General features: G+C 69.8%; 60 protein-coding genes and 3 tRNA genes (1 of these 63 only partly in view). 21 read left to right on the top strand and 42 right to left on the bottom strand.

Annotated elements, in window-relative coordinates; genetic code table 11:
• The 3 genes from AC1RN0_RS16085 to AC1RN0_RS16095 all read right to left on the bottom strand — a co-directional run.
• Positions 1-1,223, bottom strand: partial view of an electron transfer flavoprotein-ubiquinone oxidoreductase gene (locus AC1RN0_RS16085; RefSeq protein WP_492788472.1) — the 5' portion only. The gene continues 451 nt to the left of window position 1, outside the view; the window shows 1,223 of its 1,674 coding nt (coding positions 1-1,223); its start codon is at positions 1,221-1,223; its stop codon lies off the left edge, out of view.
• A gap of 83 nt (positions 1,224-1,306) precedes the next feature.
• Positions 1,307-1,537 carry a hypothetical protein gene (locus tag AC1RN0_RS16090; protein ID WP_492788473.1) on the bottom strand — a complete coding sequence of 77 codons (231 nt, stop codon included), beginning with the start codon at positions 1,535-1,537 and terminating at the stop codon, positions 1,307-1,309.
• Positions 1,534-1,755, bottom strand: coding sequence for a hypothetical protein (locus AC1RN0_RS16095; RefSeq protein ID WP_492788474.1), 222 nt, complete (start codon positions 1,753-1,755; stop codon positions 1,534-1,536). Before AC1RN0_RS16095 ends, AC1RN0_RS16090 begins: the two co-directional genes overlap by 4 nt.
• A 127-nt stretch (positions 1,756-1,882) precedes the next feature.
• Between AC1RN0_RS16095 and AC1RN0_RS16100 the strand changes: the two genes are divergently transcribed.
• Entirely contained in the window at positions 1,883-2,695 is an 813-nt protein-coding gene (locus AC1RN0_RS16100) for a uracil-DNA glycosylase (protein WP_492788475.1), read from the top strand.
• Between the two features lie 30 nt (positions 2,696-2,725).
• The gene (locus tag AC1RN0_RS16105) at positions 2,726-3,052 is read left to right on the top strand and encodes a hypothetical protein (protein WP_492788476.1); all 327 of its coding nucleotides are present in this window, start codon (positions 2,726-2,728) and stop codon (positions 3,050-3,052) included.
• An 8-nt stretch (positions 3,053-3,060) separates the two neighbouring features.
• On the opposite strand, the gene AC1RN0_RS16110 is transcribed toward AC1RN0_RS16105, so the two are convergent.
• The 3 genes from AC1RN0_RS16110 to AC1RN0_RS16120 all read right to left on the bottom strand — a co-directional run bounded on the left by AC1RN0_RS16110 (position 3,061) and on the right by AC1RN0_RS16120 (position 5,974).
• Positions 3,061-4,155: an NADH:flavin oxidoreductase gene (locus AC1RN0_RS16110; protein ID WP_492788477.1), complete on the bottom strand. Its 1,095-nt coding sequence runs from the start codon at positions 4,153-4,155 to the stop codon at positions 3,061-3,063.
• 119 nt (positions 4,156-4,274) lie between these two features.
• Positions 4,275-5,036 carry an ABC transporter permease gene (locus AC1RN0_RS16115; RefSeq protein ID WP_492788533.1) on the bottom strand — a complete coding sequence of 254 codons (762 nt, stop codon included), beginning with the start codon at positions 5,034-5,036 and terminating at the stop codon, positions 4,275-4,277.
• Positions 5,036-5,974: an ABC transporter ATP-binding protein gene (locus tag AC1RN0_RS16120; RefSeq protein ID WP_492788534.1), complete on the bottom strand. Its 939-nt coding sequence runs from the start codon at positions 5,972-5,974 to the stop codon at positions 5,036-5,038. The genes AC1RN0_RS16115 and AC1RN0_RS16120 overlap by 1 nt, the downstream gene beginning before the upstream one ends.
• A 139-nt stretch (positions 5,975-6,113) precedes the next feature.
• On the opposite strand from AC1RN0_RS16120, the gene AC1RN0_RS16125 reads away from it, so the two are divergent.
• The 5 genes from AC1RN0_RS16125 to AC1RN0_RS16145 all read left to right on the top strand — a co-directional run bounded on the left by AC1RN0_RS16125 (position 6,114) and on the right by AC1RN0_RS16145 (position 10,576).
• A complete protein-coding gene (locus AC1RN0_RS16125) occupies positions 6,114-6,764 on the top strand; it encodes a RibD family protein (RefSeq protein ID WP_492788478.1) in 651 nt (216 codons plus the stop codon).
• 1 nt (position 6,765) lies between these two features.
• Complete coding sequence (locus tag AC1RN0_RS16130; RefSeq protein WP_492788479.1) at positions 6,766-7,950, top strand: iron-containing redox enzyme family protein; 1,185 nt, start codon at positions 6,766-6,768, stop codon at positions 7,948-7,950.
• Complete coding sequence (locus tag AC1RN0_RS16135; protein ID WP_492788480.1) at positions 7,950-8,222, top strand: Rieske (2Fe-2S) protein; 273 nt, start codon at positions 7,950-7,952, stop codon at positions 8,220-8,222. Before AC1RN0_RS16130 ends, AC1RN0_RS16135 begins: the two co-directional genes overlap by 1 nt.
• Positions 8,209-8,811: a CDP-alcohol phosphatidyltransferase family protein gene (locus AC1RN0_RS16140; RefSeq protein ID WP_492788481.1), complete on the top strand. Its 603-nt coding sequence runs from the start codon at positions 8,209-8,211 to the stop codon at positions 8,809-8,811. Before AC1RN0_RS16135 ends, AC1RN0_RS16140 begins: the two co-directional genes overlap by 14 nt.
• Positions 8,812-8,911: 100 nt before the next feature.
• Complete coding sequence (locus tag AC1RN0_RS16145) at positions 8,912-10,576, top strand: transglycosylase SLT domain-containing protein (protein WP_492788482.1); 1,665 nt, start codon at positions 8,912-8,914, stop codon at positions 10,574-10,576.
• On the opposite strand, the gene AC1RN0_RS16150 is transcribed toward AC1RN0_RS16145, so the two are convergent.
• Genes AC1RN0_RS16150 through AC1RN0_RS16160 form a run of 3 tightly spaced genes read right to left on the bottom strand, consistent with a single transcriptional unit; the run spans position 10,573 to position 11,809 of the window.
• A complete protein-coding gene (locus AC1RN0_RS16150) occupies positions 10,573-11,013 on the bottom strand; it encodes a glycosyltransferase (RefSeq protein ID WP_492788483.1) in 441 nt (146 codons plus the stop codon). The two genes, AC1RN0_RS16145 and AC1RN0_RS16150, sit on opposite strands and share 4 nt — an antisense overlap.
• Positions 11,014-11,043: 30 nt before the next feature.
• A complete protein-coding gene (locus AC1RN0_RS16155) occupies positions 11,044-11,376 on the bottom strand; it encodes an ArsR/SmtB family transcription factor (protein ID WP_492788484.1) in 333 nt (110 codons plus the stop codon).
• Positions 11,363-11,809 (bottom strand): SRPBCC family protein, encoded by a 447-nt coding sequence (locus tag AC1RN0_RS16160; protein WP_492788485.1) that lies wholly within the window; start codon positions 11,807-11,809, stop codon positions 11,363-11,365. Before AC1RN0_RS16160 ends, AC1RN0_RS16155 begins: the two co-directional genes overlap by 14 nt.
• Before the next feature lie 118 nt (positions 11,810-11,927).
• On the opposite strand from AC1RN0_RS16160, the gene AC1RN0_RS16165 reads away from it, so the two are divergent.
• A complete protein-coding gene (locus AC1RN0_RS16165) occupies positions 11,928-13,013 on the top strand; it encodes a PA0069 family radical SAM protein (RefSeq protein ID WP_492788486.1) in 1,086 nt (361 codons plus the stop codon).
• Between the two features lie 129 nt (positions 13,014-13,142).
• Here AC1RN0_RS16165 and AC1RN0_RS16170 read toward each other — a convergent pair whose 3' ends face one another.
• Positions 13,143-14,372 (bottom strand): class I SAM-dependent RNA methyltransferase, encoded by a 1,230-nt coding sequence (locus AC1RN0_RS16170; protein ID WP_492788535.1) that lies wholly within the window; start codon positions 14,370-14,372, stop codon positions 13,143-13,145.
• Between the two features lie 189 nt (positions 14,373-14,561).
• Between AC1RN0_RS16170 and AC1RN0_RS16175 the strand changes: the two genes are divergently transcribed.
• Both AC1RN0_RS16175 and AC1RN0_RS16180 read left to right on the top strand, forming a co-directional pair.
• Positions 14,562-14,981, top strand: coding sequence for a glycine zipper 2TM domain-containing protein (locus AC1RN0_RS16175; RefSeq protein ID WP_492788487.1), 420 nt, complete (start codon positions 14,562-14,564; stop codon positions 14,979-14,981).
• A gap of 49 nt (positions 14,982-15,030) precedes the next feature.
• The gene (locus AC1RN0_RS16180; protein WP_492788488.1) at positions 15,031-15,633 is read left to right on the top strand and encodes a glycine zipper 2TM domain-containing protein; all 603 of its coding nucleotides are present in this window, start codon (positions 15,031-15,033) and stop codon (positions 15,631-15,633) included.
• A 66-nt stretch (positions 15,634-15,699) separates the two neighbouring features.
• Here AC1RN0_RS16180 and AC1RN0_RS16185 read toward each other — a convergent pair whose 3' ends face one another.
• Positions 15,700-16,434, bottom strand: coding sequence for a TlyA family RNA methyltransferase (locus tag AC1RN0_RS16185; protein ID WP_492788489.1), 735 nt, complete (start codon positions 16,432-16,434; stop codon positions 15,700-15,702).
• Positions 16,435-16,436: 2 nt separating this feature from the next.
• Positions 16,437-17,930: a glycerol kinase GlpK gene (gene glpK / locus AC1RN0_RS16190; protein WP_492788490.1), complete on the bottom strand. Its 1,494-nt coding sequence runs from the start codon at positions 17,928-17,930 to the stop codon at positions 16,437-16,439.
• A gap of 100 nt (positions 17,931-18,030) precedes the next feature.
• On the opposite strand from glpK, the gene AC1RN0_RS16195 reads away from it, so the two are divergent.
• From AC1RN0_RS16195 to AC1RN0_RS16205, 3 genes are all read left to right on the top strand, one after another.
• Positions 18,031-19,143 (top strand): DUF2336 domain-containing protein, encoded by a 1,113-nt coding sequence (locus AC1RN0_RS16195; RefSeq protein ID WP_492788491.1) that lies wholly within the window; start codon positions 18,031-18,033, stop codon positions 19,141-19,143.
• Positions 19,144-19,178: 35 nt separating this feature from the next.
• Positions 19,179-19,958, top strand: coding sequence for an NAD kinase (locus AC1RN0_RS16200; RefSeq protein ID WP_492788492.1), 780 nt, complete (start codon positions 19,179-19,181; stop codon positions 19,956-19,958).
• Positions 19,959-20,055: 97 nt separating this feature from the next.
• Positions 20,056-20,538 (top strand): Hpt domain-containing protein, encoded by a 483-nt coding sequence (locus AC1RN0_RS16205; RefSeq protein WP_492788493.1) that lies wholly within the window; start codon positions 20,056-20,058, stop codon positions 20,536-20,538.
• On the opposite strand, the gene AC1RN0_RS16210 is transcribed toward AC1RN0_RS16205, so the two are convergent.
• Genes AC1RN0_RS16210 through spbR form a run of 3 tightly spaced genes read right to left on the bottom strand, consistent with a single transcriptional unit; the run spans position 20,535 to position 23,654 of the window.
• Positions 20,535-21,659 carry a glycoside hydrolase family 130 protein gene (locus tag AC1RN0_RS16210; RefSeq protein ID WP_492788494.1) on the bottom strand — a complete coding sequence of 375 codons (1,125 nt, stop codon included), beginning with the start codon at positions 21,657-21,659 and terminating at the stop codon, positions 20,535-20,537. The genes AC1RN0_RS16205 and AC1RN0_RS16210 overlap by 4 nt on opposite strands.
• A 35-nt stretch (positions 21,660-21,694) precedes the next feature.
• Complete coding sequence (locus tag AC1RN0_RS16215; protein ID WP_492788495.1) at positions 21,695-22,474, bottom strand: NUDIX hydrolase; 780 nt, start codon at positions 22,472-22,474, stop codon at positions 21,695-21,697.
• Positions 22,475-22,514: 40 nt separating this feature from the next.
• Positions 22,515-23,654, bottom strand: coding sequence for a pole-localized protein SpbR (gene spbR / locus AC1RN0_RS16220; RefSeq protein WP_492788496.1), 1,140 nt, complete (start codon positions 23,652-23,654; stop codon positions 22,515-22,517).
• Between the two features lie 144 nt (positions 23,655-23,798).
• Between spbR and AC1RN0_RS16225 the strand changes: the two genes are divergently transcribed.
• Together AC1RN0_RS16225 and AC1RN0_RS16230 are read left to right on the top strand one after the other, a co-directional pair.
• Positions 23,799-25,610 carry a hybrid sensor histidine kinase/response regulator gene (locus AC1RN0_RS16225; protein ID WP_492788497.1) on the top strand — a complete coding sequence of 604 codons (1,812 nt, stop codon included), beginning with the start codon at positions 23,799-23,801 and terminating at the stop codon, positions 25,608-25,610.
• Positions 25,611-25,677: 67 nt separating this feature from the next.
• Complete coding sequence (locus AC1RN0_RS16230; RefSeq protein ID WP_492788498.1) at positions 25,678-26,871, top strand: CaiB/BaiF CoA transferase family protein; 1,194 nt, start codon at positions 25,678-25,680, stop codon at positions 26,869-26,871.
• Here the strand turns inward: AC1RN0_RS16230 and AC1RN0_RS16235 are convergent.
• Complete coding sequence (locus AC1RN0_RS16235) at positions 26,868-27,701, bottom strand: transglycosylase SLT domain-containing protein (RefSeq protein WP_492788499.1); 834 nt, start codon at positions 27,699-27,701, stop codon at positions 26,868-26,870. The genes AC1RN0_RS16230 and AC1RN0_RS16235 overlap by 4 nt on opposite strands.
• A 183-nt stretch (positions 27,702-27,884) precedes the next feature.
• On the opposite strand from AC1RN0_RS16235, the gene AC1RN0_RS16240 reads away from it, so the two are divergent.
• On the top strand, positions 27,885-28,601 hold the full coding sequence (locus AC1RN0_RS16240) for an energy transducer TonB (RefSeq protein ID WP_492788500.1): 717 nt from the start codon (positions 27,885-27,887) through the stop codon (positions 28,599-28,601).
• Positions 28,602-28,685: 84 nt separating this feature from the next.
• Here AC1RN0_RS16240 and AC1RN0_RS16245 read toward each other — a convergent pair whose 3' ends face one another.
• Both AC1RN0_RS16245 and AC1RN0_RS16250 read right to left on the bottom strand, forming a co-directional pair.
• Complete coding sequence (locus AC1RN0_RS16245; RefSeq protein ID WP_492788501.1) at positions 28,686-29,855, bottom strand: acyl-CoA dehydrogenase family protein; 1,170 nt, start codon at positions 29,853-29,855, stop codon at positions 28,686-28,688.
• Positions 29,852-30,829 carry an NAD(P)/FAD-dependent oxidoreductase gene (locus AC1RN0_RS16250; protein ID WP_492788502.1) on the bottom strand — a complete coding sequence of 326 codons (978 nt, stop codon included), beginning with the start codon at positions 30,827-30,829 and terminating at the stop codon, positions 29,852-29,854. Before AC1RN0_RS16250 ends, AC1RN0_RS16245 begins: the two co-directional genes overlap by 4 nt.
• A 103-nt stretch (positions 30,830-30,932) precedes the next feature.
• Between AC1RN0_RS16250 and AC1RN0_RS16255 the strand changes: the two genes are divergently transcribed.
• Positions 30,933-31,463, top strand: a complete 531-nt coding sequence (locus tag AC1RN0_RS16255) for a hemerythrin domain-containing protein (protein WP_492788503.1) — start codon at positions 30,933-30,935, stop codon at positions 31,461-31,463.
• Positions 31,464-31,466: 3 nt separating this feature from the next.
• Positions 31,467-31,982 (top strand): CinA family protein, encoded by a 516-nt coding sequence (locus AC1RN0_RS16260; RefSeq protein WP_492788504.1) that lies wholly within the window; start codon positions 31,467-31,469, stop codon positions 31,980-31,982.
• Here the strand turns inward: AC1RN0_RS16260 and AC1RN0_RS16265 are convergent.
• From AC1RN0_RS16265 to AC1RN0_RS16295, 7 genes are all read right to left on the bottom strand, one after another.
• Complete coding sequence (locus AC1RN0_RS16265; protein ID WP_492788505.1) at positions 31,979-33,970, bottom strand: TonB-dependent receptor; 1,992 nt, start codon at positions 33,968-33,970, stop codon at positions 31,979-31,981. The genes AC1RN0_RS16260 and AC1RN0_RS16265 overlap by 4 nt on opposite strands.
• A gap of 7 nt (positions 33,971-33,977) precedes the next feature.
• A complete protein-coding gene (locus tag AC1RN0_RS16270; protein ID WP_492788506.1) occupies positions 33,978-36,098 on the bottom strand; it encodes a PQQ-dependent dehydrogenase, methanol/ethanol family in 2,121 nt (706 codons plus the stop codon).
• A gap of 72 nt (positions 36,099-36,170) precedes the next feature.
• The gene (locus tag AC1RN0_RS16275; RefSeq protein ID WP_492788507.1) at positions 36,171-37,154 is read right to left on the bottom strand and encodes an acyltransferase family protein; all 984 of its coding nucleotides are present in this window, start codon (positions 37,152-37,154) and stop codon (positions 36,171-36,173) included.
• Positions 37,155-37,159: 5 nt separating this feature from the next.
• Entirely contained in the window at positions 37,160-38,272 is a 1,113-nt protein-coding gene (locus tag AC1RN0_RS16280; protein ID WP_492788508.1) for an SO2930 family diheme c-type cytochrome, read from the bottom strand.
• Positions 38,269-39,555, bottom strand: a complete 1,287-nt coding sequence (locus tag AC1RN0_RS16285) for a parallel beta-helix domain-containing protein (protein WP_492788509.1) — start codon at positions 39,553-39,555, stop codon at positions 38,269-38,271. The genes AC1RN0_RS16280 and AC1RN0_RS16285 overlap by 4 nt, the downstream gene beginning before the upstream one ends.
• Before the next feature lie 122 nt (positions 39,556-39,677).
• Positions 39,678-40,622, bottom strand: coding sequence for an NAD(P)H-dependent flavin oxidoreductase (locus tag AC1RN0_RS16290; protein ID WP_492788510.1), 945 nt, complete (start codon positions 40,620-40,622; stop codon positions 39,678-39,680).
• A gap of 71 nt (positions 40,623-40,693) precedes the next feature.
• Positions 40,694-40,770, bottom strand: a tRNA-His gene (locus AC1RN0_RS16295).
• A gap of 92 nt (positions 40,771-40,862) precedes the next feature.
• Between AC1RN0_RS16295 and AC1RN0_RS16300 the strand changes: the two genes are divergently transcribed.
• Positions 40,863-41,744, top strand: coding sequence for an alpha/beta fold hydrolase (locus AC1RN0_RS16300; RefSeq protein ID WP_492788511.1), 882 nt, complete (start codon positions 40,863-40,865; stop codon positions 41,742-41,744).
• A 161-nt stretch (positions 41,745-41,905) separates the two neighbouring features.
• Here AC1RN0_RS16300 and AC1RN0_RS16305 read toward each other — a convergent pair whose 3' ends face one another.
• From AC1RN0_RS16305 to AC1RN0_RS16375, 15 genes are all read right to left on the bottom strand, one after another.
• The gene (locus AC1RN0_RS16305; RefSeq protein WP_492788512.1) at positions 41,906-42,625 is read right to left on the bottom strand and encodes an energy transducer TonB; all 720 of its coding nucleotides are present in this window, start codon (positions 42,623-42,625) and stop codon (positions 41,906-41,908) included.
• 3 nt (positions 42,626-42,628) lie between these two features.
• Positions 42,629-43,081 carry an ExbD/TolR family protein gene (locus AC1RN0_RS16310; RefSeq protein ID WP_492788513.1) on the bottom strand — a complete coding sequence of 151 codons (453 nt, stop codon included), beginning with the start codon at positions 43,079-43,081 and terminating at the stop codon, positions 42,629-42,631.
• Between the two features lie 6 nt (positions 43,082-43,087).
• Positions 43,088-43,984, bottom strand: a complete 897-nt coding sequence (locus AC1RN0_RS16315; RefSeq protein WP_492788514.1) for a MotA/TolQ/ExbB proton channel family protein — start codon at positions 43,982-43,984, stop codon at positions 43,088-43,090.
• A gap of 478 nt (positions 43,985-44,462) precedes the next feature.
• Positions 44,463-44,538 (bottom strand) — tRNA-Phe (locus AC1RN0_RS16320).
• 91 nt (positions 44,539-44,629) lie between these two features.
• Complete coding sequence (locus AC1RN0_RS16325) at positions 44,630-44,809, bottom strand: DNA gyrase inhibitor YacG (RefSeq protein WP_492788515.1); 180 nt, start codon at positions 44,807-44,809, stop codon at positions 44,630-44,632.
• On the bottom strand, positions 44,806-45,849 hold the full coding sequence (locus AC1RN0_RS16330) for a ribonuclease E/G (protein WP_492788516.1): 1,044 nt from the start codon (positions 45,847-45,849) through the stop codon (positions 44,806-44,808). The genes AC1RN0_RS16325 and AC1RN0_RS16330 overlap by 4 nt, the downstream gene beginning before the upstream one ends.
• Positions 45,846-46,430 carry a Maf family protein gene (locus AC1RN0_RS16335; RefSeq protein WP_492788517.1) on the bottom strand — a complete coding sequence of 195 codons (585 nt, stop codon included), beginning with the start codon at positions 46,428-46,430 and terminating at the stop codon, positions 45,846-45,848. Before AC1RN0_RS16335 ends, AC1RN0_RS16330 begins: the two co-directional genes overlap by 4 nt.
• Entirely contained in the window at positions 46,427-46,645 is a 219-nt protein-coding gene (infA, locus tag AC1RN0_RS16340; protein WP_004617696.1) for a translation initiation factor IF-1, read from the bottom strand. The genes AC1RN0_RS16335 and infA overlap by 4 nt, the downstream gene beginning before the upstream one ends.
• Before the next feature lie 92 nt (positions 46,646-46,737).
• On the bottom strand, positions 46,738-47,193 hold the full coding sequence (locus AC1RN0_RS16345; protein ID WP_492788518.1) for an arsenate-mycothiol transferase ArsC: 456 nt from the start codon (positions 47,191-47,193) through the stop codon (positions 46,738-46,740).
• Positions 47,194-47,199: 6 nt separating this feature from the next.
• On the bottom strand, positions 47,200-47,676 hold the full coding sequence (locus tag AC1RN0_RS16350; protein ID WP_492788519.1) for a UPF0262 family protein: 477 nt from the start codon (positions 47,674-47,676) through the stop codon (positions 47,200-47,202).
• A gap of 22 nt (positions 47,677-47,698) precedes the next feature.
• Positions 47,699-48,985, bottom strand: coding sequence for a histidinol dehydrogenase (gene hisD, locus AC1RN0_RS16355; protein WP_492788520.1), 1,287 nt, complete (start codon positions 48,983-48,985; stop codon positions 47,699-47,701).
• Between the two features lie 59 nt (positions 48,986-49,044).
• Positions 49,045-49,476, bottom strand: a complete 432-nt coding sequence (locus AC1RN0_RS16360) for a DUF2948 family protein (protein WP_492788521.1) — start codon at positions 49,474-49,476, stop codon at positions 49,045-49,047.
• Positions 49,477-49,478: 2 nt separating this feature from the next.
• Positions 49,479-50,774: a UDP-N-acetylglucosamine 1-carboxyvinyltransferase gene (gene murA, locus AC1RN0_RS16365; RefSeq protein ID WP_492788522.1), complete on the bottom strand. Its 1,296-nt coding sequence runs from the start codon at positions 50,772-50,774 to the stop codon at positions 49,479-49,481.
• A 96-nt stretch (positions 50,775-50,870) separates the two neighbouring features.
• Positions 50,871-51,248, bottom strand: a complete 378-nt coding sequence (locus AC1RN0_RS16370) for a DUF6968 family protein (protein WP_492788523.1) — start codon at positions 51,246-51,248, stop codon at positions 50,871-50,873.
• Positions 51,245-51,379, bottom strand: coding sequence for a hypothetical protein (locus tag AC1RN0_RS16375; RefSeq protein WP_492788524.1), 135 nt, complete (start codon positions 51,377-51,379; stop codon positions 51,245-51,247). Before AC1RN0_RS16375 ends, AC1RN0_RS16370 begins: the two co-directional genes overlap by 4 nt.
• A 94-nt stretch (positions 51,380-51,473) precedes the next feature.
• Between AC1RN0_RS16375 and AC1RN0_RS16380 the strand changes: the two genes are divergently transcribed.
• Both AC1RN0_RS16380 and AC1RN0_RS16385 read left to right on the top strand, forming a co-directional pair.
• Positions 51,474-51,548 (top strand) — tRNA-Thr (locus AC1RN0_RS16380).
• A 74-nt stretch (positions 51,549-51,622) separates the two neighbouring features.
• Positions 51,623-52,168 (top strand): NUDIX domain-containing protein, encoded by a 546-nt coding sequence (locus AC1RN0_RS16385; protein ID WP_492788525.1) that lies wholly within the window; start codon positions 51,623-51,625, stop codon positions 52,166-52,168.
• On the opposite strand, the gene AC1RN0_RS16390 is transcribed toward AC1RN0_RS16385, so the two are convergent.
• Complete coding sequence (locus tag AC1RN0_RS16390; protein WP_492788526.1) at positions 52,161-52,559, bottom strand: DUF2177 family protein; 399 nt, start codon at positions 52,557-52,559, stop codon at positions 52,161-52,163. The genes AC1RN0_RS16385 and AC1RN0_RS16390 overlap by 8 nt on opposite strands.
• Positions 52,560-52,616: 57 nt before the next feature.
• Positions 52,617-53,144, bottom strand: coding sequence for a hypothetical protein (locus AC1RN0_RS16395; RefSeq protein WP_492788527.1), 528 nt, complete (start codon positions 53,142-53,144; stop codon positions 52,617-52,619).
• Between the last annotated feature and the right edge of the window lie 134 nt (positions 53,145-53,278).

The raw sequence follows: 53,278 nt of genomic DNA on the forward strand, positions 1-53,278 counted from the left end.
ATGCCGACCGCGCCGCCGAGGAAGGTGCCGAGCTTGCTCAGCAGCGGCTTGGCGTTGCGGACGATCTTGAGTTCCTTCGCCACCCAGCTCTTCTCGAAGGCTTCGGTGTAGCCGGTCAGCTCGTCGCCCTCGCGGCCGGCCTGCAGGGCCTTGAAGGCCTCTTCCGCCGCCAGCATGCCGGTCTTCATGGCGTTGTGGCTGCCCTTGATGCGCGGCACGTTGACGAAGCCGGCCGAGCAGCCGATCAGCACGCCGCCCGGGAAGGTCAGCTTCGGGATCGACTGCCAGCCGCCCTCGGTGATCGCGCGGGCGCCGTAGGCGATGCGCTTGCCGCCCTCGAGGTGCGGCTTGACCGACGGGTGATGCTTGAACTGCTGGAACTCGTCGAACGGCGACAGCCACGGGTTCTTGTAGTTCAGGTGCACCACGTAACCGATGGTCACGTAGTTGTCCCCGAAGTGGTACATGAAGCTGCCGCCGCCGGTGTTGTTGTCCAGCGGCCAGCCGGTGGTGTGCTGCGCCAGGCCCGGCTGGAAGTTCGCGTCCGGCACCTGCCAGAGCTCCTTGATGCCGATGCCGAACTTCTGCGGCTCCTTGCCGTCGCGCAGCTTGAACTTCGCTTCCAGCTGCTTGGCCAGCGAGCCGCGCACGCCCTCGGCGATGAACACGTACTTGCCGTGCAGCTCCATGCCCGGCTCGTAGCTGGGCTTGTGGTGGCCGTCCTTGCCGATGCCGACGACGCCGACGATGACGCCCTTGACCGAGCCGTCCTCGCGGAACACCAGGTCAGAGGCGGCGAAGCCCGGATAGATCTCCACGCCCAGCGCCTCGGCCTGGCCGCCCAGCCAGCGCGCGACGTTGGCCAGCGAGCCGATGTAGCAGCCGTCGTTGTGCATGAAGGGCGGCATGGCGAACATCGGCAGGTCGAGCTCGCCCTGCGGGCCCAGCACGAGGAAGCGGTCCTTGGTCACCGGGGTCTCGAGCGGCGCGCCGAGTTCCTTCCAGTCGGGGAACAGTTCGGCCAGGGCCTTGGGATCGAGCACCGCGCCGGAAAGGATGTGGGCGCCGACCTCGGAGCCCTTTTCCAGCACCGCGACCGAAACCTCGGTCCCGGCGGCCTCGGCCAGCTGCTTCAGCTTGATGGCCGCCGACAGGCCGGCGGGCCCGCCCCCGACGATGACGACGTCGTATTCCATGGATTCGCGTTCGACGGCTTCGGTCATCGCTTGGTCCCCTCTGCGCAAGTAGGGTCTTAATCAAAGGCGACGCAGGGTCGGTCAAGCGGGAATGGCGATTTGCCGCTGTGTCACGGGCCGTCGGGGCGCAGCGGCGTCAACTCTCCGCTGTCGGATTGAAGCAGGACCTCGGCGAGATGGCCGGACTCGGAGGCTTCGCGGGCGAGGTTGGCGGCGGCCAGGAGGGCCGTCTCGCGGGTCGGGAAATGGCCCATGGCCCGGCGCGCGCCGATGATGCGCCACTCCGGGCCGACGCGAACGACGGCGTAGCGGAATTCGCCCCGCGGCGGGATTTCGGTCATATCGCCCTCCCCCGTCCATGCGGACAGCGGCAGAGGCCGACGAGATCGAGATAGTAGGCGTGCAGCAGCAGGCCGATCCGGGTCGACAGCTCGTTGTTCGCCTCCATGCGCGCCAGCCGCTTCCAGACGCAGCCGCCGGTCAGGCAGGCGGTGTGGCGACCCGCCGGGTCGGGCAGGTCGAACGGGCCGGACTCCGGCCGATGGTGTTCCGGGGCCAAGACGGCCTCCTTTCACCCCCGATGGTTCGAAGATAACCGGGTTCACTCAACCGACCGTGAAGAGAGATGGTTTATGCAACCGGGGTTGCCGCTGGCGCTCTGCCCCCTTGCAGGGTTAGATCGGTCCGTGAGCAGCCCCCACGCCAGAGCCGTCGAAAGCGCCCTCGCCTTCTGGGCCGAGACGGGCGTGGACGCCTGCTATGCCGACGAACCCATCGACCGGCTGGCCGAGGGCGCGGCGCGCCTGAAAGCCAAGGCGACCCCGCCCCGGCCGATCCAGCCGCTGCCGGCCGCCGCCGGCCTGAAGCCGGCGGTCGATGTCAGCGCGGCCGTGGCCGAGGCCCAGGCCCGCGCCGCGGACGCCGAAACACTCGACGCCCTGGCCGCCGCCATCGCCGCGTTCGACGGCTGCGGCCTGAAGTTCGAGGGCGCGAAGCAGGCGGTGTTCGCGCGCGGCAATCCGCAAGCCCCTGTCATGGTCATCGGCGAAGGCCCGGGCGGCGAGGAAGACGCGCGCGGCGAGCCGTTCGTCGGCAAGGCCGGCCAGTTGCTCGACCGCATGCTGACGGCCGCCGGCCTCGAGGGCCGGGTGTTCATCACCAACACCGTCTTCTGGCGCCCGCCCGGCAACCGCACCCCGACGCTGGCCGAACAGGCCGTCTGCGCGCCGTTCCTGCGGCGGGCCATCCAGCTGGTGCAGCCGAAGATGCTGCTGCTGGCCGGCGGCGCCTCGGCCAAGTCGGTGCTCAAACGCGACGAGGGCATCCTGTCGCTGCACGGCCGCTGGTTCGAATGGCGCGGCGACGACGGGACGGTGCTGCCGGCCCTGCCGACCCTGCATCCGGCCTTCCTGCTGCGCCAGCCGGCCGCGAAGAAGAAGGCCTGGGCCGATCTGCTGACCCTGACCGAGCGGCTGGATCGGCCGGGGCGGCCGGAGTAGCGTTCAGCGCGATTGGTTGGAGGCAATGACATGCAGGCGATGACCCGGGTCGCGATCATGGCGGCCGCCATTGGCCTGCTAGCCTTCGGATCCGCCCAGGCGCAGGAAGCCGATACAACCACTCCGCCGCAGGTTCGGCATCTCACCAAGTGTCCGGACAATATCGCAGACTTCATCGACAGCGACGCCACGGCGCCGCTCGTCAAGAAGTGCCTCGGCAAGCCCGCCTTCGAGAATCGCAGGCCGGACGGCGCATTTTCGTGGGTCTTTCCGTCGCGAGACGGAAAGCTGGTGATGGCGTTCGCCTTCAACCCCGACGGTTCGCTGATGCGCGCTCGCGCCTATGCCCAGGACTGACGCGGCGATCAGGCCTCCGCCATCTCCGCCGCCACGAAGCCCTTCCAGCCGTTCATGTAGGTGATGAACTTCTCGCTCAGACCCTCGGCCGCGAGGTGGGCGCGCGTGACCGGCAGGGCGATCGGGGTGAAGCCGGGCACGGCGGCGGCCAGTTTGGGCCAGTCGTGGTGCAGGATCGCGCCGCGGCCGATCAGGACGAAGTCGCAGCCCTGCTCCAGGCACCATTCGGCGTCGGCCGTCGACATCACCTTGCCGGCGACGCCCAGGCGCACCGCGCCGCGGTCGAGGCCGGTGAACACGCTGATCAGGCTCTGGCCGGCGAAGGCCTCGTCCATCGGCGCCTTGCGCACGTCCCACAGCGACATGTCGAGATAGTCGATCAGGCCCTCGGTCATCAGCCTCTGGGCCAGGTCGCGGCACTCCGCCAGCACGATGCCGAACCGTTCCGGCGACAGGCGCAGGCCGATCTGGAAGTCGTCGCCGCATTGCGCGCGGATGCCCTTGAGGATCTCGATCGCCAGACGGGCGCGGTTCTCCGGACTGCCCCCCCACTGATCGGTGCGCAAGTTGATCTCCGGCGAAAGGAACTGGCCGATGATGTAGCCGTGGGCGCCGTGCAGCTCGACGCCGTCGAAGCCGGCCTTCTGCGCCCGGACCGCGGCGGCGATGAAGTCGTCGCGCAGTTGCTCGACCTCAGGGCCGGTCAGGGCGCGGGCCTTGAACTCCACGTTGTCGGACGGGCAGACGGGCGCCTCGCCGATCAGCTCGGCGGGCGAGCGCATGCCGGCGTGGTGGATCTGGACCACCGCCACGCTGTCCTGGGCCTTGATGGCCGCGGCCAGGCGGGTCAGGCCCTCGAGGTGGTCATCGGACCAGATGCCGAGCTGCCCCGGAAAGCCCTGGCCGATGCGCTGGACGTGCGCCGCGCAGGTCATGGTCAGGCCGAAGCCGCCCTCGGCCCGCATGGTCAGCCACTTGAACTCCTCGTCCGACAGCCGGCCGTCGGCGTGGCTCTGGGTGTTGGTCAGCGGCGCCAGCATCAGGCGGTTCTTCATCGCCGGGCCGTGAGCGAAGGTCAGCGGGGCGAACAGGTCAGCGGACATGCGAGGTCAGGCTTTCATCTGCAGGAAATCAGGGAAATCAGGGGACAGCTTACTCATTTCCGGAGTCTGTCCGGATGCGCAGCAGGGGAAATGAGTAAGCTGTCCCCTGATTTCATCGGTCAGGCTTTCATCTTGTAGCCGGTGCGGAAGAACCAGCGGATGGCGAACAGGCAGGCGATCATGAAGCCGGCCGTGGCGGCGACGCTGATGCCGATGTTGACGTCCGACTTGCCATAGAAGGCCCAGCGGAAGCCGCTGATCAGGTAGACCACCGGGTTGAACAGGGTGACCTTCTGCCAGAACGGCGGCAGCATGCTGATCGAGTAGAAACTGCCGCCCAGGAAGGTCAGCGGCGTGACGATCAGGGTCGGCACGATCTGCAGCTTCTGGAAGTCATCGGCCCACAGACCGATGATGAAGCCGAACAGGCTGAAGGTGACGGCGGTGAGCACGAGGAAGGCCAGCATCCAGACGGGATGGACAATCTCGAACGGAACGAACAGCCGCGCCGTGACCAGGATCAAGAGTCCCAGCAGCACCGACTTGGTCGCCGCCGCCCCGACGTAGCCCATCACCGTCTCGATCCACGAGACCGGCGAGGACAGCAGCTCGTAGATCGTGCCCGACCATTTGGGCATGTAGATGCCGAAGCTGGCGTTGGAGATGCTCTCGGTCAGGATCGACAGCATGATCAGGCCCGGCACGATGAAGGCGCCGTAGCTGACCCCGTCGATGGTGGTCATCTTGCTGCCGATGGCCGAGCCGAAGACCACGAAATACAGCGAGGTCGAGATGACCGGCGCCAGGATCGACTGCATGAGGGTGCGGAACCAGCGGGCCAGCTCGAACCGATAGATGGCCTTCACGCCATGAAGATTGATCATCCCGCCCTCACCAGATTGACGAAGATCTCTTCCAGCGAGCTTTCCTCGGTGCGCAGATCCTTGAAGTCGATGCCGTGGTCGCCCAGCCGCCTGAGCAGGTCGGCGATGCCGGTCTCCTCCGCCTGGGCGTCAAAGCTGAAGGTCAGCTCCAACCCGTCGGTGGACAGGCTGAGCGCGTCATTCGCCAGGGCGGCCGGCAGCGCCGCCAGCGGCTCGCGCAGCTGGATCGTCAGCTGCTTCTTGCCGAGCTTGCGCATGAGCACGTCCTTGTCCTCGACCAGGATCAGCTCGCCCTTGTTGATCACCCCGATCCGGTCGGCCATCTCCTCGGCCTCCTCGATGTAGTGGGTGGTCAGGATGATGGTGACGCCGTTGTCGCGCAGGGCCCGGACCATGGCCCACATGTCACGGCGCAGTTCGACGTCGACGCCGGCCGAGGGCTCGTCGAGGAACAGGATCTTCGGCTCGTGGCTGAGCGCCTTGGCGATCATCACCCGGCGCTTCATGCCGCCCGACAGCGTCATGATCTTGTTGTCCTTCTTGTCCCACAGGCTGAGGTCGCGAAGGATCTTCTCGATGTAGGCGGGGTCCGGCGCCTTGCCGAACAGGCCGCGGCTGAACTTGACCGTGGCGATCACGGTCTCGAACGCGTCGGTCGACAGTTCCTGCGGCACCAGGCCGATCTTGGTGCGGGCCTGGCGGTAGTCGCGGACGATGTCGTGACCGTCCGCGGTCACCGTCCCGGACGTGGCGTTGACGATGCCGCAGACCACGCCGATCAGCGTCGTCTTGCCGGCCCCGTTGGGCCCGAGCAGGGCGAAGATCTCGCCCTGGCGAATCTCGAGATCGACGCCCTTGAGCGCCTGGAAGCCGCCGGCGTAGGTCTTGGCCAGACCGGCGATGGAAATGATGGGCTGCACGAAAGTCCCCCGGATGTGCAGCCGAAATAGGGACCCGGACCGCCCGTGACCAGCCCCCGTCCTCTTTCTGTATGAACCAGTCCGTCGCGGCCGCGTTCAGCAACGGACGAAATCGTGACAGGACGACATCGCGATGTCGTCCGGGGGAAATCCTATGGTCGAGATCACCACGCTGTCGGAGCTGACCATCGACGGCAAGCTGTCGCTGGGCAGGTCCGCGTCGAGCAAGGATCTGTTTCTCTATTCCACGGACGAGCTGAAGGCCTGGTTCCACACCCAGCGGGCGGCCAATGACGCCATCATGGTCGGGGCCAACACCGTGCGGGTCGATGATCCTGAGTTGACCGTGCGCCATGTGCAGGGCCGCAACCCGCTGCGCGTGATCCCGTCCTCCGACGGCCGCCTGCCGCCGGACTGCACGCTGCTGAACGATGGCGTGCCCACGCTGGTGGCGGTGTCCGAGCGAGCCACGCCGGAGGCGGTCGCCGCTCTGGAGGCCCGCGATCACGTCGAGGTGGTGGTCTGCGGTCACGACCAGGTCGACCTGGGGGCCCTGATGGCCCTGCTGGACGCGCGCGGCATCCGGACGATGATCGCCGAGGGCGGCAGCGAGCTGCTGTCCAGCCTGTTCAAGGCCGACCTCGTCTCGAAGATCATCATCAAGCACATCCCGGTCATCGCCGGAGCGCCAGACGCCCCGACCTATCTCAACGGGACGACCATGAACCTGTCGCGCTGGCGGCTGGACGACCTGTTCATCAAGGGCGGCATCGGCGTCTCGGTCTACCGGCCGCTGGACGCCTGAGATGCTCACAGCGGGGGCGCTGAACACGCTGGGCGCGCGGCTGGCGCGGGCTTCGGGAGCCAACCCGCCGCCGGCCTATGACGGCGGGATCGATCTGCTGCCGGACGACGCCGACGCGGCGCTGACCCTGCATGTGAAGCACCAGGCGCTGCTGCGCTGCTACCAGGCACGCTACGTCGTGCTGCCCGACGCCGCGCCGGGACCGACGCTGCTCGATCATCTGGCGACGCACTACGGCGAGGACCGGCTGCAGGCGCTGAACGCCGCGCGCGGCGCGCTGGAGGACGAGTTGATCGCCCCGCTGCAGGCCGGGACGGCGACCGGCGACGGCGACGTCATGGCCTATGTCGACCGGCTGCTGCCCGAGCTGCGGGCGCTCCAGTCCGACGCCTTCCTCGACGCGCTGACCGGGGTCGCGCACCGCGAGGATCACTACCGGAACTTCCTCGTGCAATCCTCGGCCGACCTGCTGGCGGAGGCGTCCGCCTCGGCGCTGGGGGTGATCGGCGAGTTCGGCGCCCCGCAGTCGGCGCTGTTCCGCATCCTGATCGACGAGTTCGGCTATGGCGCGCACGGCCACAAGCACAGTGTGCTCTACCGCGCCACCATGCGCTCGTTCGGGCTGGACGACCGCTACAACGGCTACTGGCGTCTGTTCGACACCAACACCCTGGCGCTGCACAACGCCATTCACTGGCTGTTCCAGAACCCGCGCAACATCTTCCGCCAGGTGGGCTTCCTGCTGTTCGCCGAGACGGCCTATCAGCGCTCGACGCTGTTCCACGCGCGCCACCTCGGCCGGTTTCATCCGCAGGCGGACGCCCGCTATTTCACCGAGCACGCCCACATCGATCTGCACCACACACGGATGGTCGTCGACGAGGTGATCGCGCCGTTCGTCGAGCGGTTCGGCCCCGAGGTCGGACGCGAGATCATCGCCGGGGCCGAACTGACGCGGGCGGTGTTCGCGCGCAACGGCGCCGGCCAGCTGGCGTTGCTGCTGGCCTTCGAGGCCGCACCGTCGGCGATCTACGGCCTGCGGCCGCACGACGGCCGGCTGGTCACGCCGGCGACGCCCGTCGATCCCGCCGCCCGGGTCCAGGTCGGGGCCACCGGCGCGGTGACCGCCGCCGACTTCAGTCGGTTTCCCCCGGGGGCGACCGGCCGTCTGGCGGACGCGGCCTGATGGCCCGGTCGGTCTGGATCGGAAGCTACCTGCCGCCCATCCGGCGCGGCGGCGAGGACTATTTCCTGCTCGCCGTCGACGACCAGCTCTACCTCGTGCGCAACGCCTGTCCCCATCGCGGCGGACCGTTGAAATTCGGCCATGTCGACGACCAGGGGCGCGTGGTCTGCCCGATGCACCAGACCGCCTTCAGTGTCGAAAGCTTGCTCGCCCGGCCATCCACGGTGAAGCTGGTGGAAAGCCCCGCTGGAGACGCCGATGGCGACGCATAGTTTCCCCGCCACCCTGATCTTCGAGGACGGCGCGCTGAAGTGGGCCAATCTGGTCACGCTCAGCCGGGCGCTGCTGATCGCGCCGATCATCGCCCTGCTGCTGGCGGGCCTGCAGACGCCGGCGCTGGCGCTCTACGTGCTGGCGGCGCTGACCGACGCGGTCGACGGCTGGATCGCCCGCGCCTCGGGCCGCGCCTCGCGCTACGGAGCCCAACTGGACGCGGCGGTGGACAACATCTTCTCGATCGGCATCCTCGTATTTCTCGTGCTGGCCTGGCCAGACCTGATGCGACGGCAGGCCGTGGCGGCGGCGATCCTGTTCGGCGGCCCCCTGCTCTATCTGGCCGTCTCCTGGGCCATGCGCCGCAAGCTGATGATGTTCCACTTCTGGTCGGCCAAGGTCGGGGCCTTCCTGCTGTTCTGCCTCTGGCCGCTGATCGCCTTCTCCGGCGCGGAAAGCCTCATCACCATCGTCGCCGCGGTCGTCGGCTTCAGCCGCGTCGAGCAGGTGATCTTCATGCTGCGCGGCGGCGAGGACCTGAACGCGCCGCACGGCTTCGTCCCCGTCGGGCCGCCGCAGTCCGCCTGACGCGCGAACCCGCTTCCTTTGCGCGCCTCCCGCCGCTAGTTTGCCGCCTCCATCGGGAAAGGGGCCGCGCCGTCCGGACCGGACAGACGCGGTGAACAGCATGACGACCTCACGGCGCGCGCTGATCATGGCTCTGCCCATGGCGGCCGCGACTCTGTTTTCCGCCGGGACGGCGTTCGCGGCGGGTCCGCAGGTGCTGTCGCCGATGGACGAGCGCGCCTATCGCGAAGCCTTCGCGGCGACGCAGCGCGGCGACTTCGAAGACGCCGAAGCGGCCATGGCGCGGGTCAGGGACAAGGCCCTGGCCGGCCACCTCGCCTTCCAGAAACTCATGCATCCGACGGCCTGGTCGGCGACCTTCGAGGAGCTGACCGGCTGGCTGAAGAGCTACGGCGACCTGCCCGGCGCCGAGCGGGTCTACGCCCTGGCCGTCAAGCGCAAGCCGTCGGGCGCGAGCGATCCGAAACCGCCGTCGTTCATGGACGTCACCCGCCTGTGGGGCCGGGTCGAGAGCGCATCGGGCCTGGCCGGCGGGCCCGCCAGCCCGGATCGCGGCCGCGCCGCCCGGGAAGCCTACTATTCCGGCGACGCCGCCCGGGCGCTGGTGCTGGCCCCGGCCGCCGGGGAGCGGTGGATCGCCGGCCTCGCGGCCTGGCGGCTGGCGCGCTACGACGAGGCGCAGTCCTGGTTCCGGGGCGTGGCGCTCGACGAGGACCAGGACGACTGGCTGCGCGCCGGGGGCGCCTTCTGGGCCTCCCGGTCGGCCGCCAGGCTGGGCGATACGGACCAGTCGCTCGCCTTCCTGCAGATGGCGGCGAAGGCCCCGCACACCTTCTACGGCATGGTCGCCGCCCGCAGTCTTGAACTCAGCGGCCAGCGCGCAGGGGCGGACACGCCCGACCGGCGCGCCCTGGCCGAGGCCGTGGGCCAGTTCGGCCTGACCCGGGCCGCGACCCGGCCGGCGCCCGCGCCCGAACCCGCGCCGCTGTTCAGCTTCGTGAAGACCAACGCCCGCGCCCACCGCGCCGCCGCCCTGATGCAGGTCGGCCGGGCGACCGAGGCAGGCCTCGAGCTGCGCGCCGGCCTGACCCTGGCGAAGACGCCCGGCGAGCGACAGCAATGGCAGGCGCTGATCCTGGCGCTCAACGCCCCGATCACCACGGCCGCCGACTCCGCCGCCCCGCTCCTGCCCCTGCGGCGGCCGGCCGTGCGCCGGCGGGGCCCGGAAGACTACCCCGCGCCGGAGCTGTGGCCCGAGGGCGGCTTCACGCTCGACAAGGCGATGGTCTACGCCCTGGTCTGGAAGGAAAGCCGGTTCAATCCGTTCGCCGTCTCCGGCGCCGGGGCCATGGGCCTGATGCAGGTGCGCCCGGTCGCGGCGGCCCGCGCGGCCGGCGACGACAAGCTGCTGGTCAATCCGATGCCGCTGCTCGACGCCCCGACCAATCTGCGCGTCGGCCAGGACTACTTCACCTGGCTGATGGAGCGGGCGCTGGGCGGGGGGCCGGAGGCCTATGACGTGCTGCGCGCCGTGGCCGCCTACAACGCCGGGGCTGGCACCGTGCTGAACACGCTGAAGAAAATCGGGCCCGGGGCCGACAGCCTGCTGGTGATGGAAAGCCTGCCGGCGCTGGAAACCCGCGACTACGTCGAGAAGGTCATGGTCGCCTACTGGACCTACAAGCGGCGCTTCGGCGGCGAGACCCACACCCTGGACGCCGTGGCGCGCGGCGAGCCGATCATCGACATCCGGCTGGACCGCTAGCCCGGGCTGATCACATAGGCCCGGCTGTCCAGCCTGCGGATCCTGCCCGGCGGCTTGCCGAACCGGTCCCGCCGGATCAGCAGCGCGCGCCGGTCGCCGGGGCGCAGCGGCCACCATGGGGCCGACCGGAACCGGCCCCCTCGCCCACCGGACGTCTGCAGATGGGCCGCCGCCTCGGCGTCCCAGCCGGCCTCCAGCCGCAGGTCCGCCGGCAGCAGCAGCAGCCAGTCGCTCTTCGCCGCCGCGACGGCCGCTTCGACCGTGGCGGCCCGCTTGACCCCGGCGTCCTCGGCGATTTCCAGCGTCGCGTCGGTCGAGCCGCGATCGACGAGGATCACCTCGGTGACGATGGCGTCGACCGCGGCCGGCACCAGCGCGCCGAGGCAGGCCGGCAGCGTGGCCGCGTTGTTGAGAGTCGGGACGATGACGGAGATCATCGGGCTATGGAGCCCGCGTCCCCGTCCGGGTCAATCCTCGACGAAGGCCTTCAGCCGCGCCAGGGCGTCATCCCACTGCGCCGACACCGACCGCAGGAAGGCGCTGGCCTCGGCGACCGGCTCGGGCCGGTAGCTGAAGCGGCTCTCGCGGCCGACCCGCAGGCTGGCGACCAGGCCCGCGCCCTCCAGCACTTGCAGGTGCTTGGTCACCGCCTGGCGCGTCAGGCGGGTGTCCTGCGACAAGCGCGCGATCGAGCGGGGATCACCGTCACTCAGGCGGCGCAGCAGGGTCAGCCGCGTGGGATCGCCCAGCGCCGCGAAGATCCGCGCGGGGCCGGACGTCGCGCTCTCAGCGTTCAACATGGGCCCGGATGTTCTCCACCTGGATGGTCCAGCCGCCCTCGTTGCGCAGGAAGGCCTCGTCGCGACGGTCGGCCGGCAGGGCGTCGAACCCGGACTCGGAGACGGTCAGCCGCACGCCGTCGGCCAGCGGCGTCAGCCGGAACTCGACCAGGGTCGTCGGCTCGGCGTCATAGTCGACGTCGGGGGCCACCGCGTAGGGATGCCAGGTGAAGGCGAACAGGGTCGGTTCATCCATCCGCGTCACCGTCGCCTTCCAGACCAGATGCTCGTAGCCCGCGTAGGTGATCCGGCCCTGGATTTCCTCGCCCAGCACGAATGGTCCCTCAAGCTTCACCCGGAACCATTCGCCGAACTCGGCGGAGTCCGTCAGCGCGCGCCAGACCCGCGCCGGCGTGGCCTTCAGGTCGATGGTCTTCTCGATACGATCGGTCATTGGCAACCTCCTGGTTGCTTTTCCATATCGCGACCCGAAGGGTTATGCAATCATCTGGTTGCATATTCCAGGCTTGAATGTTCTTGTTTTGTTTCCGCCGCGAGCCTAGCGTCGGGGCATGACCGCATCCGCTCCTTCGAAACCGCCGGTGCGCGGCCGCGGCGCGCGCAGCAACGCGACCAGCCGCTTCGTCGCCGCCCAGCGCGAGGCGTTCGATGACGGCTGGACGCTGGATGATCCCCAGCCTGCGCAGCTGAAGACCGTGGTCCTGCCCGACAAGGCGAAGACCATCATCACCCGCAACACCAGTCCGGACATCCATTTCGACCGGTCGATCAATCCCTACCGGGGGTGCGAGCACGGCTGCATCTACTGCTTCGCGCGGCCCAACCACGCCTACCTCGGTCTGTCGCCGGGACTGGATTTCGAGACCCGGCTGTTCTTCAAGCCCGAGGCGGCGCAGCTGCTGGCCGCCGAGCTGTCGCGCAAGAACTACGCGCCGCGACTGATCCAGATCGGCGCAGACACCGACCCCTACCAGCCGCTGGAGCGCAAACTGCGGGTCACCCGCCAGCTCCTGGAGGTGCTGCAACGGTTCCGGCACCCGCTGACGATCATCACCAAGTCCAACCTCATCGCGCGCGACGCCGACATCCTCGGCGAAATGGGCCGGGCCGGACTGGCGCGGGCGGCCGTCTCGATCACCACCCTGGACCGCAAGCTTGCCCGCAGCATGGAGCCGCGCGCCGCGACGCCGCAGCGCCGGCTCGACGCGGTCCGCCAGCTGAAGGCGGCCGGCTGCCCGGTGACGGTGATGTTCGCGCCGGTCATCCCGGGCCTCAACGACCACGAGCTGGAGGCGGTGCTGGAGGCTTCGGCCGAGGCCGGGGCGACGGCGGCCGGCTATGTCATGGTCCGGCTTCCGCTTGAGATCACCGACCTGTTCCAGGAGTGGCTCGGGACCGACCACCCCGACCGGGCCGAGCGGGTCATGTCGCTGGTCCGCCAGATGCGGCGCGGCAAGACCTACACCTCGGAGTTCGGGGTGCGCGGCCGGGGCGAAGGGCCGCTGGCCGAGCTGGTGGCAGCGCGGTTCAAGGCCGCCCGCAAGCGCTACGGCCTGGACCAGCCGCGCGAGCCGCTGGACGTGGCCGCATTCCGCGTACCGCCCAAGGCGGGGGATCAGATGGATCTGTTTGCGTAGGTCGTGCGTGGTTCGAGACGCTCGGCTGGGGCCTCGCTCCTCATCATGACGGATATTTTTGAAGCCCAACCCTCTGCGTCATCCTGAGGAGCGAGCCTCAAGCGAGCGTCTCGAAGGACACTGGGTGTCTCAGCGCGAAAACACCCCGACCAGCTCCACATGCGGCGACCAGAGGAACTGGTCGACGGGGAGGACGCGCTCCAGGGTGAAACCGGCCTCGACCAGCACGCGGGCGTCGCGGGCGAAGGTCACCGGATTGCAGGAGATGCCGACAACACGGGCGACCTTGCTGCGGCCGATCTCGTGGGCCTGTTCCAGCGCGCCGGCGCGGGGCGGGTCGAAGACCACCGCGTCGACCTTGGCCAGGTCGGCCGCCAGCATCGGGCGGCGGGCCAGGTCGCGGGCCTCGGCGGTGATCGGCTTGAGGCCGGCGGCGCTAGCCGTGGCGGCGCGCAGGGCGGCGATGGCCGGGGCCGCGGAGTCGGCCGCCAGCACCGGGGCGATCATGGCCAGCCGGAAGGTGAAGGTGCCGACGCCGCAATAGAGGTCGGCGATGCGGTGGGCTCCGGCGACGGCGTCGACCGCGAAGGCCGCCATGGCCGCCTCGGCCTGGGGCACGGCCTGCAGGAAACTGCCGGCCGGCAGGGCCACCGTGGCCGGCCCCAGCCGGACCATGGGCTGGCGCGCCTGGTAGACCATCTCGCCCGCCAGGGTGACGCGCGCCATGTCGCCGGCCGACGCGGCCTCGGCCGCGCGCATGCGGGCGTCGGCGGACAGGCCGCCGCTCTTGCGCTCGACGCCGGTGACATCGACGTCGAGACCGGTGGCGGTCAGGGTCACGTGCAGGGTCGGGGCGGACTTGGGATGCTCAAGGAACGGCCGGGCCAGCGCGCGCAGCGCCGGCAGGGCCGCGACCAGCCGCGGATCGGCGATGACGCAGGTCTCGATGTCGACCAGCGACCAGCTGCGCCGCTCCTTGAAACCCAGCTTGACCCCGCCCTTCCCGCCCCGGGCGTGCAGGGCCAGGCGGCGGCGTGAGCCGGGCGGCGAGGCGAACGTCGGCAGGATCTCGGTCTCGATATGCTCATGGCTGAGCGCGGTGCGGACCAGATCGCCCTTCCAGGCCAGGTAGGGCGCGGACGCCCAGTGCTGCAGCGAACAGCCGCCGCAGGTGCCGAAATGCGGACACGGCGGCGTCACCCGGTCGGGGCTGGCCGTAACGATCTCGACCACCTCGACCCGCTGGCCGTCGCGATGGCCGCGCACCGTCTCGCCCCCCAAGGTCAGGGGGACGAACAGGGGACCCGGCGCCAGGCCGTCGCCCTGGGCGCCCACGCCTGTGACGGAAATGTCGATCAATTCGGCCAACGAAGTCTCCAACGGAACTCAGGCGCACCCGATACCATTGTTGCGGGGTCAGAGGGCGGCCAATCGGTCGGCCACATGAACGAAGATGAACGGGTCGCTCAACGGCTGTTCAGGTTGGACCCGCCATCTTCTCAACATCAACGGCGGGGAAACTCGCCCCAGAAGCGAAGGGAGCGTGTCATGCGCACCATTCTGTCCCTCACCGCCGCGATCGCGATCGCGGCCCCGGCCTTCATGGTCCCGACTTTCGCCGACGCCCAGTCGGCCCGCTCCTATGGCCGCGGCGACGTCTGCAGCTACAAGCGCCAGCAGGCCAAGAAGAAGGGCACCCTCACCGGCGCCCTGGTCGGCGGCACGCTCGGCGCCGCCGTCGGCGCGCGCGGCAACAAGGTCGAGGGCGCGGTTCTGGGCGGCACCGTCGGCGCCATCGCCGGCAACCAGATCGCCCGCGACAACTTCCACTGCTCCAACTACCCCAAGCGCGTCAGCGCCCGGGGCGGCAACTGCAAGTGGGTGCAGGAATACTACGGCGGCCGCTGGCACGGCTTTGAAGTCTGCCGCGGACGCAACGGCGACTGGCGGCCGAGCGGCCGGGGCTAAACCCGGACGCACGGACGCTCTCAAGTTCTAGCTCAAGGGAGAGCCTTAAATGACGACCCGTTCCAAACTGACCCGCGGCGTCGCCGGTCTGGCGGCCATGACCATGGTCGCCGGCCTGGCGATGGTCCCGACCTTCGCCTCGGCGCAGAGCTATCCGCCGTCGTCCGGCGGCTACAACAACGGCTACCGCTATGACGCCTGCCAGCGCGAGCGGACCAACCGTGGAACGGGCGGCGCCCTCGTCGGCGCCGGTCTTGGGGCCCTCGCCGGCTCGAACGTCGCCGCGCGCGGCAACCGCACCGAAGGCGCCGTGCTCGGCGGTCTCCTCGGCGCGGTGGTCGGGGCCAATGTCGGCAAGAGCGCGGCGGCCTGCCAGCCGGGCCAGCCCAGCTCCTACCAGCAGGGCTATGCCCCGCCCCCGCCGCAGGACGGCTACTATGGCTACCAGGACGGCTACCAGCGGGGCGCCTATCAGGACCCCTACGGCGACGACGGCTATGACGATGCCTACGCGCGTCCGGTTGCCGACGGTCCGTCGGGCGACGGCTGCACCCTGGCTGAAAGCCCGATCTACCTGCCGGACGGCAGCGTCCAGAAGCGCTTCGTGCGCGTCTGCCGCGACTCCAGCGGACGCTATCAGGTCGTCGACTAACCTTCGTCGACAGCCTCTGTAAGGAAGGGCCGTCCGCTCAACGCGGGCGGCCTTTTCTTGTCGCCGCTACCGCTTCCGCGCCCATAGCAGGAACTCGGCGTTGCCGTCGCCGCCGGTGATCGGGCTGTCGGCGGTCGCGCGGACGGTCCAGCCCTGCCCTTCCAGCCAGGCTGCGACGTCGGCGAGCGTCTCGCGCCGCACCGCCTCGTCCCTGACGATGCCGCCCTTGCCGACCCGCTCGCGGCCGGCCTCGAACTGCGGTTTGACCAGGGCCACGAGGTCCGCGCCGGGTCCGGCCAGCGCCAGCGCCGCCGGCAGGGCCTTGGCCAGGCTGATGAAACTGACGTCGGTGACGATCAGCTCCGGCGCCCGCGGGATCAGGGCCGCGTCCAGCGTGCGGGCGTCCGTGCCCGACAGTTCGACCACACGCGGGTCGCCGGCCAGGGTGGCATGCAGCTGGTCGCGCCCGACATCGACCGCATAGACCGTCGCCGCGCCCCGGCTGAGGCAGACCTGCGTGAACCCGCCCGTCGAGGCGCCGACGTCGAGCGCGACCCGGCCCTCCACGGGGACCGGCCACAGTGTCAGGGCGTGATCCAGCTTCAGCCCGCCGCGCCCGACCCAGGGATGGGCGGCCTCGGCCGTGATCACGGCGTCCGCGTCGACCGCTTCGGACGGCCTGGCGACGACGCGGCCGTCGACCGTCACCCGCCCCGCCGCGATCGCCGCCTGGGCGCGCGCGCGGCTGTCGAACAGGCCGCGATCGACGAGGAGAAGGTCTATGCGCTGACGCGTCGCCAACGCTACGACCGCACCCGCGGCACGGCGTCGAGCCAGCGGGCGTAGGCCGCCTCGCGCATGTGGCTGTTCTTCGTCGGGGTCAGAAGTTCAGCGTCCGGGCGGGCCGAGGCCGCCTCCTCCACCGAGCTGAACAGGCCGGCGCCGAGGCCGGCGAACAGGGCCGCGCCGAGCGCCGTGGTCTCCTGGTAGCTGGCCCGGCAGACCGGGAAGCCGGTCAGGTCGGCCAGCCGCTGCGAGAACCACGGACTCTGCGACATGCCGCCGTCGATGCGCAGTTCGGCCGTAGCGCCGAAGGCGTGCGGGGCGTCGGCGCGCATGGCCTCGATCAGGTCACGGGTCTGCAGGGCGCAGGCGTCGAAGGTCGCCGCCGTGATCTCGGCCAGGCCGGAGTCGCGGGTCAGGCCGAAGATGCCGCCGCGCGCGCCGGCGTCCCACCAGGGCGCGCCGAGGCCCGTGAAGGCCGGCACGACCACCACGCCGCTGTCGGGCTTGGCCGTTTTCGCCAGCGACTCCGCCGCGCGCGGGCCGCCGGCGAGGCCCAGCCCCTCGTTGAGCCACTGGATCGCCGCGCCGGCGACGAAGATCGAGCCCTCCAGCGCGTAGGTCGTCTGGCCGTTCACCCGCGCGGCCACCGTGGTCAGCAGGCGCGAACGGCTGAGCGCCTTCTGCGTCCCGGTGTTGAGCAGCATGAAGCAGCCGGTGCCATAGGTGGCCTTCATCTCGCCGGGGTGGACGCAGCCCTGCCCCATCAGCGCCGCCTGCTGGTCGCCGGCCACGCCGCGGATCGGCACGGCGCGGCCGAGGATCGCCGCATCGGTCTCGCCATAGTCGGCGGCGCAGTCGAGCACCGTCGGCAGCAGGGAGGCCGGAACTTCGAACAGCTCCAGCATCTCGTCGGACCAGCGCTGGGCGCCGATGTCGAACAGCAGGGTGCGGGAGGCGTTGGTCGCGTCGGTGGCGTGGACCTTGCCGCCGGTCAGCTTCCAGATCAGCCAGCAGTCCATGGTGCCGCAGAGCAGTTCGCCCCGCTCGGCCCGGGCCCGGGCGCCGGCGACGTTGTCGAGCAGCCAGGCGATCTTGGTGCCGGAGAAATAGGGATCGAGCAGGAGGCCCGTGACCTCCGTGACCCGCTCCTCCGCGCCGATCTTGACCAGCCGCTCGCAGGTGGCGGCCGTGCGGCGGTCCTGCCAGACGATCGCCGGATGGATGGGGCGGCCCGTGGCTCTGTCCCAGATGACCACCGTCTCGCGCTGGTTGGTGATGCCGATGGCGGCGACGTCCGCCGCCGGCCGCCCGCACCGCTCGACCGCCTCGCGCAGAACGGCCACCGCTGCGTTCCAGATTTCCTCGGCGTCGTGCTCGACCCAGCCGTCGTGCGGATAGCTCTGGCGCAGCGGGCGGCTGCCCTCGCCGAGCGCATGGCCGTGGACGTCGAAGGCGATCGCCCGCGTACTGGTCGTTCCCTGGTCAAGCGCCAGAATCACCGGATCCGCCATACGATTCGACTCCCCTGCCGATCTTTCTGTCGTTTAAGCATGTTTTCACGGGGTGGGAGCAGGGTCATGCTTCAGCCCGACACTCGGGACGGGGCCCCACGTGACCATCGCTGTCGAAGCCGCCGATCTGCTGCTGCTGGCGCGAAGCCGGCATCCGGTGGACCGTGAGCGCCTGCTGGACGCGATCGTCGGCCTCTGCGACCGCGCCGAAATCGGCGACGTCGCCCAGCCCCAGGTCCGCGAACTGGTCAGCGGCGTGTTCATGGCGCTGGTCGCCGAAGCCGAACGGGACATCCGCCGTCGGCTCGCCGAAAAGATCGCCGCCGCCGCCTGGGTTCCGCCGGCCCTGATCAATGTGCTGGCGCTGGACGAGATCGAGATCGCTGGACCGATCATCGCCGCCAGCCCGGTGCTGCAGGACCATGACCTGATCCGCCTGCTGGTGGAGTCGACGCTCGATCACCAGATCGCCATCGCCCGCCGCGGCCGCCTCGGCGCGCCGGTGGTCGAGGCCATCCTGCAGCAGAGCGAGCCGGCCGTGCTGACCGCCCTCGCCGGCAACGACACGGCCGAGGTCACCGCCTCGGCCATGGAACGGCTGGTCGAACAGGCGCGCGGCGTCGCGGCCCTGCGCTCGCCGCTGGCCCGCCATCCCCGGCTGTCCTCGGACCTGGCGCAGAAGCTGTATGTCTGGGTCGGCCAGTCGCTGCGGGCGTCGCTGGTCGAGCGGTTCCGGCTGGACGCCGCCGCCCTCGACGCGGCCCTGGCCCAGAGCATTCGCGAGGCACACGCCGCCGTGGAGAGCCTGCCGCCCGCCCGGGCGGGGGTGGACGCCGAACACGAGGCGCTCGAGCGCCGGCTGGTGGAGAAGCTGAACGACGCGGGACAGCTGCGGCCGAGCTTTCTGCTGCGGTCCCTGCGCGAGGGCCGCCTGACCCTGTTCGTCACCGCCCTCGCGCGGCTGGGCAACTTCGAGGCCGATCACATCCGCCGGGCCATCGACAGCGACCGGCCCGAGTTGCTGGCCCTGGCCTGCGCCGCCATCGGCGTCGATCGCGGGGCGTTCCCGACCATTCTCGCGGCGGTCCGCGATCTCAATCTCGGCCGGCCGGGCGGCGGGGCCGAAGCCGGACGCCGCGCCACCGGCGCGTTCGGACCGTTTGACGCCGACATCGCCGGCGTCGCCTTCCGCAAGGCCGTCGCCACCGTTTGACAAGGCCGGCGGCATAAGGCCTTGCTCGCCCCGACATGTTCAACGCCCGCCCCAACACCTCCCGCGTCACCTTCCTCGCCAGCGACCGACCCGAGGCGCAGGAAGCTCGCGACCGGTTGATCGCCCGCTACGGCGACGCCGGCGACAGCGCCCAGGTCATCGTCGCCCTCGGCGGCGACGGCTTCATGCTGGAAACGCTGCACGGCGCCCTGGCCGACGGAAAGCCGATCTACGGCATGAACCGCGGCTCGGTCGGATTCCTGATGAACGAGTACAGCGAGGACGGCCTGCTGGAGCGGATCAGCGCCGCCGAACGGGCCGTGATCCATCCGCTGGCCATGGTCGCCATCGATTCCAAGCGCAAGCACCACCGGGCGCTGGCGATCAACGAGGTGTCGCTGCTGCGCCAGACGCGCCAGACGGCCAAGCTGCGCATCTCGATCGACGGCAAGGTGCGGATGGGCGAACTGGTCTGCGACGGGGCGCTGGTCGCCACGCCCGCCGGATCGACCGCCTACAATCTCTCGGCGCACGGCCCGATCATTCCGATCGACGCCCGGGTCATGGCCCTGACGCCGATCAGCGCCTTCCGGCCCCGGCGCTGGCGCGGGGCCCTGCTGGCGCACACCGCGCGGGTCACTTTCGAGGTGCTCGAAGCCGACAAACGCCCGGTCAGCGCCGTGGCCGACAACGTCGAGGTTCGCGACGTGGTCGAGGTGCATGTGTCCGAGGATCGCGCGGTCAGCCTGTCGATGCTGTTCGACGCCGGCCGCAGCCTGGAAGAGCGGGTTTTGGCGGAACAGTTTTCCGCCTGATGCGACCGCTTGTCGCTGTCAGCAGAAAGTTCCGTCTCATCCGTTGTTAACTCCATTGGCCTAGCGTCGGGGCAGTTAACGCCAAGGGAGGCGACGCGTGAGCGATAATCCGACGGTCCAGTTCATCCAGGCCCCGAACACCCTGCGCCTCAAGGTAGGCGGCCGGTTGGGCGGCATCGACCCTGCGGCGATCGCCAAGGCGGAGGCCGCGCTGAAGAGCCTGTCGGGCAATTTCAGCGAGTGGCTCAACGACGAGCTGGTCAAGCTCGAGGCCTCCCGGCAGCGCATCCGCGTCGAAGGCCTGACCACGGACACGGCCGAAACGCTGTATCTGCGCGCCCACGACCTGAAGGGCCTCGGCGCGACCTATGAATTCCCGCTGGTCACCCGTATCGCCGGCTCGCTGTGCAAGCTGATCGATGACCCCGCGACCCGCCTGGACGCGCCGATGTTCCTCGTCGACGCCCATATCGACGCCATCAAGGCCGCGGTGCGCGGCGACATCCGCACCGAAGACCACCCGGTCGGCCGCAAGCTGGTCGAAGAGCTGGAAGACCGCGTCAGCAAGCGCGCCGCCTAGCGGAATACGGCTTTCGGAATATGGGTGACGCGACAGGCGAGGTCCGCCTCGCCTGACAGCACGACCCAGTGGTCGCCGCCGTCGGCCAGCCCCGTCGTGAACACCACATCGTCCAGATACATCTGCTCGCGCAGCGGTCCGGTCAGGACGGGGCTCGCCTCAAGTACGGCCGCCTGGTCCTCCAGCCGCAGGATCCGCGTCGGGTCCCGCGCGTCGAGCAGGGCCCAGAAGGTGCGGTAGGTCCCGACCACGCCGCCGGCCTCAACCCCGTGATACAGCACCAGCCAGCCCTCCGGCGTCAGCACCGGCTGGGCGCCGCCGCCGATCTTTTCACTCGACGGCGAGACCCGTCGCGCGCGGATGCCGCCCGTCTCGACCGGCTTCCAGTGCAGGGCGTCGGGCGAACGGGCCAGGTTGATCGACGGGCCGCCGCGCCAGGGGCTGTCGGGCGGAGTCGCGAAGTAGAGACTGCCCAGCGGCCGGGTCAGGGCCCAGAACATGCCGTCGATCAGCCCCTCGAACAGCAGCATATCCTTGTTCTGGTGATCCAGGACCATGCCCCGGAGGTCCCAGTCCAGCGCGTTGGCCGAGGTGTAGAGCGCCGTCGACTGGCGCGCGTCACTGATCGAGCAGGCCGTCATGTACCAGGTGTCGCCGATGCGGCTGATCCGGGCGTCCTCGACGCCATAGGCCTGCCAGGCGGCGCGGGGGCCAATGGCGCGGTCGTAGTGGACGGTGACCACCGACAGGCCGTCCGGCGTCAGCTCCACGGGCAGCAGCCAGGACAGCGACGTCAGGCCGATCATCGGGTTGGCCACATCGGCCAGATAGAAGGCGCGCGGGTCGCGGGTGTCCGCCCCGGCGAGCGGCCATTCGACAACGCCGTAGCCCTGCCCCGCCTGCCAGCGGATTCCGCGCACGACGTGGCCGGTCATCGGCTCACGCAGGGCTTCCGCGACACGGACCATCATCAGCAGGTTGCCGCCGGGCAGCACCGCCAGTCCCGGATTGAAGGCGCCGAGCACATAGGTCGAGCCGGGCGGCAGGCCCTGCCGCAGCGGCGAGCGCGACAGGTCGACGTCGTCGGGGGTGAAGATCAGGCGGTCGATGGCGTGGCGCATCCGTCAGGAACGGACGCCGCACGGGCCTGTTCCGGTCAGGCCCGGATGTTGCTCATCGGCTCCACCACGGCGCCGTAGCCGGCGTCGGGCGGGATCACCAGCACCGCGCCGGTCTCGCGCCGCTCGACCACCGGCAGCACCGGCACCAGGGTGCGGGCGTTGGCGCGGTCGATGGCGTCCTGGGCGCTCTTCGCCTCGGCCAGCAGCTGCAGGTTCATGCGGGTCGGGAAGATGATCGTCCGTTCGCCGGCCTTTTCAAGCTCCAGCGCCCGCGCCGGCGGGACCCATTCGGCGTCGACGGTCTCGTAGCCGTCGCAGACCGCCAGTTGCTCCCCGGTCGCCCGCACAAGGTAGAACCAGGTGTCGAACCGCTTGGGCATCATGTCCGGCGTGATCCAGCGGGCGAAGGTGGTCAGGGCCGGCAGGTCGAGCTTCACGTCGAGTTCGCGGATCAGGTCGAGGAATGGACGTTCGTCCTTCGACACCGACTCGCGAGCCGCGCCGGCGCGGTCATCGCCGCGGAACGGCCGGCCGTGGGCGTCATTGGCGATGATGATCGCCGCTTCCTCATAGGCTTCGCGGATGGCGGCGATGCGCAGCGGCCGCTTCTCGGGCGGAGTGGCGTCCCAGCCCGTGACGTGATCGGCCCAGGCCTCGTCATGATCGCCGGCGTGGGTCTTGCCGCCCGGAAACACCAGGGCGCCCGAGGCGAAATCGATCTGGTGGTGCCGCTTGACCATCAGGACCTCGAAGGTCGGGTCGTCGCGGACGAGCAGAATGGTGGCGGCGGGGCGGATCGCTACGGCTTCGGTCATGAGGCGAAGGATCGCGCCTCAAACACCCGTTCGGCAAGCCTCACGCCACGTCAACGGTCCGGCGGGCCTCGCGGGAGATGCGGTCCATCTTGTCGATCAGATAGTCGACGTCGTCGCGGGCGGCGCCCTGCGGCTGGGTCAGGAACCGTTGCAGCATACGCTCCTGGAAGCGTTCGCGGTCGCGCAGGCCGCCGTCGAATTCCATCGAATGGAAGGTGTCGACGCCGGCGCGAAACGCGGCGAACAGCCGCGCCGGCAGGCCGGCCCTATCGTAGATGGCGCGCAGACCGAGCGGTCCCGCGTCGTGAATCATCAGCCAGGTGCGGTGATGCGGCACGCCCGCCAGTTCGGCGATGGCGCACTCGAAGAAGGTCATGTGGCCATGGGCCAGCGACCGCAGCAGCAGCGAGGCGGTCAGCCGCTGGACCTTGTTCAGGTGCGCGGCGAAAGCCTTGGGGTCGGCGGCGCGGCCGGCCTGGTCGACGAGATCGACGGTCGCCCGCTCGGTGGCGCCCGTGGCGATGGTCAGGGCCATCTCGGCCGAGACGCCGTGATGGTTCAGCAGATGGTCGCGGACCTGGTCGCCGACCATGGTGATCAGGCGTTCGGTCACGGAAAGCGGCAGGGCGTTGCGGTAGGCGACCGCGGCCAGCACCTGCTCCGACTTCTCGAACCGGTCGAGGGCCTTCTGCAGGATGCGTTCGGAGAAGGCGGCGTTGTCGTTGGCCACGGCGGTTTCGACGGCCGCCTCCGCGCCGTACTCGACGATCGCGCCGGTGACCTTTTCCGAAAGGCGCGGGCGCTTGGCGATCGCCACCTGGCGCACCGGACCGCCGAGCCGGACGATCTCGGCCAGGTCGTCGTCGGTGAACACCGGCGAGAAGTTCAGCATCGGCAGGGAGATCGACTCGACGTCCCGCGCCAGCTTCAGCGCCACGTCGTGCGGAATGACATCCGACGCCTTCAGCGTCACGGCCAGGGCGCGGCGGACCAGCTCCGCGGCGTCGGCGGCCATCACCCGGAGGATGTCGGCCGCGGCTTCACGCTCCTCGTCGGTCAGCGGCCCGCGATCGATGGTGCGGCACAGCTTGTGCGCGGCCACCGCCCGCTCATCGGCCGTCGCGCCCTTGAGGAGGGTGCGGAGATCCACATCCGTCAGTGCTGCGCGTGTCGTGCCCATCTCGAATCCCACCCGGCGTCATCGACGCTGGTTTGATCATGAGTTGTTAAACTTAACGAAGACTGACCGCAGATTAACTGTCTCCCTTCACTGGCCGCAAAGGTCCCGGGATTATGGTTCGCGCGCCTGAACGAGGGACCTTCGGTGGCCGCATCGCCTGACCTGACCGACCGCGCCAGCCGCGGCGGAGACTCCGTCACCCTTCAGTCGCTCGAAGCGCAGCGGGGGCTTCTGCCCTATGCGCTGGCGCTGTTCGGGGTCAGCCTGCCGATCTACGTCTGGGCCGGCAGCTTCGCGCCCAACAGCGTCTGGATGGCCGCCAGCTTCGCCGTCTTCGCGGTGAACTGGGGCGTGTTCTACGCCGTGGTGAACTGGCTGCGGACCGATGAGAGCCACGATGTCGCCCGCCGCGCCCGCGTGCATATCCTCGGCGGCCTGCTGTGGTCGGGGGCCTGCGCCCAGATCGCCGCCTTCGCCGAGGGCGCGGGACCGGCGCGCGAGGCGCTGCTGATGGTGTCCGTCGCCGGGGCCGTCGCCTGCTTCTTCTTCACCGCCCCGTCGCTGGCCGGCCTGCTGATCATCGGCCCGGCCGCCGCCGCCGCCCCGCTGATCGGCTTGTTCCGCCACCAGGACAGCCAGGCCGAGGGTGTGCTGGCCTGGGGCGCCCTGGCCCTGACCATGGCCCTGTGCCTGATCCTCAACCGCCTGCTGCGCGGCCAGTTCGCCATGGCCGCCGAGCGCGAGGCCCTGATCAGCGAACGGGCGACCTCGCTGGAGAAGGCCGAGCGGCTGGCCCGCTCGAAGTCCGACATCGTCTCGACCCTCAGCCACGAGATCCGCAACGGCCTGACCGGCGTCACCCATGTGCTGGCGGCCGCCGTCGGCCAGGGCGGGCGCGCGGCGCCCTCGCGCGAGCAGCTGGTCGCCGCGCTGGACGCCGCCCAGGACTTGGTCTCGGTGCTCAACGCGACACTGGATTCGGAAACCGCAGAGGCCGGCCGGCTGGCGCTGGAGCACGAACCCTTCGACCCCGTCCGCCTGACGCGCGACCTGGTGCTGCTCAACCGTCCGCACGCGGCCGCCAAGGGCGTGGAGCTGGCGCTGCATGTCGAGCCCGACCTGGAGCTGGCCCGGATGGGCGCCGTCGTCGGCGACCTGACGCGCACCCGCCAGGTGCTGGCGAACCTGATCGGCAACGCGGTGAAGTACACCGTCCGCGGCCGCATCGAGGCCCGCATCGAGCGCCGCGGGGACCTGATCGCCATCGCCATCGCCGACACCGGCCCGGGCCTTTCGCCCGAGGAGCTGGAGCAGGCCTATGAGCCGTTCCGCCGCGTCGAGCGGACCGGCGCCGGGATTCCGGGCGCGGGCCTCGGCCTGTCGCTGGCCAGACAGCTGGCGGGCCTTATGGGCGGGGCCCTGGCCGGCCAAAGCGCGCTGGGCGTCGGCAGCTGCTTCACCCTGGAACTGCCCTGGAGCGAGACCGCCATCGCGCGCGGCGAGGACGGCGAGGCCTTCAGCGCGCCGGCCGCGCCCGCCTACGCCGGCCGGCCGCTGCGGGTGTTGGTAGCCGAGGACGACGCCCTCAACGCCGCCATGCTGCGCGCCATTCTCGAACAGCTGGGCCACCAGGTGGTCGGGGCCAACAACGGCCGCCGGGCGCTGGAGCTGGCGCAGCTGGCCGACTTCGACCTGTTGATGCTGGATGGCCGCATGCCGCAGATGGACGGTCCGGCCACCGCCGCCGCCATCCGCGCCCTGCCCTCCGCCATCGCCCAGGTTCCGGTCATCGCCGTCATCGGCGGCGACGCCGACGAGGCGCGCGCGTGCCTCGACGCCGGCTGCGACACCGTCCTTCGCAAGCCGGTCACCGTCGCGGGGGTCGCCCGCGCCGTGGCCGACGCCGCCGCGAAGGTCCGCCAGCCCGAGATTCGTCCGGTGCGTTCCGTGGCGTGAGTCTTCCCCGGCCCCGCCGCGCCCTTCATGATGCCCGCAAAACAAGACCAAGCGGGAGGATGAGCGGTTGCTGAAGGGCCTGAGAGTCGTCGAACTGGCGAGCTACATCGCCGCCCCCGGGGCCGGCGGCATCCTCGCCGACTGGGGCGCGGAGGTGATCAAGATCGAGGCCCCGGCCGGCGATCCGATGCGCAACTTCTTCGACGGCCTGTCCGGCGACGAGCACGGCAATCCGGTGTTCGAGCTCGACAATCGCGGCAAGCGCGGCGTGGTGCTGGACATCTCGACCCCCGCCGGGCGCGAGGCGGCGATCCGGCTGGTCGCGACGGCCGACATCTTCCTGACCAACGTGCGCCCCGGCTCGCTGAAGCGGGCCGGGCTCGACTTCGATACGCTGCATGCCGAGCATCCGGCGCTGATCTACTGCAGCCTGACCGGCTACGGCCTGCGCGGTGAGGACGCGGACCGCGCCGGCATGGACGTGGCCGCCTTCTGGTCGCGTGCCGGCGTCGGCGCGATCACCGCGCCCAAGGGCGTCGATCCCTTCCCCATTCGCACGGCCATGGGCGACCACATCACCTCGCTGAGCACCGTGGCCGCCATCCTGGCGGCGGTGCACGAGCGGCACTCGACCGGCAAGGGTCGCCTGGTCGAGACCTCGCTGCTGCGCACGGGCGTCTATTCGATCGGCTCGGACATGGCGATCCAGCTGCGCTTCGGGAAGCTGGCCTCGACGCGGCCGCGGGCCCAGGCGGTGCAGCCGCTGGCCAACTTCTTCAGGACCGGCGACGGCCGCTGGATCTGCCTGCTGGTGCGGACCGGCGGCAAGGACTGGCCGCAGATCGCCGCCGCCGTGGGCCGGCCGGACCTGGTCGAGAACCCGCTGTTCGCCTCGAGCCGCGCGCGCCGCGAGAACGGCCCCGCGCTCGTCGAGATCCTCGACGCCGCCTTCGCCGCCTTCAGCTACGAGGACATGGCCGCCCGACTGGATGCGTACGACATCACCTGGGCGCCCTATCAGACCCCCGGCGAGCTGACGCGCGACCCGCAGGCCGAGGCCGCCGGCTGCTTCGTCGACACGCCGGACGGCAAGGGGGGCAGTTTCCGCTCGCCCGCCTCGCCGGCGCGGTTCGAGGGCTATGACGACACGCCGAAGTCCGGCCCGCCCTCGCTGGGGCAGCATACCGACGCGGTGCTGGCGGAGCTGGGCTATTCGGCCGACGAGATCGTCGCGCTGCGCGACAGCAAGGCCGTGGCCTAGCGGTCCTTGCTCGCGTCGGACAGGACGCGGAGCATCTCGGCCGTCAGCAGCGACGAGCCGAGCGAGCGGCCGGAGCCCCCGCCGCCGCCGCCAGGACGGTCGACGCCCTGGGAGCCGCGCAGGATGAACTCGACCAGCGCCTCCTGCTCCCGCGAGGCCTGGTCGGACCGGCGGGCGCCGGCATACTGCAGGAAGCCCTGGTCGGGCTGGACCGCGGGCGCGGCGCCGGCGTCGCCGGCTGTGCGCGTCAGGTTGTTGTAGACGTCGGCCACCGTCAGGGCGCGTCCATCGCGATAGAAGATCGAGCGGTTGGCCGCCGCGGCGTCCGGAAACAGGGCGGCGGCGGGCGCGCCGGGCGTGGTCCGGGTCGCGGTGATCAGGCGCGCCGAACCCTGGGGCCCGAGGAAGTGGGCCGCGTACAGCTCTCCGGCCGACGGCTGACGGCCGATCCGGCCGGCCAGGTAGGCGGCGTTGTCGGTGGTCATCTCGCCGACCATCAGGGACGCGGCGTGCGGGTCGAAGCGCAGGTTCATCACCGCCTTGCGGGCATCGTCGCCGGCCACGCGATAGCGGCCGTCGCTACCCCGGCTGATCAGGTCCGCGTAGCGGGCGTAGCCGTACTTGGCGCCGTGCGCCTTGAGGGTCGCCAGCCACGTCTGCTCGGTAAACTGGAACAGACCGGCCGCCGACGAGGTGGACGCCTTGGCGGCGGGGTTGTAGCCGCTCTCGCGATTGGCCGTGCGCATCAGGAACGAGAAATCGACGCCCGTCGCCTGCGACGCGCGCTGGATTGCCGCTTCAACGACTCCCCTGATTCCCTGGACCGCCATGTCGGGAGTCGTGAACCTTCATGGTTAATTGGCGGTTAACCATGGTTACCGGCCGGTCCGCATCGTCTGGCCCGAACAAACGAACGTTCGTTGATTTTGCGGGGGCGGCGGCGAAATTCATTGCCGGTTCAGAGGATCGGGGTGACGCTGCGTCAACCACAACAAGACCCAGGGAGGGTCGCCATGGTCGCTCAACAGCTGCTCCCCATTCAACCCGGGACGGAGCGCCGTCGGCGACTGTCCACCGGGACCACCATGGCCATCGGCCTGTCCGTCGCGGTGCACGCCGCCATCGGCGTCTACCTCGCCCTGGCCGCCTTCGACGTGATCCAGCCGATCTACGAGCCTGAACCCGACCGCGCAGCGCCGATCATCACCCTGCCGCACGATCCGCCCAAGCCGATCGTCAACGCGGTCAAGCCGATCGAGCCCCACCCGCAGACGGCGGTCAACATCCACGACCCGATCGCCGACATTCCCACGACGGTGACCACGCTGCCGGCCACCCCCTCGTCCGGCAACGAAACGGTCGTCGGACCGATCACAACCCTAGACCCCGGCCCGCTGACCAACACGACCGGGCTCGCCGTCACCGATCCGCCGGTCGTCAGCCACCCCGACTGGGTCCGCAAGCCGAGCGCCGACCAGATGGCCCGGGTGTTCCCCGAACGGGCCCAGCGCATGGGCGTGGCGGGCAAGGCCACCCTGGCCTGCATCGTCGCCGCCAACGGCACGGTCGGCGGCTGCCAGGTGATCAGCGAGGATCCGTCAGACTTCGCCTTCGGCAAGGCGGCGCTCAAGCTGGCCCCCTACTTCCGCATGAAGCCGCAGATGGTCGACGGCCGCGCCCAGGACGGCGCGGTGGTCAAGATTCCGGTGCGCTTCGACCTGCCGGAGTAGGCTGAGCGGGGACATGCACCTCAGTGCGTGTCCCCCTCACCTTGCAGCGGCAGGGGACACGGACCTTCGGTACATGGCCCCGGGTCAGTAGCTCTTCGGCAGCCCCAGCACCTTCTCGGCGACGAAGTTGAGGATCATCTCGCGGCTCACTGGAGCGATGCGGGCGATCATCGATTCGCGGAAGTAGCGCTCGACGTCATACTCCTTGGCGTAGCCCATGCCGCCGTGGGCCAACAGCGAGGCCTCGCAGGCGCGGAAGCCGGCCTCGGCGCCGAGGTATTTGGCGCCGTTGGCCTCGGCCCCGCAGTCGCGGCCGGCGTCGTAGAGGGCGGCGGCCTTGAAGGCCAGCAGGTCGGCGGCCTCCAGCTCGACCCAGGCCTTGGCCAGCGGATGCTGGACGCCCTGGTTCTGGCCGATCGGACGGCCGAAGACGACGCGCTCGTTGGCGTAGGTCGCCGCCTTGGCCAGGGCCGCGCGGCCCAGGCCGACGGCCTCGGCGCCGAACAGCACCCGCTCGGGGTTCAGGCCGCTGATCAGGTACTGGAAGCCCTTGCCTTCCTCGCCGATCAGGTCCTCGGCCGGGACCCGCAGGTCCTCGATGAAGAGCATGTTACATTCGACGGCCTTGCGACCCATCTTCGGGATCGGCCTGGCGTCGATCTTCGTCCGGTCAAAGTCGGTGTAGAACAGGGAAAGCCCCTGCATCGGCTTCGCCGTCTGATCCTTGGGCGTCGTGCGGGCGATGATCAGGATCTTGTTGGCGCGCTGCGCCATCGTGGTCCAGATCTTCCGGCCATTGATGACGTAGCCGTCGCCGGTCTTCTCGGCGCGGGTCTCCAGATTGGCCGTGTCGAGGCCGGAGTTGGGCTCGGTCACCGCGAAGCAGGCCTTGTCCTCGCCGGCGATGATGCGCGGCAGGTGGCGGGCCTTCTGCTCGGCCGTGCCGAACTTCACCACCGGCATCAGGCCGAAGATGTTCAGGTGGATGGCGCTGGCGCCGGTGAAGCCCGCCCCGGACTGGGTCACGGTCTGCATGACATGGGCCGCCTCGGTCAGACCCAGGCCCGCGCCGCCGTATTCCTCCGGCATGGCGATGCCCAGCCAGCCGCCGTCGGCCATCGCCCGGGCGAACGCTTCCGGGAACTCGCCGGTCTCGTCCGTGCGACGCCAGTATTCGTCGTCGAAGTCGGCGCAGATCCGGCCCACCGCCTCGCGGATGGCCTGCTGTTCTTCGGTCGGCCAGAAGCTGCTCATGCGCCCTCTCTGATGGTGTCGAACCGGCGCGGGTCGAGCCGCGCGGCGTAGGGTCCGGGATCGTCGCCCGCGACATAGGCCGCGATGGTTCGGGCGACAAGCGGGGCCAGCAGCCAGCCGTTGCGTCGCGCCCCGACGGCCAGCAGCGTCCCGGGACGGGCGCTCCAGCCGACCATCGGCAGCCCGTCCGGCGTGCCCGCGCGAACGCCGACATCGGCCCGGGCGCGCAGGCCCTCCAGACCCGGATACAGACGCGCGCCGCGCGCCCGCAGACCCGCGACCTGCTCCGGATCGATGCGGCGGTCGTCGACCCCGGCCTCCATCGTCGCGCCGAGCAGGGCGCCGGCGGGGTCCGGACAGAGATAGACGCCGTCGCCGCGCACCACCGGCCCCTCGGCCGGTCCGCCCGCCAGCCGCAGGATATGGCCCTTGATCGGCGTCAGGCGGGCAAGCTCCGGGGCCAGGCCCGCGCCGCCGGAGCCGGTGGCCAGCACCGTCAGCCCGGCCTCGCCCTCGCTGACGGCGCGTGCGTCGAAACGGACGCCTGCCTGCTCACACAGGACATAGAGCCGGGTCATCGTTGCGCCGGCGTCGAGCCGCCAGTCTTCCGTCGTCAGCGGTCCGTCCGCCGTGTCCCGCCAGTCCACGCCGAGCGTGTCGAGCCGGGCGCGGATCGCGTCCGTCCGCTCGCCCCGATAGACCGCGCCGGACCGGTCGATGGGCGTTGCCGCGAACGTCGGCCAGAGGTCCCGCGCCGCGCGAAGGAAGGTCAATTCGTCGTCGCCCTGTGGATCGAGGAGGGACTCGAACACCGGGGCCAGCATCCCGGCGGCCACGCCCGAGGCGTTGTCGCCCACGGGCGCCGGGTCGCAGACCGTGACGCGACGGCCCGCGCGCGCCAGCTCAAGCGCGATGCACAGCCCGAGCGCCCCCGCCCCCGCCACCGTCACGCTCGCGCCCGTTCCCGTCGTCATGGCCCCAAACAACGATCCGCGGGCGTCACGTCAAGGGTTGCGGTCAGGAACCCTCGAGCGGCCCCGAGAATTGATCCAGCACAGGTCCGCTGGAGTAGTCGCCATGGCCATGCCCGAGTCCCGGAAAGGCAAGCTTGCCGCCTCCCTTCCTGACGGAACGTCCAGGCCGGACGCCATCCGGTTGCTTGAGACCGATCACCGGGACATCGCCGCGTGGTTCGCCGACTACGGGAACACGGACAGCCTGACGCGGAAGGCCCAGTTGGCCGGGAAGCTCTGTCTCGCGATACGGGTTCACACCCAGGTTGAAGAGGAGATCTTCTATCCCGCCGGACGCGCGGCCCTGACGTCGACCCAGGAGTCGCTGGTTGAGGACGCCGTCGGCGAACATGCCGCCGCAAGGAATTTGATCTCGGAGATTGAGCGGATGCAGGTCGGCGAGCCGCTGTTCGACGCTCGCGTCCGCATGCTGCAGCAGGTCTTCCTGCGCCATGCCGCCGAAGAGGAACAGGCGTTCTTCTCCGCCTGCCTGCGAACCGACATGGACATGGAGGTTCTCGGAGCCCGGCTTGCGGCGCGGAAGGTCGAACTGATGCGCAAGCTCTCCCGCCCCGGCGGCCCGGCGGTGATGTAGGCCGTGGCCGCCGTCGAAACCCTGGCGCCGTCACTGCCGGACCGGATCGATCGTCTGGCTCTGTCTGTGCTGAAAGCGGCCTGCTCGGCGCAGTTGAAGCTGGCGACGGCGGAAAGCTGCACAGGCGGGCTACTCGCCTCCCTCCTGACGGATATTCCGGGATGCTCTCACGCGTTCGAGCGAGGCTTCGTCGTTTATACCGACGAGGCCAAGGCCGAGGCGCTGGGCGTTCGCCCTGCCTTGCTTGAGCGGGAGGGCGCGGTGTCAGAAGCCGTGGCCCGCGCGATGGCTGAAGGTGCGCTCGCCCGCTCGCACGCTGATGTGGTCGTGGCGATCACAGGCTACGCGGAAAGCCCCGAAGGGTGTGAAGGCCAGCCCGGCCTGGTGCATTTTGCCTGCGCCCGACATGGGGCGCCGACCCTGCACCGGCGCGAGGTCTATGGCGACGTCGGCCGGAGCGAGGTGCGCCTGCGGTGCCTTGAGACCAGCCTCGAACTTCTGGCGCGACAGATTGGCTAGGGCCGCCAGATCAGGCCCACCCTGACCGTTCGCGGACTGTCGAAGCTCTCGACTCCGTCGGCCGTCTGTCCGGTCTCGACCCGGGCGTCGGCGAGGTTGTCGATGGCGGCGTAGACGCCGAGGGTCGGCGCGACCCGCCAGTCGGCCCGCAGGTCCGCCGACAGCGCCGGGGACAGCCGCCGCTGGTTGAGATCGTCCTCGAACCGCTCGCCCTCATAGCGGACAGTCAGGCGCGCCGTGACTCGGTCCGCCGGTCGCCAGACGGCCTGCCCGCTGGCCGAGAGCCGCGGCGTCTGGGCCGGGCGCAGGCCGGTCAGCTGCGGCGCGGCCGTTCCGCCGTCGACCTCGGCGCGGGTCCACGCGCCGGACAGGGTCCAGGCCAGAGTCGGGGTCAGGTCGCCGCTTGCGTCAGCCTCGAGGCCGAAGGCGTCGACATCACCGGCGTTCTGGCGCTGGCGCAGCACGCCCCCGGCGGGAATGAAGCCCGCGACCGGGAAGGTCCCCGGACCAAAGCCGATGGTTACATTGGTCACCGCGCCTTCGAGGCGATTGGCGAACAGGGTGGCGTTCCAGCGCACCGCGCCGTCACCGCCGACGCCGACTTCGACGCCGTAGAGCTTTTCGGGTTCGAGGCCGGCGTTGGCCTCGGTCACGTCGTTGCCGACGCGGAACGGCCGGTGCAGCTCGTTGAGCGTCGGCGGCCGGAAGCCGGCGTAGGCGGCCGTGCGCAGATAGCCGGCGTCCAGATCGCGGCGGATGGCGGCGCGGGCGGTCGGCTGCCAGCCGTCCTGGTCCGGCGGCGTCAGCGCCAGCGTCGGCAGGCCGGTGGCCAGGTCGCGCTCATCCCGCTTGCCGTTGATGCTGGCCCAGCGGTCGAGGCGCACGCCGCCGGTCAGCAGCCAGTCGCCCGACTGGCGCCAGCTCTCGGCGTAGAGGCCGGCCACATACTGCGCCCCGCCGGCGACGCGGCCGCGGGTGAAGGCCCCGCCGAGGAAGCGGAAATGCTCTCGGGTCTCGCCGTCGGCGTAGCGGACGTCGGCGCCGACCTCCCAGCCGCCGTCCGGCGTCGTATGGCGAAGAGCCGCGTTCACCCCGGCGCCAAGCGCGGGCGTGCCGAACTGGTCGTTGGCGGGCGTGGTGAAGGCGCGGCCTGCGCCGATCGCCACCGAGCTGTTCTCGAAGTCGGAGCGCCGGACCCAGGCCTGCAGCCGCCAGTCATTACCGATGCCGGGCGAAGCGCCCGTCAGGGTCGCGGAGGCCGACACCCCCGTCGAACGCGACGCCGCGCCGGCAAGACCGCTCTGGCGCTCTTCCCGGTAGCCGGCGAGACGCAGCGCCAGATGACCGGCTCCAATCTGCGGCGCGTAGCGCAGGGCCAGGCTGGAGGCCTCGTAGGCCAGCGGCTGGTCCGCCGCGCCCGCGCCCTTGCGAACGGGAATCCAGCCGTCTGTGCGCTGGGTCGACGCCACGGCCAGCAGGTCGCCGGCGGCCAGGGCGACCTGCGCCCCGGCGTCGCCGCGTTCGCCGCCCCAGAACTCGTAGTCGCCATGGGGGGAGACGCGCGTGCGTTCGGCCAGCTGGATGGTTCCGGTCAGGGCGCCGGCGCCATAGGGCCCGGCCCCGGCGCCGCGAACCACCAGCGCGCCCTCGATGTCGGCCGGGGGCAGGCCGGACCACAGCACCCAGCCGCCGAACGGGTCGCCTTGCGGCACGCCGTCCAGCGTGACCAGCGCGCGGCCGGCTCCCGAGCCGGCGATGGCCCGGACGGTGATCCCCTGAGTCGTCGGATTGGCGGCGGCGCTGGAGGTGCGCCGGAACAGCTGTACGCCGGGCGTGAGGGTCAGGGCCTCGTCGACCCGCGGCGCGGTGGCGATCGCCTCCGCCCCGACCGTGACCACCGAGAAGGCGGCGTCGGTCGGAGCCGGAGGAAGGCGGGCCGCCTCAACAACAACGGTGTCGACGGTGGGCGGCGGCTCCGCAGCGATCATGCGTCCCCTACTTCCCGGCCGGAGCGGCGGCCAGGCGGGCCTTCTGGGCCGTGGCCAGGGAGAGGATGTACTGGCGCACTTCCTCGGCCTTGGCCGGCGTGATGTAGCGGCCGAAGGAGACCATGCCGTTGGCTTCCCGGTCGCCGTCGATGACCACGCCCTTGAACGCCGCCGCGTCGGTGATCACCGGCGAGTAGCGCAGGTCGGGGATCGAGAAGTCCGACACCGCGCTGGCCCCGTGACAGACGGAGCAGTAGCTGGCGAAGGTCGACTTGCCGGCGGCGATCTGGGTCGGCGTGCCGGTCACCGGCGGCAAGGCCGGGAAGGCCTTGGTCGAGACCGGACGGGGCGGCAGAACGCCCTTGCCGCCGACCTTGAACACCAGCAGGCGACGCACGCCTTCGGAGCGCGGGTCGGCTCCGGCGCCGATCGAGACGGCGAAGCCGCCGCCCCAGCCGGCCATGATGGCCACATACTGCTCGCCGTCGATCTCGTAGGTCATGGGCGGTGCGACGATCCCGGTCTGGGCGTCGAACGACCAGACCTTCTTGCCGGTGGCCGCGTCATAGGCCGCGAACTCGCCCGTGGCCGAGCCCTGGAAGACCAGGCCGCCGGCCGTGGCCAGAAGGCCGCCGTTCCACGGCCCGCTGTGCGGAACGCTCCACTTTTCCGTCTGGGTGATCGGATCCCAGGCGATCAGGCGGCCCTTGAGGCTGGCGCGGATGGCCTTGATGCCCGCCGCGTCGTCCGGCATGGCGGCGATCAGGCTGTCGACGCCGATGTTCCAGACGCCCGGCTGATAGCGGAAGTTGGCGTTGGCGCCGCCGGGCTGCATGTAGGGGAACGGGATTTCCTGGGCCGGGATGTAGACCAGGCCGGTCTTCGGGCTGAAGGCCATCGGCATCCAGTTGTGGCCGCCCAGCGGGCCGGGCATGGCCAGCGACGGACCGGAGCCATAGCGGGCGTTGGGCGTCTCGACCGGACGGCCGGTAGCCGGATCGACGCCGGTCGCCCAGGTCTGCGGCACATAGTTCTTCGCCGAGATCAGCTTTCCGTTGGTGCGGTCGAGCACGTAGAAGAAGCCGTTCTTCGGCGCCTGCATCAACGCCTTCACCGGCTTCCCGGCGATGGTCAGGTCGGCCAGGATGATGTGCTGCGTGGCCGTGTAGTCCCAGCTCTCGCCCGGGGTCGTCTGGTAGTGCCAGACGTACTTGCCGGTGTCCGGCTTGAGGGCCACGATCGAGGACAGGAACAGGTTGTCGCCGCCGCCGGGCGAACGGATGTCGCGGTTCCACGGCGAGCCGTTGCCGACGCCGATGTACAGCAGGTCGAGGTCGGGGTCGTAGGCCATCGAATCCCAGACCGTGCCGCCGCCGCCGACCTTCCAGAACTCACCGTTCCAGGTCGGGCGGGCGATCTTCATCGCGTCGTCGGAGGCCGCGCCGTCCGTCGCCTGCTCGCCGGGCACCGTGTAGAAGCGCCACAGCAGCTTGCCGTCCTTGGCGTCGTAGGCCGAGAGATAGCCGCGCACCCCGAGTTCGGCGCCGCCGTTGCCGATCAGCACCTTGCCCTTGATGACGCGCGGCGCGCCGGTGATCGTGTAGGGCTTGGTCTGGTCGACGGTGACCACGGACCACTGGACCTTGCCGGTCTTCGCATCCAGCGAGATCAGCCGGCCGTCGAGCGCGCCGACATAGACCCGGCCCTGCCACAGGGCGACGCCGCGGTTGACCGCGTCGCAGCAGGCCTTCACGTCCGTCTTGCGCGGCACCTGCGGGTCATATTCCCAGATGAGCTTGCCGGTCTTCGCGTCAAAGGCGCGGACCACCGACCAGGACGAGGTGGTGTACATCACGCCGTCGGCGACCAGCGGGGTCGCCTCGACGCCGCGGTTCTCCGGCAGGTCGAACGACCAGGCCAGGCCGAGCTGGCCGACCGTGTTCACATTGACCTTGTCGAGCGGGCTGAAGCGTTGTTCGCCGTAGGTCCGGCCGTGGGTGACCCACTCGCCCGGGTGGCTGTCCGCGGCGGCGATGCGCTTGCCGTCGATATCCGCCGTCGTCCTGCCGCAGCCGGCCAGCATGGCCATGGCCGCCAGCGTCACCGCCAGAGCGCTGATCCGCTTCATCTTCCCGAGCTCCCGAGTCAAACCGCGTCTGTCGCGCGGTATTGGCAGGCAGTATGCGGAGCCTACCCTGCGTCAGGCAAGCCGTCGCCGCAGGGCTTTCAGCATCGGTTGCTCAAGGAAACGCCAGCAGATCAGGCCGGAGACAACCGCCACGATCATCGCCAGGGGGATGAACACCGGCGGGTTCCAGGCGCCGATGGTCATGGCCAGGGCGCCGATGGTCAGGGTGTGGACCAGGTAAATCGAGTAGGAGGCGTCGCCCAGGGTGCGCAGGCCGGGGACCGGCTTCCAGCCGCCGTCGGCCTCGATGCTGACCGCCCCGGCCACCAGCATCGCCGCCGGCGCGCCCCAGACCATCGGCCGCCACAGGTCCCAATCCATATTGAGCATCTGGATGGTCACGAACAGCCCGATCCCCGCCCCGAACAACAGCCAGCCGAGCGACCGGTCCGGCAGCAGCTGGAGCTGGGCCATGCGGCCGAGCCAGACCCCAGCGAGGAACTCCAGGAACAGCGGATTGAGCAGCATCTGGTAGGCCGGCGGCCAGGCGAACCCGGCCAGGGCCAGCACCAGCAGGGCGACCGTCAGGGCGAACATCCGTCGCGCCGGCGGCAGCCAGAGCAGGGCCCCGAAGGCCAGGTAGAACACCGCTTCATAGTTCAGCGTCCAGCCCGGCGCGAGCAGCGGAAACGGCTGCCCCGACGGATTCATGTGCTGGACGAAGGCCATCGACAGCAGGATGTGGCCGGGCGTCACCGCCAGGTCGGGGAACCGCGCCGGAAACAACAGCACGCCGGCCGCCAGCGCCAGGGTGATCACCCAGTACAGCGGGGCGACGCGGACCAGACGCCGCTTCAGGAAATCGAGCGGCCGGACCGGCGCGCCGCTGGTCGCGGTCCACATGACGAACCCGCTGATGACGAAGAACACGTCGACGCCGGCCTGGCCGGTGGCAAAGTTGATCTGCGACCACTGGCAGGCATGGAACAGCGCCACCGACAGCGCCGCGAAGCCCCGCAGATGCTGGATCGACAGCCATGTGCGATGGCTGTCCATGCCGGTCAGGGGCAGCCGGGCGGCATGGCGGCGATCCAGCGGCGCAGCAGGGCCAGGGCCTCGTCATGGGTCAGGGCCCGGCCCAGTTCCGGCATCATCGCCCCGGGGTCGGTCGAGCCTGTGCGGAACATCAGGATCGACTGGTCCGGCTTGCCCGGGTCGATGTCGTGGCTGAAACCGCCTGTCCCCTGCCCCGCCGCGACCGGCGGCTTGCACAGGCCGAGCGACGCGCCGGCGGGCGACGCCGCGTCCAGATAGAGACCGGAGGTGTCGGCCGGCCCCTTCGGGCTGTGACAATGGCCGCAATTGATGTCGAGCCAGGCCCGGGCGCGGGGCTCGAGCGGAACCGACTCGTCCCGCCAGTCCGGCGCGCGCGCGCGACCGTCGGCCGGCGGGAGACCCTTCAGGTAACCGACCGTCACGAGCCGGTCGAGCTGGTTGAACCGGGCGCCGGCCAGGACCACCTCGCGGTCTAGATGCCGTGATTTCAGCCCGATCGGCAGCAGCGCCTTCGCGGCGTGGTTGGTCGCGTGGCAACCGGCGCACTGGTTGACGTTCGGGACCTGATAGATGAACCCGTCGCTTCGCCCGGGCCGGGTCAGGGTCATCGGGATGGCCTGGCCGATCCGCTTCAGCGTCGCCGCGGTCTGGGCGTCGTTCCAGACATAGGGAAAGGCCGCCCAGCCGTTCGCGCGGCGCACCAGCACCCGGGTTTCGACGAGACGCACCCTGGAAAGGTCGAGCCCCGCCCCGGTGTCGGCGAGCCGCAGGCTGTCGCCCGGCGCGACCGCGCCGTCAGCGGCCTTCGGATAGTAGAAGGTCTTGGTGACGACCGTGCCGACCGGGAAGTCGAACGCGGCGTCGGGCTTCCAGGTCGCGGGCTGCCCCTTCGGCATCCAGACCGTGCGCAGCTTGCCGGCATAGTCGCTGAACAGCGGCGTGTTCAGCTCGTACGGCTCAACACCCTCGGCCAGCGCCAGCCGGCCGTCCCGCACGCCGACCATGCCCCAGTCGGCCAGCGTCTCGGGCATGCCGTCGGCGATGAAGCGCGGCGTCAGGGGCCGCGGCGCGCAGGCCGTCAGGACCAGCGCGGCGAGGAGAAGGACGACGCGTTTCACGGTTTGCCGGGGGCCGGGACCTTGCGCTCGGCCGGGATCGGCCCGGCGGCGGCGACAGTGATCACCGGCAGCGGCGTCAGGCGGCAGCGGACGGCGTCCCCGACGAGGGCGGGCGACTTGTACTTGTGCGGGGCGTCGGCGTTCAGCGTCTGGGCCGCGCCGTTGTCGACGCACACGGCCAGCGCCGGATCAACCTTGCCCCCCTTGAACTTCTTCACATCGACATAGCCGTCCCACAGCACGTCCGGCAGGCTGCCGGTCACCCCGAACATCGCCACGCGCAGCGCCTGCAGGTCCAGGCCGTCCGGCTTGTTCCCGCCGGCCGTGAAGCGGTTGTCGTGGATGAAGATGCTTTCCGGCCAGGGGTCGAAGTTCGGCGCCACGCCCTTGGCGTTCATGTAGCCGGTCGAGAAGTAGCTGGAGATGATCACGTTGGCGGTGTTGTTGCCGCCGATGTCGTTGTCGAAAATCTCCACCTGGTCGTTGGAGTTGATCACCACGCCGGAGCCCGCGGGCACCGAGGCCACAGCCGAACCCTTGCGGCCGAAGTTGCCGGTGTTGTTGCCCTCGACACGGTTGCGGAAAATTCGCGTGGCGAAGCCCGACACCTTCAGGTTTGGCATGTTGAACACCAGGATGCCGCCGGTGTTGCGGGTCGCCAGGTTGTCATAGACGTCGGCGTTCTGGGTGTTCTCGATCTCGATGCCGGCGACGTTGAACTCCGCGCGGTTGCGGCGGACGACGACGTTGTTCGACTGGCCGACATAGATGCCGGCGTCCGACGCGCCGATGGCGACGCTGTCCTCGATCAGCAGGTTGCGCACCTGCACCGGATAGAGGCCGTAGGCGCCGTTGCTGGTCTTCGGCCCGCCCGTCCATTCCGCCCGCACGCGGCGGATGATGATGTTCTCGCCCTCGTTGACCTTCAGGCCGTCGCCCTTGGCGTCCTCGATGGCCAGATCCTCGATGGTGAAGTTGCTGGCGTTGACCAGCAGCCCCTCGGCGCCGGCGGCCTGTCCCTTGAAGCTGAGGATGGTCTTGTCCATGCCCGCGCCGCGGATCGTCACGCCGTCGGCGTCGAGGCTGAGCCCCCGGTCAATGGCGTAGACGCCGGCGGGGATGGTGATCACGTCGCCCGGCTTGGCGTCGATCAGCTGCTGGATCAGCTTGTCCTGGTAGGTGGTGTTCGGCTTGGCCGCCGATCCCCCGCCGCCACAGCCCGCCAGCGCCAGCGCGCCTGCCGCCAACAGCGCGCCCAGCGCGCGATTCCAGCCCTGCCCCATGGGCGATCTCCCGTTCCCGTCCGGCCGGGACTCTGCCGGTCCCGGTTCGTGGCGAAAGGTGGCATGCGTTGTCGTGAGCGGCAACAACGGGGACACGCACCGAAGCGGATGTCCCCGATCCCTCAGGCCTTGCCGTACAGCGCACCGAGCTCGGCGCAGGCCTCGTGGAACTCCCGGACCGTGTCGGCGATGATGTCGGCCACCGGACGGACGCTGTCGATGCGGCCGGCGACCTGGCCGGAGAGGGCGATCGAGGCTTCCATGTCGCCGCCGAAATAGAGGTCCAGCGCCCGGGCCATGACCGGCAAGGGGCCGTCGGCCGGCGGGTTGCGCTCCATCTCGCTGGTCCGCTCGGTGCGCAGCGCGCGCAGGGCCGGCCCCGGGCCGAAGCGGTTGAGGAACACGGTGTCGGTCTCGGACGCCTCGACGATCGCGTCCTTCCAGTTCTGGTGCACCGGCGACTCCGCCGCCGAGACCATGCGGGTGCCCATCTGGATGCCCTCGGCGCCGAGGGCGAAGGCCGCGGCCATGGTGCGGCCGTCGAGCATGCCGCCGGCGGCGATGATCGGCTTGTCGGTCTTGCTGGCGATCAGAGGCAGCAGGACCATCAGGGCCACCTCGCGCGGATTCTTGAACCCGCCGCCCTCCCCGCCCTCGACCACCAGACCGTCGACGCCGGCCGCCAGCGCCTTGAGCGCGGCCGACAACGAGGGGACGACATGGAACACCGTCAGCCCGGCGTCCTTCAGCGGACCGCAGTACTTGTTGGGATCGCCCGCCGAGGTGGTGACGAACTTGACGCCCTGGTCGACGACGAAGCTGACGATGTCGGGGTCCCGCACGAAAGCCTGGGCGATGTTCACCCCGAACGGCTTGTCGGTCAGGCCGCGCATCTTCCTGACCTCCTCGCGCACCTCGTCGAGGCGGCCGGAAGAGGTTTCGATGATGCCGAGCCCCCCGGCGTTGGACACCGCGGAGGCCAGCTGGGCCCGGGCGATCCATCCCATCGGGGCCTGCACGATCGGATACTGCACGCCCAGCAGGCGCGTAATGCGGTTGTCGATCATGGTCGTCTCCCCGGAGTTCGGGCGACGCTACAGACTCAAACAATTGTTTGGAAGGGTGTGAACCTTCGCGATGGTACCGCCTCTCAGGCTTGAACTGAGGACCTCCGGTTCCACAAACCGGCGCTCTAACCAACTGAGCTAAGGCGGCGCGCTTTCGCGAAGGGAGGGGTTTAGTCGCACCGCGCCGCGCGATCAAGAGCGGTGCTTGCGTCGGAGGCGAGAGAACCGCAACCTCGGCGCATGACCGAGATCACAACCCGCACCCTTGAGGCCAACGGCCTGTCCTTCGTCATCGATGAAGCCGGCGAAGGCGATAACGTCGCCCTGTTCCTGCACGGCTTTCCCGAGAGCAAGCACAGCTGGCGGCACCAGTTACCGCTGCTGGCGAAACTGGGCTGGCGGGCGGTGGCCTTCGACCAGCGCGGCTACGGCGATTCCAGCCGGCCGAAGGGGGTGAAGGCCTACGACCTCGAGAATCTGATGGCCGACGCCGGGGCTGTGTTCGACGCCCTGGGGGCCAGGCGGCGGCTGCTGATCGCCCACGACTGGGGGGCGATCGTCGCCTGGTGCTTCGCCATGGACCGGATCCGCGATCTTGAGGGCCTGGTGATCATGAACGTGCCGCACCCGGCGGTCTTCCAGGCCGACATCCGCACCAACGCCGCGCAGCGGAAGAAGTCCTGGTACGTGTTCTTCTTCCAGATCCCGTGGCTGCCGGAGGCGGTGCTCACCGCCAACGGCGCGCGGGCCATCGGCCGGGCCTTCAGCGACATGGCGGTCGACAAGAGCCGCTTCACCGAAGCCGACCTCGACCACTACCGGCAGAACGCCCTGAAGCCGGGCGCCGCCACCGCCATGGTCAACTGGTACCGGGCCGGCGCGCGCAACGGCATGAAGAAGTGGGCGCCGGGCAAGGCCCCGGTGATCGACATCCCGACCCTGATGATCTGGGGCGAGGAGGACACCGCCCTCGGCATCGAGCTGACCGAAGGCTACGGCCCCTATGTGAAGGACTTCACCCTGCAGCGCCTGCCCGGCGTCTCGCACTGGGTGCAGCAGGAAGCGCCCGAGGCCGTCAACGCGCGGCTGGAGTCCTGGCTGAAGGAGAAGGGGCTGGCATGAGGGGACTGCTTGCGCTGTCCCCGCGTTCAGCGGTCACGACGGGGACAGGTTAAGCAGTCCCGAGGGACAGCTTAACCTGTCCCCGTTTCTCCTGCCCCGCAAAGCAAAACGCCCCGGAGGTTTCCCTCCGGGGCGTTCGCATCTGGTCCAGGGACCGAAGACTACTGCGGCAGCTTCCACACGAGCGGAATGCGAACCGTAGCGCCATCGACCGGCGAGCCGTCACGCGTCTGGGGCTTCATCTTGAACAGACGAGAAGCCTTCAGCGTGGCGTCCCCGAAGCCCATGTCCGGCGGATCTTCCGAAACCACCTCGCAGGCCTCAAGCGTGCCGTTCGCCTTCACCTTGCAGACGATCGTCGCCCGGCCTTCCCGTTCCAGGCGCTGGGCCCGGTCCGGATAGAAGCGGTTCAGGTCGTCCGAGCTGGGCTTACGCGACCAGTCCGGATTGCTGATGATCGACGGCCGCGGCGGAGTCGGAGGAGACGGCGGCGCGATCACGGGCGGAGCCGTGGTCTCGACGCGATCCTTCTTCTCGACCGGCGGCACCTGCAGCGGCGGCGGCGGCGCGATATCCGGCGGCACGACGGCCGGCGGACGCGGCTGCAGCTTGGCCGGGGGCGGCGGCTTCTCCGTCGGCGGAGGAGGCGGCGGCGGCGGCGGCGGCGGGGGCGGCGGCTTGATCAGCTGGGTGTCCAGCTTCTCATCCTCGAACGGCTTCTCCTTGATGGCGAACTTGGATTGCGCCACCCAGAAGATGAGGCCTGCGTTCAGCGCGAGCGCCAGCGCAAGACCAACCATAAAGCCGCCACCGTTCTTCGGCGCCGGAGCGTCGAAGGGATTGTGGACGCGGTGCGGAGCGTCATTTTCATGCTCTGCCATGCGTCACCTTCCCCCGGCGGGTTCGCTGTTGTCCTCACCGATGAGGGCCACGCTGTAGAAGTTGTTATCCTGCAACGTGTTCATCAACTGCATGAAGTCGCCGTACCGGACCTTCTTGTCGCCGCGGATGAAGATCCGCGCCGTGGCCTGACTCCGGACGGGAATTTGAGTCCGAAGATCATCACCAATCGAGGCCAGGTCAGTGGGGTTATCTCCAAGGAAGATGTCCCCGTTCGGCGTGATCGAAATGTAAACCGGCGTGGGCGGGTTCGGTCGGGGCTTGGCTACCGCGGTGGGCAACTTCACCTCGATCGAGACCGATGCCAGCGGCGCCGCAACCATGAAGATGATCAGGAGGACCAGCATGACGTCCACGAAGGGCGTCACATTGATTTCGCTGTTCTGCTCTACCTGGTACCTGCCACCGCCGCCGGAGCCCGAGAGTTTGGCGGCCATCTGTGCTTAAGCCCCTTTGTCGAGCTGCCGCGAGATGTTGTTCATCAGCTCGGCGTTGAAACCATCCGACCGCGTCCCGTACGCGGAAACCCGCGTCTGGAAGTAGTTGTAGAAGATAACCGCGGGGATAGCGGCGAACAGACCGATACCGGTGGCGAGCAGGGCCTCGGCGATGCCGGGGGCCACGACGGCCAGGTTGGTCGTGTTCGATTCGGCGATGCCGATGAAGGAGTTCATGATCCCGTACACGGTGCCGAACAGACCGATGAACGGACCGGACGAACCGACGGAGGCCAGGAACTGCATGCCGCTCGAGAGGCGCTTGGAGAGCGACGACTGAACAGCGCCGACGGCGGTCTGCGCACGCATGATCGTCGTGTCGCGGTGGGCGCCGTTAACCGCCAGGCCAGCCTGACGCGACAGTTCCACTTCGGAGGCGGCCGCGGCGGCCATGTCGGCCAGCGGGTTGCCTTCGAATTCGTCCGACAGGGCGATACGGCCCATGTCAGCGATGGACTTGGCGCCGCGGAAGGCTTCCACGAAGCGGTCCGACTTGCGGTTCAGCGAACCGAACTCGAGCAGCTTGGTGACCAGCAGGGTCCACGAGAACACCGAGGCCAGCAGCAGGCCGAGCATGACGACCTTAACCACCGCCTTGGCGTCACGGAACATCGTGATCGGCGTGATGTGCGATTCTTTCTTGGGAGCCGGCGCGGCGGCCGGGGCGGCCGGTTCGGGAGCCGGAGCAACGGCAGGAGCCGCGGCGGCGTCGGCAGCAGGGGCGGCCGCAGCAGCGTCGGCGGCCGGAGCAGCCGCGTCCTGCGCAAAGGCCGGAGCGCTCATCATCAGCGCCGCGGCGCCGAGGATAGCAATGAGGGGGGTCATTCGTTTGTTGTCGAGCATCTTTCGCCAGTTCCTGGTTGGTCTAGCTAGTTTGGACCGAGGGTCGTCGCGCGAAGCGTCTCCACCCTACTATGAAAACATTGCCGGCCTTAGAGCCTTGCGACTCCAAACGCCGGAAAACCGCTGTCGCTGCACCGACCCGCTACGCCGGTCCTGAACCCTGTGAGTCCAGAATGGCGTTTCGAAGGCGCAAGACGGCCCGACGAACCGAAGTCCGTCAGGTCGATCGGCCAAGTTAGACTTGGCGTATGGGCCCTTTGGCAACCCCCATTCGCATCGTCAAGAGTGTTTGCACGGTGAATTCATTCCCCAAAATCAAGGGGAAGGCGGGTTTTTTTGCACTGCACAATCTGATTATCGGGAGAGATCGGGACTTTTTCTCCTGATTGGAGAAAGCGCATGTTGCGACGCAACATCACTGGCGGAACATGGGTCTTTTCCGGGAACTTCTCGCACGGCGCGAATGTGCGGTGGGGGATGGTGCCTGGGGGCGGATTCGAACCACCGACACGCGGATTTTCAATCCGCTGCTCTACCAACTGAGCTACCCAGGCCAAGGCCCGAAAAGGCGCCCCGCGTCGCGGGAGCCGCGTCTATAAAAGAGCCCCCGCAGCAAGTCCAGCGCGCTTTCGGCCCTTCGGCAAACTAGTGCCCGTCCCCGCCCTCGCCGTCGGATTCGTCGTCCGTCTCGACCACGGGAATGGCGTAGGCCCCGGTGAGCCACTTCTGCAGGTCGATGTCGGCGCAGCGCTTGGAGCAGAACGGCCGGTAGGCCGGATCCATCGGCTTGTCACAGCGCGCGCATTTGCGAACCGGCCCGGTCATGCGCCAGACACCTCAAGGCGATCGACGGGCCAGCCCTCGCGGGCCTCGACCGTGAAGCGGGCGCCGAGCTTGTCGGTGAGGCCGGCGCGAAGGGGGGCGAAGGCCTGCAGCACGGACGGCGCGCAGGCGGCGGCGAGCCGCCCGCCCGGGTCAGCCCGCCCTTCCCGCTCGATCCGCCGCGCGAGACGCAGGGCGACCGTCAGCGGCGTCAGGGCGCCCGTCCCGTCCGTCAGGACGTCCAGCACGGGCCGCCGGCGGCGGGGGACGGTCAGGGTCAGGGTGCCGAAGCGGCTGATCTGGTCGATGGCCACGCCCGGATTGTCCGGCCCGAAGGCAGCCCGCGCCGCGCCGAGCAGCGCCTTGCCGTCGTGGCCCCGGCCGACGAAGTCGAACACCACCAGACCGCCCAGCCCCTTGAGCCGCAACAGGCGGGCCGCCGCGCCGATGGCCGTCAGATTGGCCAGCCGCGCCGCGCGCTTGGTGTCGCTGCCCGGCCGGCCGCCGAGGTCGACGTCGATGGAGACCAGGGCGCGGGTCGGCTCGATGGCCATCGATCCGCCGCCCGGCAGGGGATGGATGGTGTCCAGCGCCTCGGCCTCGGCCGCGTCGGCGGCCTCGCGGGCGCCGAAGCCCTCGACCACCTTGCCGCCCTTGGCCAGGTCGCGGATCTCGGCCTCGACGTCCGGCGCGGCCTGCAGCAGGCGCGGTTCGCCCTCGGCCGGCCCGATCAGCCTGACCGTCGCAAGCTTGTCCTGGCGCGCCTCGGTGCGGATCTCGACCTCGATCGACGCGCCACGCACCGGCGGAAGCTCGTCGGGGCGCAGCGAATAGAGCGCTTCCACCCCGCCCGGCAGATCGAGGAAGGCCACGCCGATGGCCTTTTCGACCGAGCGGACCCGCGCGACGTTGCGCGCGAACAGCTCCAGCGCTGGAACGTCGCCGTCCCGCTGGATCAGCAGCCGTTCGGGTCGGCCGTCCAGCGTGACCACGCCGCGCGTTTCGCCGACGCCGCGATCGAGGAAGAACTGGCGGCCGCTCACGCCCGCCAGCCCAGGCCGGTCAGCAGGCTGACGGTCTCATAGAGCGGAAGGCCGACGACCGAGGAATAGGAGCCCTGGAGTCCGGTCACGAAGGCCCCTGCCCGCTGGTGAATCTTGTAGCCGCCCGCGGCGTCGCGCCAGTCGCCCGAGGCGATGAAGGCGTCCGCCTCCTGCGGATCGACGCGTTTGAACCGGACGCGGGTCTCGACCACCCGCTCGGCCGAGCGGCCGTCGGGCGCCCGGACGACCAGACCGGTCAGGACCATGTGGGCGCGACCTGACAGCAGGGCGAGCATGGCCCGCGCCTCGGCTTCGGTTTCGGGCTTGTTGAGAATCCGCCGGCCGACCGCGACCAGGGTATCGGCGCCGAGAACAAAGGCGCCGGGCCGACGCGCAGCGACGACAGCCGTCTTCTCCTGCGCCAGGCGCAGGGCCAGGCGACGCGGCGTCTCGTCGCGTCCCGGGGTCTCGTCGATGTCGGCGGGATCGACATGGTCGGGCGTGATCCCGACCTGCCTGAGCAACTCAAGCCGTCTGGGGCTGGCGCTGGCCAGAACCAGAGGGCCTCTGGACGTGCTCACTTGAAGCGGTAGGTGATGCGCCCCTTGGTCAGGTCGTAGGGCGTCATTTCGACCAGCACCTTGTCGCCGGCCAGCACGCGGATGCGGTTCTTGCGCATCTTGCCCGCGGTGTGGGCGATGATTTCGTGATCGTTTTCCAGTTTCACGCGGAACGTGGCGTTCGGCAGCAGCTCGCTGACGGTGCCGGGAAACTCAAGAAGTTCTTCTTTAGCCATAGGCCTCTCGAATACGTCCAAATAAGCAAACGGCCCGCGCCGAACACGATTCGGGACGCGAGCCGAGGCTCCAAGCGCGTAGTATAGCGCGGCTAGCCCCCGAAAGTCGACGCCTTGCCGAACCGCTCGCGGATACGGCGCGCCAGTTCATCGCGGACCTGCCGGTAGGCCTCCAGCCGCTGCTCGCGCGTGCCGTCCGTCAGGGTGGGGTCAAGGGTCGGCCAGTATTCGATATCGACCGCCCTGCCCCGCGCCAGCTCGACCGCCCGGTGCTGCGCCTCGGGGGTCAGGGAGATGACCAGGTCGAACGACTCATCCTCCAGGTCGTCGAAGGTCTTGGGCCTGAACCCGGTCAGATCGCCGCCGATCTCGTCAATCACCGCCGCGGCGAAGGGATCGACCTCCTTCTCGCCCGGCTCACGGCGCAGGCCGACGCTGTCGACGAACACGCGGTCGCCGTGGACCATGCGCATCAGCGCCTCGGCCATCGGTGAGCGCACACGGTTGAAGTTGCAGGCGAACAGAACCGCCCCCGGAAGCCCGCCCACCGGCCGTCAGCCCCGCCAGTGCAGGGCGCAGATGAGAGTGAACAGACGCCGCGCCGTGTCCAGGTCGGTCTTCACCTTGCCCTCGAGCCGGGCCTGCAGAAGGGTCGAGCCTTCGTTGTGCAGGCCGCGCCGGCCCATATCCAGCGCCTCGATCTGGGCCGGCGTGGAGTTGCGGATGGCCTGGTAGTAGCTGGCGCAGATCATGAAATAGTCGCGGATCACGCCCCGAAACGGCGAGAGCGACAGCAGGTGGGTCACGTCGAGGCCCGGCCCGGTGATGTGCAGGCCCAGCCGGTTCTCGGCCAGCGCGATCTTCAGGTCATAGGGCCCGCCGGTCGCGCCGACGGGCTGGAAATAGTTGTCCTCCAGCAGATCGAAGATGGCGATCTGCCGTTCCTGCTCCTGGTCGCGCGACACCGCGCCGAGGGAATCCTCGTCGAGTTCAACGGTCTTCAGGCGGTGGAGGGCGCGGTCGTCGGTCATGTGAGACGGACAGGTTCCCCGTTCAGTCGGTCGAACGCAACCGCAACGCCGCCGAAAGCGCGTGCGCGGGCAGGCCTTCCGCCTCGGCGAGGGCGACCGTGTGCGGACCGAGCCGGCCGAAGGCGGCGGCGTCGCACTTCACGATCGAGGTCCGCTTGAGGAAATCATAGATCGACAGGCCGGACTGGAACCGCGCCGCGCGGCTGGTCGGCAGCACGTGGTTGGAGCCGGCCACGTAATCGCCGATGGCTTCGGGGGTGTAGCGGCCGAGGAAGATGGCCCCGGCGTGCCGAACACGGTCGGCCAGGGCCTCCGGATCGGCGACGCAGAACTCGACATGCTCGGGCGCGATCAGGTCGACCAGCGCCGGACTGTCGCCGAGCGGCGCGATGATCACCGCGCCGTGGTCGCGCCAGGACGCGGCGGCGTCCTCGCCGGTGGCCAGCGTCTTCAGCCCGCGCGCGACGGCGGCCTCGACGGCGGCGGCGAAGGCCTCGTCGTCGGTGATCAGGATCGACTGGGCGGCCGGGTCGTGTTCGGCCTGCGACAGGAGGTCGGCGGCGATCCAGTCGGGATTGTTGTCGGCGTCGGCGACCACCACGATCTCGGACGGCCCCGCCAGCGCGTCGATGCCGACCACGCCGTACAGCCGGCGCTTGGCGGCGGTCACGTAGGCGTTGCCCGGCCCGACGATCTTGTCGACCGGCTGGATCGGCCCCGCGCCCCAGGCCAGGGCGGCGACCGCCTGGGCCCCGCCGATGCGCCAGATCTCCGTAACGCCCGCCTCTTTCGCGGCGGCCAGCACGGCCGGCTGCAGCCTGCCGGGCGGCGTGACCATGGCGATGCGGTCGACGCCGGCGACGGCCGCCGGCACGCAGTTCATCAGCACGGTCGAGGGGTAGGCCGCGCGGCCGCCGGGCACATAGACGCCGACGGCCTCCAGCGGCGTCCAGCGCCAGCCCAGCTCGACGCCGGCCTCATCGGTCCAGCGCTGGTCGGCGGGCTTCTGGCGGGTGTGGTAGGCGCGGATGCGGGCGGCGGCGAAGGCGATCGCCTTACGCACGGCCGGCTCGCAGGCGGCGACCCCGGCGTCGATCTCGGCGGCCGTGACCCGCACTGTATCCTCGGTCAGGTCGACGCGGTCGAACCTGCGCGTGTAGTCGAGCACCGCCTTGAGGCCATCGGCCTTCACCGCGGCCAGCACCTCGGCGGCCGCGGCGTCGACATCGGCGGGCGAGCCCCGCCGTTCATTCAGGAAGTCCCTGAAGGCGGCGGTGAAATCCGGGTCTGTGGAACGGAAACGGCGCATGGCGGCTACATGGCCGTTTTCAGCGCAAACTCAAGCCTTCATTACAGTCGCCGGCCGCGTCAATCCGCGTGCGTCGGCGTCCGCGGCGTGGGCCAGGGCGTCGAGACATCGGCCAGCACCGCCTCGATGCACTCGACCTCGACCCGAAGGTCACCGCCGCCGGCGAAGGTGAACACCACCGCTCCGCCCGGCGCCTCGCCGGGTTCGAAACCCAGCGCCAGCAGTTCGACGACGGCGCCTTTCGCGTCCCGTCGCAGCTTGCGGCTCTTCACGCCGAGCACGCCGGCCAGCTGCAGGCCGGCTCGGACCCGCTCGTGGGTTCGCTCGTCGCGTTCCCAGCGATAGCGGTTGAACGCCACCGTCAGCCGCCGCGCCTTCGGCTCGAAGGCGATGTCGCCGATCTTCGCGACGGCGTCCTGCAGCGCGGCCGAAATGACCGACAGGTCTTCGGCGTCCTGGGCCAGCAGGCGGAGCGGCGCGGGGGTGGACATGTTCAGTCCTCGGACTCCGTCGGCCCGTCGCCCTTGATGCGGCGGACATTGGCGCCGCAGGCGCCGAGCTTCTCTTCCAGCCGCTCGAACCCGCGGTCGAGGTGATAGACGCGGCCGACCGTGGTCTCGCCCTCGGCGGCCAGGCCGGCGATGACCAGGCTGACCGAGGCCCGCAGGTCCGTGGCCATGACCTGGGCACCCTCAAGCCGCTCGACGCCGCGCACGCGCGCCTCGCCGCCCGACACGGTGATGTCCGCGCCCAGACGGGCCAGTTCCGGCGCGTGCATGAACCGGTTCTCGAAGATGTGCTCGCGGATGACGCTCTCGCCCTCGGCCAGGGTCATCAGCGCCATGAACTGCGCCTGCAGGTCGGTGGCGAAGCCCGGATAGACGCCGGTGTCGATGTCGACCGCCTTCAGCCGCGCGCCGTTGCGGCGGATGATCACGCCGTCATTGGTGCGCTCGACGCCTGCGCCGGCTTCCTCGATCTTGAGCAGCAGGGCCTCGATCAGGTCGGCGCGGGTGTTGGTCAGACGAACCTCGCCACCGGCCATGGCCGCGGCGACGGCGTAGGTGCCGGCCTCGATCCGGTCGGTGATCACGGCGTGCTTGGCGCCCGACAGCCGGCTGACGCCGGTGATGCGGACCTCCGACGTGCCGGCGCCCTCGACCTTCGCCCCCATCTTGTTCAGGCATTCGGCCAGGTCGATGAGCTCGGGCTCGCAGGCGGCGTTCTTCAGCACCGTCTCGCCCTTCGCCAAGACCGCCGTCAGCATGGCGTGCTCGGTCGCGCCGACGGAGACGAACGGGAACTCGATCTCCGCGCCCTTCAGGCCGCGCGGGGCCTGGGCGTAGACATACCCCTCATGCAGGTCGATCTGGGCGCCGAGCGCTTCCAGGGCCTTCAGATGCAGGTCGACCGGCCGCGCCCCGATGGTGCAGCCCCCCGGCAGGCTGACCTTGGCCTGGCCGGTGCGGGCGATCAGCGGGCCCAGCACGTTGAAGCTGGCGCGCATCTGGCGCACGAGATCGTAGGGCGCGAACGAGGAGACGATCTCGGGCGTGTGCAGGATGGTCTCGGAGCCTGTCGGGCCCTCCCGCTCGTCGACCATCGTGCCCAGCCGCGTCAGCAGGGTGCCGAGAAAGCGGGTGTCCGCCAGACGCGGCATGTTGGTCAGGTGCAGCGGCTCGTCGGTGAGCAGACTGGCGGCCATCAGCTTGATGGCGGAATTCTTGGCGCCGCTGATCTGGATTTCTCCATTCAGCCGCGCGCCGCCGATGATGGCGATGCGGTCCATTCAGGCCCCTCGAGACGCCGGCAGCCCGTCGCTCCGGCGGCGTGTCACATGTGAGGTTCGGGTTCTAGCGGGCGCAAGGCCCGGCGCAAGACTCACTTATGCTTGATGGCCGGCCTCCCCCGGCCGCCGGAACAGGGTCGCGGCGACGTAGGGACCACCCTCGGCATACTCCAGCCCGTACTTTTCAAGGGCCAGTTCGAGTTCGACGTGCGCGAGGAACAGCGCGTGTTCGATGGCCTGCATCGGATCTACGCCAAAAAAAGCCCGTCCGTGCTCGGCCACATGCTCCCGGTCCAGGCCGACGATCCGCAGCGCGCAGGCCCAGTCGTGCGTGTCCGCGATGGGAAAGGCGTCCGAGATCTCGACGGTCACGTCGAACGGCTCACCCTGCGGCGGGGTCGTTGCGCGCAAACGCCGGATGGTTTTGTAGGGCCTGGGGGCGAGGCAGGCGGTCGCGGCGGGGTGCGTGGTCATGGCTTGGTGGCCGGCTTGGCCGAATCCTTCGGCGCGGCCTTGCGCCGCCTGAGGTTGGCGCGCAGGGCCTGGGCCAGTTTCGCCTCCCGGTCGGCCTTCGGCGGGAGCGGGTTCTGCGGCGTTTTCGTCATGCCGACAGCAGCGCATTGCGCATACCGACGCGTCAAGCAGGATTAGCCCTTCCCATGCCGCCCGGGTTTCGCTATCAGGCGCGCCTCGTCTTTCGCCGCCGTAGCTCAGTGGTAGAGCGCATCCTTGGTAAGGCTGAGGTCGGCAGTTCAATCCTGCCCGGCGGCACCATTCCCTGAACCAGAGGGAGAGAGACGATGAGACGACCCCGAAAAGATGGCGGCTTCCCTCCGGCAGACATGCCGGTGAGAACCGTCCATTCGGGGTGGCTCGACCTGCATCTGGTCGATCTGACCAATCCCGACGGCTCGACCTATGACCGCTACGTCGAGGACCACGGCCGCGCGGCGGCCGTTCTGCCTTACAATCCAACGACCCGCATGGCGCTGCTGGTGACCATGCCGCGGGCAGCCTTGCGATTCGCCGGCGGCGACGATGTCCTTGAGGCTCCGGCCGGGCTGATCGACCACGGCGAGACCGCGCTGCAGAGCGCGCGCCGCGAACTGGTCGAGGAAGCGGGTCTGGAAGTCGACGCCCTCGAGCCGGCCGGCGCGATTCTGACCTCACCCGGCATCTCGACCGAGCGAATCGATCTGTTCCTGGCCGCCTACGACGACTCCCAGCGCACGGGCGCCGGCGGCGGTCTGGAAGACGAGAATGAAAACATCACGGTCGTGGAGATGCCGCTCGCGGAGCTCTGGACGCTGATGGAGAGCGACATGGCGTCCGACGCGAAGACGCGGGTGCTGGTGCAGACCCTGCGGATCCGCAGGCCCGACCTGTTCAGCTGAAGCGGGCGGCGGCGGCGTAGCCGGCCAGCGCGGCGACGGCTGTCACCACCATGCCCCAGACCAGGTCCGGCGCGACCACGCGCACCGGAAAGCCCTTCAGGGTCGCCAGGTTGGTCAGGTCATAGGTGGCGTAGGCGACCAGGCCGAACAGCGCGCCCTGCAGCAACGCCCGCGTCCAGCCGCCCGATTCGAGCGCCGGCTTCACGGCGAAGAACACCACCCCGAACAGGTAGAGGGCATAAAAGGCCGCCGCCGCGCCCATGTTGGGCTTCTCCAGCAGCATCGCGCCGAACTCGCGCTGGTAGAGCTTCTGCGCCACCACGCCGAGCCACAGGGCGTCGAGGGCGAGGAAACTGACGGAGGCGGCGGCGTAGGCGGCGATCCAGCTCATGGCGGGGTCCTCGTGCGGGTTCACGTGAGATCTAGACCGCCCGGTCCGTCCGCCAAGTCATCCCTGGTCGTCGCGACGCGGCGCGCGGTCGCCGAACCACCAGGCCAGCGCCGTCGAGGCCGAGAAAGCGATCGTCTCCACGGCCGTGCGAACGATGCCGGCGGCGGTGTCGGCGGCCAGCGCCCCGCTCATCGCCGACAGGAACAGCACGGCGAACAGGATCCACAGCAGCAGGGTCAGGGCCGGCCGGGTCAGGGCCCGCACGGCGGAAACCCAGGGCCAGCTCTGGCCGACCTGGGCCTCGGCCCGCAACGAGGCGTCGAGGCCGCGCCAGGAGCCCTCCGCGTCGGTCTGGACCAGCGCCAGCCTGGCCTCCTCGACCCGCCCGGCCCTGGCCTCGGCCGCCAGCTTCAGGTCGTGGCCCCAGCGCTCGACCTCGTGGGCCATTTCCAGCTGGCGATCCTTGCGCTTCTCGCGCGTCTCGAAGATGCCGAGCCCCCGGTTCAGAATCGAGCCGAAGGCGCCGAAGGCCGCGCCGAGGGCGCCGCCCGCCAGACCGCCGCCGGCGGTGGTGATGATGTCCATGATGGCCTCCTTCAGCCGATTGCGATGATCCAGACTTCGCCGCGCCCGCCGGCGCCGCCCGGGCCGGAGGTCCAGGCGTCGCGGCTGCCCGCGCCGCCACCCCCACCGCCGCCGGGCGCGCCCCCGGCTCCGCC

Source organism: Caulobacter sp. GW821-FHT12F03 (assembly GCF_058806855.1).

Bases quoted from the DNA above. Each gene is read 5' to 3' on its own strand.
- murA (WP_492788522.1), bottom strand. From the start codon at position 50,774: ATGGACCGCATCGCCATCATCGGCGGCGCGCGGCTGAATGGAGAAATC.
- AC1RN0_RS16145 (WP_492788482.1), top strand. From the start codon at position 8,912: ATGACGACCTCACGGCGCGCGCTGATCATGGCTCTGCCCATGGCGGCC.
- AC1RN0_RS16375 (WP_492788524.1), bottom strand. From the start codon at position 51,379: ATGACGAAAACGCCGCAGAACCCGCTCCCGCCGAAGGCCGACCGGGAG.
- hisD (WP_492788520.1), bottom strand. From the start codon at position 48,985: ATGCGCCGTTTCCGTTCCACAGACCCGGATTTCACCGCCGCCTTCAGG.
- AC1RN0_RS16215 (WP_492788495.1), bottom strand. From the start codon at position 22,474: ATGACCGAAGCCGTAGCGATCCGCCCCGCCGCCACCATTCTGCTCGTC.
- AC1RN0_RS16200 (WP_492788492.1), top strand. From the start codon at position 19,179: ATGTTCAACGCCCGCCCCAACACCTCCCGCGTCACCTTCCTCGCCAGC.
- AC1RN0_RS16130 (WP_492788479.1), top strand. From the start codon at position 6,766: ATGCTCACAGCGGGGGCGCTGAACACGCTGGGCGCGCGGCTGGCGCGG.
- AC1RN0_RS16250 (WP_492788502.1), bottom strand. From the start codon at position 30,829: ATGACGACGGGAACGGGCGCGAGCGTGACGGTGGCGGGGGCGGGGGCG.
- AC1RN0_RS16300 (WP_492788511.1), top strand. From the start codon at position 40,863: ATGACCGAGATCACAACCCGCACCCTTGAGGCCAACGGCCTGTCCTTC.
- AC1RN0_RS16265 (WP_492788505.1), bottom strand. From the start codon at position 33,970: ATGATCGCTGCGGAGCCGCCGCCCACCGTCGACACCGTTGTTGTTGAG.
- AC1RN0_RS16125 (WP_492788478.1), top strand. From the start codon at position 6,114: ATGGTCGAGATCACCACGCTGTCGGAGCTGACCATCGACGGCAAGCTG.
- AC1RN0_RS16155 (WP_492788484.1), bottom strand. From the start codon at position 11,376: ATGTTGAACGCTGAGAGCGCGACGTCCGGCCCCGCGCGGATCTTCGCG.
- AC1RN0_RS16310 (WP_492788513.1), bottom strand. From the start codon at position 43,081: ATGGCCGCCAAACTCTCGGGCTCCGGCGGCGGTGGCAGGTACCAGGTA.
- AC1RN0_RS16315 (WP_492788514.1), bottom strand. From the start codon at position 43,984: ATGCTCGACAACAAACGAATGACCCCCCTCATTGCTATCCTCGGCGCC.
- AC1RN0_RS16180 (WP_492788488.1), top strand. From the start codon at position 15,031: ATGACGACCCGTTCCAAACTGACCCGCGGCGTCGCCGGTCTGGCGGCC.
- AC1RN0_RS16240 (WP_492788500.1), top strand. From the start codon at position 27,885: ATGGTCGCTCAACAGCTGCTCCCCATTCAACCCGGGACGGAGCGCCGT.
- AC1RN0_RS16360 (WP_492788521.1), bottom strand. From the start codon at position 49,476: ATGTCCACCCCCGCGCCGCTCCGCCTGCTGGCCCAGGACGCCGAAGAC.
- infA (WP_004617696.1), bottom strand. From the start codon at position 46,645: ATGGCTAAAGAAGAACTTCTTGAGTTTCCCGGCACCGTCAGCGAGCTG.
- spbR (WP_492788496.1), bottom strand. From the start codon at position 23,654: ATGGGCACGACACGCGCAGCACTGACGGATGTGGATCTCCGCACCCTC.
- AC1RN0_RS16175 (WP_492788487.1), top strand. From the start codon at position 14,562: ATGCGCACCATTCTGTCCCTCACCGCCGCGATCGCGATCGCGGCCCCG.
- AC1RN0_RS16150 (WP_492788483.1), bottom strand. From the start codon at position 11,013: ATGATCTCCGTCATCGTCCCGACTCTCAACAACGCGGCCACGCTGCCG.
- AC1RN0_RS16325 (WP_492788515.1), bottom strand. From the start codon at position 44,809: ATGACCGGGCCGGTTCGCAAATGCGCGCGCTGTGACAAGCCGATGGAT.
- AC1RN0_RS16275 (WP_492788507.1), bottom strand. From the start codon at position 37,154: ATGGACAGCCATCGCACATGGCTGTCGATCCAGCATCTGCGGGGCTTC.
- glpK (WP_492788490.1), bottom strand. From the start codon at position 17,930: ATGGCGGATCCGGTGATTCTGGCGCTTGACCAGGGAACGACCAGTACG.
- AC1RN0_RS16305 (WP_492788512.1), bottom strand. From the start codon at position 42,625: ATGGCAGAGCATGAAAATGACGCTCCGCACCGCGTCCACAATCCCTTC.
- AC1RN0_RS16105 (WP_492788476.1), top strand. From the start codon at position 2,726: ATGCAGGCGATGACCCGGGTCGCGATCATGGCGGCCGCCATTGGCCTG.
- AC1RN0_RS16255 (WP_492788503.1), top strand. From the start codon at position 30,933: ATGGCCATGCCCGAGTCCCGGAAAGGCAAGCTTGCCGCCTCCCTTCCT.
- AC1RN0_RS16270 (WP_492788506.1), bottom strand. From the start codon at position 36,098: ATGAAGCGGATCAGCGCTCTGGCGGTGACGCTGGCGGCCATGGCCATG.
- AC1RN0_RS16290 (WP_492788510.1), bottom strand. From the start codon at position 40,622: ATGATCGACAACCGCATTACGCGCCTGCTGGGCGTGCAGTATCCGATC.
- AC1RN0_RS16135 (WP_492788480.1), top strand. From the start codon at position 7,950: ATGGCCCGGTCGGTCTGGATCGGAAGCTACCTGCCGCCCATCCGGCGC.
- AC1RN0_RS16235 (WP_492788499.1), bottom strand. From the start codon at position 27,701: ATGGCGGTCCAGGGAATCAGGGGAGTCGTTGAAGCGGCAATCCAGCGC.
- AC1RN0_RS16390 (WP_492788526.1), bottom strand. From the start codon at position 52,559: ATGAGCTGGATCGCCGCCTACGCCGCCGCCTCCGTCAGTTTCCTCGCC.
- AC1RN0_RS16110 (WP_492788477.1), bottom strand. From the start codon at position 4,155: ATGTCCGCTGACCTGTTCGCCCCGCTGACCTTCGCTCACGGCCCGGCG.
- AC1RN0_RS16140 (WP_492788481.1), top strand. From the start codon at position 8,209: ATGGCGACGCATAGTTTCCCCGCCACCCTGATCTTCGAGGACGGCGCG.
- AC1RN0_RS16350 (WP_492788519.1), bottom strand. From the start codon at position 47,676: ATGACCGACGACCGCGCCCTCCACCGCCTGAAGACCGTTGAACTCGAC.
- AC1RN0_RS16160 (WP_492788485.1), bottom strand. From the start codon at position 11,809: ATGACCGATCGTATCGAGAAGACCATCGACCTGAAGGCCACGCCGGCG.
- AC1RN0_RS16285 (WP_492788509.1), bottom strand. From the start codon at position 39,555: ATGGGGCAGGGCTGGAATCGCGCGCTGGGCGCGCTGTTGGCGGCAGGC.
- AC1RN0_RS16090 (WP_492788473.1), bottom strand. From the start codon at position 1,537: ATGACCGAAATCCCGCCGCGGGGCGAATTCCGCTACGCCGTCGTTCGC.
- AC1RN0_RS16245 (WP_492788501.1), bottom strand. From the start codon at position 29,855: ATGAGCAGCTTCTGGCCGACCGAAGAACAGCAGGCCATCCGCGAGGCG.
- AC1RN0_RS16165 (WP_492788486.1), top strand. From the start codon at position 11,928: ATGACCGCATCCGCTCCTTCGAAACCGCCGGTGCGCGGCCGCGGCGCG.
- AC1RN0_RS16395 (WP_492788527.1), bottom strand. From the start codon at position 53,144: ATGGACATCATCACCACCGCCGGCGGCGGTCTGGCGGGCGGCGCCCTC.
- AC1RN0_RS16210 (WP_492788494.1), bottom strand. From the start codon at position 21,659: ATGCGCCACGCCATCGACCGCCTGATCTTCACCCCCGACGACGTCGAC.
- AC1RN0_RS16370 (WP_492788523.1), bottom strand. From the start codon at position 51,248: ATGACCACGCACCCCGCCGCGACCGCCTGCCTCGCCCCCAGGCCCTAC.